This window comes from Psychrobacter sp. 5A.1 (assembly GCF_030407455.1).
GTDB lineage: Bacteria > Pseudomonadota > Gammaproteobacteria > Pseudomonadales > Moraxellaceae > Psychrobacter.
In genome coordinates, this window is record NZ_JASDDJ010000023.1 from 1 (window position 1) to 49,487 (window position 49,487).

Annotated in this window: 42 protein-coding genes and 1 pseudogene; 25 read left to right on the plus strand and 18 right to left on the minus strand. The window is 42.9% G+C overall.

Features of this window, described 5'->3' with window-relative positions; all coding sequences use genetic code 11:
• Positions 1–144: 144 nt before the first annotated feature.
• Both QL982_RS06880 and QL982_RS06885 read right to left on the minus strand, forming a co-directional pair.
• The gene (locus QL982_RS06880) at positions 145–954 is read right to left on the minus strand and encodes a YbjN domain-containing protein (protein ID WP_290162708.1); all 810 of its coding nucleotides are present in this window, start codon (positions 952–954) and stop codon (positions 145–147) included.
• Between the two features lie 30 nt (positions 955–984).
• Positions 985–2,094 carry a hypothetical protein gene (locus tag QL982_RS06885; RefSeq protein ID WP_290162709.1) on the minus strand — a complete coding sequence of 370 codons (1,110 nt, stop codon included), beginning with the start codon at positions 2,092–2,094 and terminating at the stop codon, positions 985–987.
• A 146-nt stretch (positions 2,095–2,240) separates the two neighbouring features.
• On the opposite strand from QL982_RS06885, the gene ccmA reads away from it, so the two are divergent.
• From ccmA to ccmE, 5 genes are all read left to right on the plus strand, one after another.
• The gene (gene ccmA / locus QL982_RS06890; RefSeq protein WP_290162772.1) at positions 2,241–2,870 is read left to right on the plus strand and encodes a heme ABC exporter ATP-binding protein CcmA; all 630 of its coding nucleotides are present in this window, start codon (positions 2,241–2,243) and stop codon (positions 2,868–2,870) included.
• An 84-nt stretch (positions 2,871–2,954) separates the two neighbouring features.
• The gene (locus QL982_RS06895) at positions 2,955–3,662 is read left to right on the plus strand and encodes a heme exporter protein CcmB (protein ID WP_290162773.1); all 708 of its coding nucleotides are present in this window, start codon (positions 2,955–2,957) and stop codon (positions 3,660–3,662) included.
• A 250-nt stretch (positions 3,663–3,912) separates the two neighbouring features.
• Positions 3,913–4,701: a heme ABC transporter permease CcmC gene (gene ccmC, locus QL982_RS06900; protein WP_057761594.1), complete on the plus strand. Its 789-nt coding sequence runs from the start codon at positions 3,913–3,915 to the stop codon at positions 4,699–4,701.
• 16 nt (positions 4,702–4,717) lie between these two features.
• Positions 4,718–4,948 (plus strand): heme exporter protein CcmD, encoded by a 231-nt coding sequence (gene ccmD / locus QL982_RS06905; protein WP_290162711.1) that lies wholly within the window; start codon positions 4,718–4,720, stop codon positions 4,946–4,948.
• Between the two features lie 230 nt (positions 4,949–5,178).
• A complete protein-coding gene (gene ccmE, locus QL982_RS06910) occupies positions 5,179–5,679 on the plus strand; it encodes a cytochrome c maturation protein CcmE (RefSeq protein ID WP_290162712.1) in 501 nt (166 codons plus the stop codon).
• A gap of 115 nt (positions 5,680–5,794) precedes the next feature.
• Here the strand turns inward: ccmE and QL982_RS06915 are convergent, their stop codons facing one another.
• From QL982_RS06915 to QL982_RS06945, 7 genes are all read right to left on the minus strand, one after another.
• Positions 5,795–6,643 carry an aldo/keto reductase gene (locus QL982_RS06915; protein ID WP_290162713.1) on the minus strand — a complete coding sequence of 283 codons (849 nt, stop codon included), beginning with the start codon at positions 6,641–6,643 and terminating at the stop codon, positions 5,795–5,797.
• Positions 6,644–6,960: 317 nt separating this feature from the next.
• Positions 6,961–7,938 carry a MetQ/NlpA family ABC transporter substrate-binding protein gene (locus QL982_RS06920; RefSeq protein ID WP_290162714.1) on the minus strand — a complete coding sequence of 326 codons (978 nt, stop codon included), beginning with the start codon at positions 7,936–7,938 and terminating at the stop codon, positions 6,961–6,963.
• Between the two features lie 227 nt (positions 7,939–8,165).
• Entirely contained in the window at positions 8,166–8,852 is a 687-nt protein-coding gene (locus tag QL982_RS06925; RefSeq protein WP_290162716.1) for a methionine ABC transporter permease, read from the minus strand.
• A 19-nt stretch (positions 8,853–8,871) separates the two neighbouring features.
• Positions 8,872–9,642, minus strand: coding sequence for a methionine ABC transporter ATP-binding protein (locus QL982_RS06930; protein WP_290162718.1), 771 nt, complete (start codon positions 9,640–9,642; stop codon positions 8,872–8,874).
• 255 nt (positions 9,643–9,897) lie between these two features.
• Positions 9,898–12,051: a sensor histidine kinase gene (locus QL982_RS06935; protein ID WP_290190240.1), complete on the minus strand. Its 2,154-nt coding sequence runs from the start codon at positions 12,049–12,051 to the stop codon at positions 9,898–9,900.
• An 86-nt stretch (positions 12,052–12,137) separates the two neighbouring features.
• Positions 12,138–12,860, minus strand: coding sequence for a response regulator transcription factor (locus tag QL982_RS06940; protein ID WP_290162722.1), 723 nt, complete (start codon positions 12,858–12,860; stop codon positions 12,138–12,140).
• 297 nt (positions 12,861–13,157) lie between these two features.
• Complete coding sequence (locus QL982_RS06945) at positions 13,158–14,408, minus strand: HlyD family efflux transporter periplasmic adaptor subunit (RefSeq protein WP_290162724.1); 1,251 nt, start codon at positions 14,406–14,408, stop codon at positions 13,158–13,160.
• Positions 14,409–15,087: 679 nt separating this feature from the next.
• Here QL982_RS06945 and pilG point away from each other — a divergent pair.
• The 9 genes and pseudogenes from pilG (at position 15,088) to QL982_RS06990 (ending at position 28,193) form a co-directional block, all read left to right on the plus strand.
• Positions 15,088–15,465, plus strand: coding sequence for a twitching motility response regulator PilG (gene pilG, locus QL982_RS06950; protein ID WP_290162726.1), 378 nt, complete (start codon positions 15,088–15,090; stop codon positions 15,463–15,465).
• Positions 15,466–15,582: 117 nt separating this feature from the next.
• Entirely contained in the window at positions 15,583–15,945 is a 363-nt protein-coding gene (locus tag QL982_RS06955; protein ID WP_290162728.1) for a response regulator, read from the plus strand.
• A gap of 3 nt (positions 15,946–15,948) precedes the next feature.
• On the plus strand, positions 15,949–16,479 hold the full coding sequence (locus QL982_RS06960; protein ID WP_290162730.1) for a chemotaxis protein CheW: 531 nt from the start codon (positions 15,949–15,951) through the stop codon (positions 16,477–16,479).
• 504 nt (positions 16,480–16,983) lie between these two features.
• Positions 16,984–18,069: pseudogene (locus QL982_RS06965) on the plus strand (methyl-accepting chemotaxis protein); the annotation flags it as partial.
• A gap of 110 nt (positions 18,070–18,179) precedes the next feature.
• On the plus strand, positions 18,180–19,118 hold the full coding sequence (locus QL982_RS06970) for a CheR family methyltransferase (protein ID WP_290162734.1): 939 nt from the start codon (positions 18,180–18,182) through the stop codon (positions 19,116–19,118).
• 30 nt (positions 19,119–19,148) lie between these two features.
• Positions 19,149–26,024, plus strand: a complete 6,876-nt coding sequence (locus tag QL982_RS06975; protein WP_290190241.1) for an Hpt domain-containing protein — start codon at positions 19,149–19,151, stop codon at positions 26,022–26,024.
• On the plus strand, positions 26,014–27,009 hold the full coding sequence (locus QL982_RS06980; protein ID WP_290162737.1) for a chemotaxis protein CheB: 996 nt from the start codon (positions 26,014–26,016) through the stop codon (positions 27,007–27,009). Before QL982_RS06975 ends, QL982_RS06980 begins: the two co-directional genes overlap by 11 nt.
• Positions 27,010–27,026: 17 nt before the next feature.
• Entirely contained in the window at positions 27,027–27,524 is a 498-nt protein-coding gene (locus QL982_RS06985; protein WP_290162739.1) for a hypothetical protein, read from the plus strand.
• Between the two features lie 141 nt (positions 27,525–27,665).
• Positions 27,666–28,193, plus strand: coding sequence for a cytochrome b (locus tag QL982_RS06990; protein WP_290162741.1), 528 nt, complete (start codon positions 27,666–27,668; stop codon positions 28,191–28,193).
• A gap of 150 nt (positions 28,194–28,343) precedes the next feature.
• Here QL982_RS06990 and minE read toward each other — a convergent pair whose 3' ends face one another.
• From minE to QL982_RS07015, 5 genes are all read right to left on the minus strand, one after another.
• On the minus strand, positions 28,344–28,634 hold the full coding sequence (minE, locus tag QL982_RS06995) for a cell division topological specificity factor MinE (RefSeq protein WP_290162743.1): 291 nt from the start codon (positions 28,632–28,634) through the stop codon (positions 28,344–28,346).
• Between the two features lie 2 nt (positions 28,635–28,636).
• Entirely contained in the window at positions 28,637–29,449 is an 813-nt protein-coding gene (gene minD, locus QL982_RS07000; RefSeq protein WP_290162746.1) for a septum site-determining protein MinD, read from the minus strand.
• Positions 29,450–29,755: 306 nt separating this feature from the next.
• Positions 29,756–30,580: a septum site-determining protein MinC gene (gene minC / locus QL982_RS07005; RefSeq protein WP_290162747.1), complete on the minus strand. Its 825-nt coding sequence runs from the start codon at positions 30,578–30,580 to the stop codon at positions 29,756–29,758.
• Between the two features lie 136 nt (positions 30,581–30,716).
• Positions 30,717–31,805: a hypothetical protein gene (locus QL982_RS07010; protein ID WP_290162748.1), complete on the minus strand. Its 1,089-nt coding sequence runs from the start codon at positions 31,803–31,805 to the stop codon at positions 30,717–30,719.
• Positions 31,806–32,105: 300 nt separating this feature from the next.
• Entirely contained in the window at positions 32,106–33,068 is a 963-nt protein-coding gene (locus QL982_RS07015; protein WP_290162751.1) for an acyltransferase, read from the minus strand.
• 526 nt (positions 33,069–33,594) lie between these two features.
• Between QL982_RS07015 and QL982_RS07020 the strand changes: the two genes are divergently transcribed.
• From QL982_RS07020 to QL982_RS07050, 7 genes are all read left to right on the plus strand, one after another.
• Positions 33,595–34,251 (plus strand): OmpA family protein, encoded by a 657-nt coding sequence (locus QL982_RS07020; protein ID WP_290162752.1) that lies wholly within the window; start codon positions 33,595–33,597, stop codon positions 34,249–34,251.
• A 343-nt stretch (positions 34,252–34,594) separates the two neighbouring features.
• Positions 34,595–36,055, plus strand: coding sequence for an imelysin family protein (locus tag QL982_RS07025; RefSeq protein WP_290162754.1), 1,461 nt, complete (start codon positions 34,595–34,597; stop codon positions 36,053–36,055).
• Between the two features lie 287 nt (positions 36,056–36,342).
• Complete coding sequence (locus QL982_RS07030; protein WP_290162756.1) at positions 36,343–38,004, plus strand: di-heme oxidoredictase family protein; 1,662 nt, start codon at positions 36,343–36,345, stop codon at positions 38,002–38,004.
• 116 nt (positions 38,005–38,120) lie between these two features.
• Positions 38,121–39,272 carry an imelysin family protein gene (locus QL982_RS07035; RefSeq protein ID WP_290162757.1) on the plus strand — a complete coding sequence of 384 codons (1,152 nt, stop codon included), beginning with the start codon at positions 38,121–38,123 and terminating at the stop codon, positions 39,270–39,272.
• Between the two features lie 3 nt (positions 39,273–39,275).
• Positions 39,276–40,844 carry a DUF1513 domain-containing protein gene (locus QL982_RS07040; protein ID WP_290162759.1) on the plus strand — a complete coding sequence of 523 codons (1,569 nt, stop codon included), beginning with the start codon at positions 39,276–39,278 and terminating at the stop codon, positions 40,842–40,844.
• Positions 40,845–40,869: 25 nt separating this feature from the next.
• Positions 40,870–41,532 (plus strand): M48 family metallopeptidase, encoded by a 663-nt coding sequence (locus tag QL982_RS07045; RefSeq protein WP_290190242.1) that lies wholly within the window; start codon positions 40,870–40,872, stop codon positions 41,530–41,532.
• 120 nt (positions 41,533–41,652) lie between these two features.
• Positions 41,653–42,255, plus strand: coding sequence for a methyltransferase domain-containing protein (locus tag QL982_RS07050; RefSeq protein ID WP_290162763.1), 603 nt, complete (start codon positions 41,653–41,655; stop codon positions 42,253–42,255).
• Here the strand turns inward: QL982_RS07050 and QL982_RS07055 are convergent.
• The gene (locus QL982_RS07055; RefSeq protein WP_290162765.1) at positions 42,229–42,912 is read right to left on the minus strand and encodes a hypothetical protein; all 684 of its coding nucleotides are present in this window, start codon (positions 42,910–42,912) and stop codon (positions 42,229–42,231) included. The two genes, QL982_RS07050 and QL982_RS07055, sit on opposite strands and share 27 nt — an antisense overlap.
• Before the next feature lie 23 nt (positions 42,913–42,935).
• Positions 42,936–43,844: a hydrogen peroxide-inducible genes activator gene (locus tag QL982_RS07060; protein WP_290162766.1), complete on the minus strand. Its 909-nt coding sequence runs from the start codon at positions 43,842–43,844 to the stop codon at positions 42,936–42,938.
• 268 nt (positions 43,845–44,112) lie between these two features.
• Between QL982_RS07060 and ahpC the strand changes: the two genes are divergently transcribed.
• Positions 44,113–44,679, plus strand: coding sequence for an alkyl hydroperoxide reductase subunit C (gene ahpC, locus QL982_RS07065; protein WP_290162767.1), 567 nt, complete (start codon positions 44,113–44,115; stop codon positions 44,677–44,679).
• Positions 44,680–44,835: 156 nt separating this feature from the next.
• On the opposite strand, the gene QL982_RS07070 is transcribed toward ahpC, so the two are convergent.
• Positions 44,836–45,084, minus strand: a complete 249-nt coding sequence (locus QL982_RS07070) for a DUF465 domain-containing protein (protein ID WP_197102141.1) — start codon at positions 45,082–45,084, stop codon at positions 44,836–44,838.
• A 478-nt stretch (positions 45,085–45,562) separates the two neighbouring features.
• Between QL982_RS07070 and ahpF the strand changes: the two genes are divergently transcribed.
• From ahpF to QL982_RS07085, 3 genes are all read left to right on the plus strand, one after another.
• Positions 45,563–47,143, plus strand: a complete 1,581-nt coding sequence (gene ahpF / locus QL982_RS07075; protein WP_290190243.1) for an alkyl hydroperoxide reductase subunit F — start codon at positions 45,563–45,565, stop codon at positions 47,141–47,143.
• Positions 47,144–47,289: 146 nt separating this feature from the next.
• A complete protein-coding gene (locus QL982_RS07080) occupies positions 47,290–48,123 on the plus strand; it encodes a hypothetical protein (RefSeq protein WP_290190244.1) in 834 nt (277 codons plus the stop codon).
• Between the two features lie 68 nt (positions 48,124–48,191).
• Positions 48,192–48,989, plus strand: coding sequence for a hypothetical protein (locus QL982_RS07085; RefSeq protein WP_290190245.1), 798 nt, complete (start codon positions 48,192–48,194; stop codon positions 48,987–48,989).
• A 63-nt stretch (positions 48,990–49,052) separates the two neighbouring features.
• Here the strand turns inward: QL982_RS07085 and QL982_RS07090 are convergent, their stop codons facing one another.
• Positions 49,053–49,400: a hypothetical protein gene (locus QL982_RS07090; protein WP_290190246.1), complete on the minus strand. Its 348-nt coding sequence runs from the start codon at positions 49,398–49,400 to the stop codon at positions 49,053–49,055.
• Positions 49,401–49,487 lie beyond the last annotated feature (87 nt).

The following is a 49,487-nucleotide window of genomic DNA, read 5'->3' on the forward strand; positions in this document are numbered from 1 at the left end:
ATCTGCACTATTTTCCTCGTTTGACGGCAATTTATCTCATTTTTATCACCATTTTTAAAATGAGGACACGCCCTAGCTATCGTAGATTATAGCTTGATTGAAAAACCGGTTCATCGAATGAACTTAATTATCGAACAAACTGAGCTATTGAACAAACTGAGTCGGCAGAAAGAACGTGCGCGCGTCTGACTGTTGACGTAGCTCTACAAGTAGCGTTTGCATGTCTTCAGCAGGGTTTTGATTATTAACCAAGTTGCCAAATAGCTCGTTGGCAACCGTGGTCATCGCGACAACGCTTTGTAGTAAATGCTCAATAATCTCATTATCTATACCAACTGCTTCGACATCGATGGCATTTTTGTAGCGTATCTCACCATCGTTGACATCCATCTCTAGATTACCGACTAGCATGTCATAGTTGATTTGGGTGATAAGTAGCATTGCGGCACTTTGATGAGTTTCTGGTATCAAAAATGGTAAGATGCCATAGATGGCCAGTAGTTTGTTTTTTTCTTGCACCCGAAACAGATAGCCACAGTTTATTTGCTTATGACGCATTCTCAAGGATAAATGATGCGATTTTTGGCTATCGTTGGTTTTGGGTCGATAATGCGTGTAGTGCCACTGTTTGTCATTGAAGTATTGCTTTAAACAGTCGACGATAGGCGTGTCACTCTGGTTTTGAGACTCTGCACTTGCGCTATCGGTTTTTAAGTTATCGGTTTTGAGTTGAGATGTATTTGCTTGTGCTTGAGTGTTATCCTGTTCATTGCCTTGTTTCGCCTCTAACTCATGAGAGATATCAGCTGATATATTTTTTGTATTATTAACCTCGCTGTCAGCAAGTGATGCATGTCCTTGCTCGCTTGCACCATCGATGACTGACTGCGGGGCGGCAGCAGTCAGTAACCGTTTGATCTTTTGCCACAAGCTGAGTTTATTGCGTTGACTCATAATAGTATGCTGACAAGTAAGAGTTATAAATTAATCGTGACCGTGCGCCAAACCTTCTTTGATAGCAGGCTGTGCATAGAACGCTGCTAGCATTTCACGAATATGAGCCGTCAACCAAGGCGTCTCAAGAGCATCGTACACGATAGGCAGTAGTGTAGTGCTACATTGCTTCATGGCCGCTTCATCAATGTGCAAACTCGCCGCAATGGTCGCCATCGTGTCAGACTGATGATTGGCATACCAAGTGTCAATGCTTGCCGAGACTAAGCTGTGCAGATACGGTGACAGTCGCAGGCGATTGTAGCTTTGTTGGATACTGGATTCTATATGGTCAATGCTACTATTACCGGGCTCGTCGCTTAAATAGGTTTGTAGCTCACTAATGGGTTGGTCTTTGATACGATCCCAACCCATGACCATCAGACGCGCCACTTCGTCGTTTGACAAGTGTTCCTGCGCATTGGCTTCAGCTTTGCGCGTCAAATCTTTGATATTGCGATGCAGGTACGTTTGTAGTTTTTCATCGAGATTTCTGTTGGTCGCCTTTTCAAAAGAGCTGCGCCCAAGCTTCATCAATTTACCAACACCACCTGCTTTATCGAGCGTGCTTTCCATAAAGTCATTGATAGCGTGATAAAGTGTTTGGGTCAATAAATCTGCAAAGGTTTCGTTACCGACCAGCGTATGAATCAATATGTTGCGCTGCTGCTCATGGCTACCGATATAGTTGGCAAGGGTTTCAACTTGGGTATCATCGACCAGTTCAGACAAAGGCACGTTGTCATTAACGGGGTGATAAATGATGGTGTGCAAAATATCACGGATATCGGTACGCATTACCTCAGTCATCGGCTGATTTAATAGCCAGTCTTTCATCAAATGCTGCAAATGGTCACAGGTGATGTATTTGCTTAAGGGCTGCGCACCAAACCATTGCCAAGCCTCCATCGCTAGTGGCTCAGCTTGTTCGTGCAACCACTGCTGCATAAAATCAACTTGAGCATCGATCAAGCTGTCTACCGTTAAACGGCTGGTTAAAGACTCTTTTGACAAGCGAGTGTCTGCGTTGTCATTTTTAGCCTCTGCATCAGGCATTTGTGTTTGGCTATCTTGTGAAGTCGGCATAGATTTTGAAGTCATATTTTGAGGTCGTATTTTTTGAAGTCAGAGTAATCGACAATTTGTTATACTGTGTGTTTGTAGCGAGCATAGGGTATTATGCCACGAACATTGCCTTTGTTTGTGATGAATATTGACTGCTGCTTGATAAATAACCAGAGGTTTTGATGACGGTTTTGGGTACGCCTTTACTTGCACTTGAGGAGCTGACGGTTCAGCGCGGTGAGATACCGCTGTGCGAAGGCGTTACGTTGCAGCTATCTGCGGGTAGTATTTGCCATCTAATCGGGGCAAATGGGACGGGAAAGACCACGTTACTCATGCAGTTGGCTGGATTGTTACCTGTTTTGTCAGGTGAAGTTACTTATCAAGGTCATTCGGGTCTGCCCATCCAACCTTTATATGTCTCGCACCAGTTAGGCATTCATCCGAATCTGACAGTGGCACAAAACCTGACGTTTCTACTGAACTTATATGGTATCACGCCAAGTATTACCGATATTGACGATGCGCTCACATGGGTTGGGCTGCAAGGGTTTGAAACGATTAGCTCAAGTCATCTGTCCGCTGGGCAAACGCGGCGTATCACGCTGGCGCGATTGTACTTGTTGACTCCCGATGTGACACCGCTCTGGTTACTTGATGAGCCTTTTACGGCTTTAGATGTCGATATGGTGGCACGTATGGAAGAGCGGTTATGCGACTTTGCACAGGCTGGCGGGTCGATACTAATGACCAGCCATCAGGCAGTTGGGGTCGCCAATCAGGTGCTCGATTTGTCAGATTACATGGTATAAGTTCGATTGCTATCAGTACCATCAGCATATGTGAAAGGACAAATAATGACAGACCGTCCAATACAAGTAGGATCAGTAGCCGCTATGAATAAAAGTCCAAATGCTATTGTCGCAACGCCTCGCAGTATTGGGTTTATACAGCTGTGGCGCCGCGAATGGCAAGTTAAGCAGCAAGGAGCGGTACAATGGTTGTACCCATTGGTGCTGTTTTTAGTAATTATTACCTTATTTCCACTGGCGGTCGGTAGTGAACCTGCGTTATTACAGCGTCTGGGTGTATCAGCGGTGTGGATTGCTGCGTTGTTGTCACTGGTAATGGGCGTTGATGGATTGTTCAAGCCTGCGCTTGATAATGGTACGCTTGCGCAATTGGTCGTGGCCAAAGCGTCACTACCGCTATGGGTGCTGATTAGACTGGTAATCCATTGGATTTTTAGCAGTGGTATTGTGGCCGCCCTAAGCTTGCTTGCCGTGCCGTTATTTCAGCTCAGCTGGTTTGAGGCGTGGATATTGATGGCTTCTATCGTGACAGGTAGCCCAATGCTCTTAATGCTATCCGCAATTGCCAGTAGTTTGACCTTGTCACTAAAGAATGGGGCAGTATTGGTGCCTTTGATTGCTTTACCGATGCAGTTGCCAGTATTGATTTTTGCCACAGGCGCGGTTGATTTATTTGCCTCTGGGCTTAATGGTTTGCCAATCTTGGCTTTATTACTAGCAGGAAGTATTATTTCTGTCTTGGTCATGCCTTGGGTCATCGCTACAACCTTAAAAATGTCATGGCTCAATTAAACAGCAAGCTTGCTATATATTTAAAACTCTGTCGTCATTTTCAAAACTCAATCATGCAAACCCAGTCATCTAAACCCAATGTATTAACATCATGGTGAAAACTGGCAATTTTGTTATAATAGTCAATTGAATACGTAAACAGCTCTTTGTAGATTCTATCCAGTGTTTAACGCCAGCAGGTGAGTTGATAGTGGTGCTTTTATAGACCGCATCCTTTATCGCCAGTAAGCTGTGTAATAGGTTTCTTCCCATGCCCAACCTGAATAACGTCTCATCCCCTAGCTTGTGGCAGCGCATTTGGCAGGGTTTCTTGACCACTGTGGGTACCAAGCAGTTTTTTCGTATCTTTAGCCCTTGGGTCAAGTGGTTAGCGATATTAGCCAGTCTCTGTTTGCTCATTGGTAGCGTATGGGGCCTTGCTTTTGCGCCGCCTGATTATCTTCAGGGCAATAGCTATCGCATTATCTTTATCCATGTTCCAGCGGCCAGTCTTGCCATTTCTATCTATTTTTCCCTTGCAGTTCTGGGGGTGATTTATTTGGTATGGAAGATTAAGACAGCCAGTCTGGTTGCGCAGGCACTTGCCCCGATGGGGTTTTTGCTATGTGTCATCAGTCTGCTTACTGGCTCTATCTGGGCAAAACCAACATGGGGTACTTACTGGGTCTGGGATGCACGCCTTACGTCAATGCTGATATTGGCGTTTTTATACGCGGGCGTAATGGCTCTGTTTGCCGCTTTTGAGCATACGGCCAATCGCGGTAAAGCGGCCGCCATTTTATCTATTGTGGGCGCAGTGAATCTGCCTATTATCAAGTACTCAGTAGAGTGGTGGAATACCTTGCATCAAGGCGCGACCTTTAGCTTGACCGCCGCACCGAAGATGTCGGCAGATATGTGGATGCCTTTGCTACTGATGATTATCGGCAGCTATTTACTGGTTGCGACATTAGCGATTTATCGTACTAACACGCTGATTTTATACCGTGATCAAGGAAAAGCGTGGGTTAAAGAATACATTCGTGGTCAACACAAATAACGGCTAGGAAAATACTATGCAGCCTTACTTTTATAGCGTATCTGAGTTTTTCGCCATGGGTAAGCATGGGGTTTTTGTGTGGTCGTGCTGGGCGATAACGATCGGTGTGATGTTGGCATTTATTATTTATAGCCGCAGACAGCGACAGTCACTTATCAAACAGCTGACCATCCAGCAAGCGCGACAAGCACAACGAACGACCAAAACCTCAATGCCTGTGACTCCTGTGATTAGGCAATCTGAATAAAAATCATCTGAATATCATGATTTTAGCGCAAGAAAACGTATCCTTTCACTGACAAAAATATGACCTTACCAGTAGCGATGAGGCTTATTGATTTGCCTTAAAAATGCTACCATATAGTGATTAGATGGGAGTGATTGGTTAGCTCTTATTACTAACTGTCGTTTCTTTCCTATTATCTGTTTGACAACTTTATATTTGGCAACGTAGCGACTCATCAATGAGGTAGTGGTATGAATGCAGTGCGTCGGAAAAAACTGACATGGGTGATGTTTACGCTGGCAGGTACAGCAGTGGCGGTCATGCTGGTTATCTATGCTATCGGGCAGCAAACCGACTATTACTTTGATGCGACAGCGATCGCCCAAGGTGAAGCCCCGCAAGACAAGCGTATTCGTGCTGGTGGTATGGTGGTGGCAGGTAGCGTCCAGCGTGCAGCAGACAATCCGCTAAACATCGAGTTTGCGATTACTGATTTTCAATCGACAGTGCCAGTGACTTATCAAGGTATATTGCCAGACCTATTTGCTGAAAACTCAGGCGTCGTAGCTACGGGTAAAATGCAGGGCGATATATTTGTGGCAGGTGAAGTATTGGCTAAGCATGACGAAAACTATATGCCACCAGAAGTCGCCAAATCCATGAAAGAAAACAATCGCAGCGGAGCGATACCTTCTTCTGAACAGTACAATCCTGCTGAAAAGATTCATGAGACCGAAACTTTACAACAGTAATGATTAGCAGTAACGATTACAAGTATTTAAGACATATGAAAAGGCCACCGATGCTCGGTGGCCTTTTTTAGTGAGCGACGTTTAGCTAATCAACTAATCGTACTTATTAACCCTGTTAATCATCCCATACTGGGCTATAGTCAGGGTGCTCGATCTTACGACCGTCAGAGCTGGCTAAGTTACCTATTTGCTCTAATTCATCTGCACTCAATTTGACATTGATGGCGTCTAGATTGCCTTGCAGGTGATCAGGATTAGACGTCTTTGGAATGGCCACACGATGCTTGTCTGATAAGATCCATGCCAATGAAATCTGCGCTGGCGTCACATTGTGCTTGTCCGCAATCTCTTTAATAATATCATTATCAAACACGTCGCCACGCGCGAGTGGTGAGTAAGCTTCTAGCAAAATATGATGGTTATTCAAAAAAGTCTGTAGCGTGTTTTGCTTAATGAACGGATGAAATTCCACTTGGTTGACAACGATAGGCACATCGGCGTATTTTTCCGCTTCAATGATATTGGCAATGTTGAAGTTTGAAACCCCGATATGACGCGTGAGCCCCTGCTTTTGTAATTCACACAGCGCAGGAATGGTCTCCGATAATGGTACGCGGTCGTCAGGCCAGTGTAATAGCAACAGATCCACATAATCTGTGTCTAAATCTTTGAGAGAACGCTTTGCGGCGGCAATCAGTTTTTCTGGCTCAAATTTCATGTCATCAGGAAAAATTTTGGTGGTCAAAAAGAATTTGTCACGAGCCACGCCTGACTGTTTGATGCCTTCGCCAACTTCTTTTTCATTGCCATAAGCTTGAGCGGTATCAATATGCTCATAACCCATTTCCAACGCTTTTTTGACCACGTCTACGCAATCTTGTCCAGTTGACTGCCAAGTACCTAGCCCTAGGATTGGAATATTTGCTTGTCCAGCGGTACGAATATTATAGTTTTTAGCGCTCATATTATTATCCTTGTTATGTGTATCTTATAATTTTCATTAATTTTAAATGTCATCAATAGTGTGGTCTAACGAGTAAATTACTATTGAGCCTGTCCACTATAGGAAAAACCAAGGACAAGTGGAAGCGTGAGTGACGGTTCCCTACAAAGGGCAAACAGGCTGTAACGTGATTGTTTGTGACCATTTGGCTTTTTATGAGAGGTTTGAAGAAATGATGCCCTCAAAATCAAGGCCATAAAAAACGCCCATCACTCTAAGTAATGGGCGTTGCCAATAGGCATCACACCTTCATATCTAGGTGTTTGTGCTTTAAGGCCTTACTGAGCAGCAGCTTCTACAGTTTCTGCAGTGTCAGCGCTTTCAGTGTTGGCAGTAGTGTCCATGTTTGCACCGTGATCACCGCCCCAGATTTTTGGATATTTATAGCCTGGGAACGTTTCGTGAGCATACTTTTTAAAGGCTTCTGAGTTATAAGCGTTGGTTACATCTTCAACCCATTTCTTACCAGTATCAGCAGATTTGATCGCTGACCAGTTTACATAAGCAAAGCTTGGCTCTTGGAACAATGCTTCGGTCAATTTGATACCAGAATCAGTGGCATAGTTACCGTTGATCACAGCAAAGTCAACTTCATCACGCGCGCGTGGTAGTTGGGCTGCTTCTAATTCAATGATTTCGATATCGTATTTGCTGTTGTCAGCGATATCAGATTTTGACGCAGTCAATGGATCGATGTCGTCTTTTAGGGTAATCCAGCCAAGATCATCCATCATGACCAAAGCACGAGCAAAGTTGCTTGGATCGTTTGGCGCAGACACACTCATACCTTTGAATACATCGTCAAGGTTGGTCTTTTTGCCTGAGTAGATGCCAAGTGGTGCTGTTGGTACTTGGAACACTTCAACTAGATCAAGGTTGTTTTCTTTTTTGAAGGTATCAAGATAAGGCTTATGCTGAAAAATATTGATGTCTAAGTCGCCTTCAGCCAATGCAAGGTTAGGACGAACATAGTCAGTAAAGGCAATCAATTCAACTTCATAACCTTGCGCTTCAAGAGAGCTTTTCACTTGGTTGCGAACCATATCAGCAAAATCACCTTCAGTCGTACCGATAATGATTTTGGTATGATCAGGATCGATATCACTGGCGGCAGTTTCTGCAGTTGCACCTTCGGTTACAGGTTCTTTGGTCGCTTCTGGCGCTGATGAGTTGCTGCAACCGACCAAGACTAGGCTTGATACGCCAACAGCAGCAAATGCAGTCGCTAACTGACGGCTGATATCTGTTAATTTCATGGAACTTCCTTAATAAGAGGTATGGAGTAGAGTGTAAACGGCAGCCATTAAAAAAAAGCAACATCATGAATAGTAATGCTGCTCAGTTAATGACTGTTAAGTTAGTAACAAAATTAAAGGGTCTCAGTAACAAAGTCAAGTATTTTGCTTAGGATGAATTGGCATTAAAACCCGAGTATTATTCATATTAGCATTGCTTGACTCTGCCTGATGTCGTGCAATGGTCTTTAACGCTTGTCTAGGCGGTTGGCCAACCAATTGCCAGAGGCTTGAATCGAGATAACCATGATCGATAATACAATCACGATAAAAATCATTACCTCGGTTTGATAACGGTAATAGCCATAACGAATGGCCAAATCCCCCAAACCACCACCACCAATCATACCAGCCGCTGCCGAGTAAGATAGTAGGCTGATACAGAGGATGGTCACTGAGAGTACCAGTCCTGAGCGCGCTTCATTGAGCAACACTTTGATAATGGTTAAAGGGCGTGCACCCATAGACTCTGTGGCTTCGATAATGCCGCGTGGCACTTCACGTAAGTTCTGCTCGACCAAGCGAGCAAAATAGAACGAGCCTGCGATAGCAAGTACTAGCGATGCGGCAATCGGACCAATACCCGTACCAACGATGGCTTTAGTAAACGGGCTCATGGCAATCATCAAAATCACAAAAGGGAAGGCCCGCATAAAGTTGGTGATGCCGCCAAGTACACCGTACAGTGTCTTGTTTTGCAAAAACTGTCGATCACTGGACAAAAACAAGAATACGCCGAATAGCCCACCGATGATGATTGCTACCGTTGTCGAAATACCGAGCATAATGAACGTATCAACAAACGCACTCACAATCTCTTTGCGTAAAACAAGTAGCTTGTCTATAGAGGCGGATAATTCAGTACCAGTTAACATATCTATTTCTCCTGCCTCATTAGTCCTCAACGACTAAACCTTTGCCAATCGGGGTGGTTGCCTGAATCATACCATCGCGCACATCTGCCACTTCCAACAGCTGACCTTGATGTAATAATGCGGCGCGATCACAGAGCCTACGAATAACGCTCATCTCATGGGTCACGATCACAATCGTCACGCCAAGTTGCTCATTGATATCACGCAAACACGTCAGCAAGCTGCGGGTTGTTGCAGGATCAAGCGCACTGGTTGGCTCATCGGCCAACAGTACTTTTGGACTGGGTGCAATGGCGCGGGCAATACCCACACGTTGTTTTTGTCCACCTGATAACTGCGCAGGATAGTGACCAGCGCGATCGGTCAAATCCACAATTGCAAGACAGTCCATCACTCTTTTATGAATGTCGCGGCTTGGATAGCCTGAAACTTTCAAGTTAAACGCCACGTTATCAAACACGGTATGATTGGACATCAGATTAAATTGCTGAAAAATCATACCGATATTGTGACGGGCGATACGCAAATCACTGGCAGACAGAGTGGTTAGGTCAGTTCCATCTATAACAACTTGACCCGAATCTGGACGTTCAAGCATGTTAATCAAACGCAATAAGGTAGATTTACCTGCGCCGGAATAACCCATTAGCCCAAATATTTCACCCTGTTTGATCGTCAGAGATGTCGGCTCAACAGCAGTAAACCAATGTGGTTTGCCGTTTTCGTCTTTGATTGATCGGTCGCTTAAAAAACTTTTGGTCACATCGTTTAAGACAATCATGTCATTCATGGAGGGCTCAAAATTTAATAAATTTTTTGATGGTCATGAGTATGTTGCCACGCCTCTAACAATAGGTAAGAAGCCAATGAAAACAACAGCAGTCAATAACCGTATAATAAGGGGCGGTAATATAGCATATTATCAGGTACTTTGGATATGCACATACGTGTCTGGCTTATGATTAATAGCTATTAAGAATCAGAGGTAAAATGATAAGGATGAAGGCAACAGCGTAATGGTTATCTGTATGATAGTGAATATTGATTAATCGTGATAGTTGTAATGAGGATCATGACGAACTGGTATGGTCACTAAAAATCTCGTATGACCGTTCAGAGTATCGGTAATGATACGCCCTTGATGTGCAGTGACAATTTGTGATACCAAAGACAGACCCAATCCAGAGCCTTTGTTTTTTTGTTGCAAGCGTACAAATGGGCTAAACACTTCTTCTCGTTTGCTTTCAGGAATACCTGTTCCTTCATCGATCACTGCTAATACGGCGTATTTTGGTAAAGGACGTACAGGCTCAGTTTTGGCTTTTTTCATGTGCTTGGCAAACAAGCTTTCTTTACGCCCTGTGCCTGAATTTTCATTATTTACATGGTTGGCTTTAGCGCCATTTTTTGCATTGCTTGCGGCACTATTTTCGATAACTGCTGTGCTGGTGAGTAACTTATCTGACTTTTGAGTATGATCGTTTTTGGGCGTGCTAATATCCTTGCTCTCTATATCATTGATAGAGGTAGCCGCAGTCATGTCAATGTTACCAGTGGTGCTATCAGATTTATTAGAATCAGGAACAGCCTTCCACATGACCTTCTTAATTTTGTCGGTCAGCTCATTGGTAAAGCGATAGTAATCAGCCAGTAGTGATGATTCGTCAGTGGTTTGAAGTGCACTATGATTGCTTGTTGATGGCTCAACATGATTTGAACCAGTATCATCGCTATGAATGGCGTTTTTGTTTGTGTTAAAAAGAGGGCTCTCTATCCTGTCTTCAGTGTTGATGTCGTTATTAGCAGCGATGTTTTCGCCATTTTTGTAGATGATCGGTGTTGGTGGTTCGGCTGCTGGATCAGTTGTTTCAAGCTTGCCTTTATCAATCCCATCAGCGCCATTATTTTTATTGGTAGCGGCTGATTGATCAGCTAATTTGATCTCAGTTTGTGCTTCATAAGAGTCAAAATCCAAGCTGTTGTAATCGACGAAGCTGCTACACAACACTGTTTGTAGCAGGTAGTCAGGTATGGTTCCAGCGTCTTCTAGGCTCTGAACACCGTAGAGCAATACGGTGACAGGTGGTTCGCCATGTAGCATGGCATTGGTCAATAAGTTGCGAATCAAATGAGTCAGCATTGATGATTGACCATCTATCACGATATGCTCACCAATCAGTGTGGCCTCAGGGTAATGTTGGCGCTCTTGATTCATTAGATCGTATAAGTCTATGCTTTCGACCTGCTGCAAGGCATGACCGGCGTCTAAACGGCTTACCAATAAAATACTCTCTACTAAATCATTGAGCCCAGATAAGTCTCGATTAATGGCTTTCGCGCGTTTATCAAACTTTGCTTTGGTATCAGATGGCAGCGCACCTGCGAGCATATCCATCATCTCAATCTGCAAGCGAATACGAGTAATGGGCGTACGTAGCTCATGAGAAGCATGCGCCAGTAGCAGATTGTTGGCATCGACCAGATGTTCTATCTTTTGTGCTGCCTGATTGAAGCCACGTGCCAATGAGGCAATCTCATCATTACCACGGGCATTCACTCTTACCGTAAAGTCGCCGTCACCCAATTGAGTCATTTGCTGGCTCAATTGATCAATACGCCACGTCATCGTACGTGCAATTAACCATAAGACACCTGCCATAATAAGTAGCAGGAGCAGCGTACCCGTAAACAAGTTCAATGCTGCAGAAAGTACAGGTTTTTTTGGTGTCAGACGTGATTCGTATAATAATGTATAACCCGTGCTGCTATACACTTGAGCTTGCTTGGTAGGTGAGGTATCCGCAAGTGATGGAAAAACACGCGAGAATAAAGAAGGAGTCGGTGGAAGCTCTAGAGGTAAATCGCTGTTGTCGGTTTGCATGAGCAGCCGACCTTCACTGTCATAAAGTCCCATTTTTGCTTGTAGGGATTCATCGAAAATATCAAAACTTTTCTTAACAACAGCCAGCATAAACCGCGACTGCAAACGATTGTCTTTGCCGATAGAGATATTCAATTCATGCAAAAATGGATCGATTTGGCCTAAAATTTGTGTTGCCAATATTTCTGAGCGAATGCCCGCATCTTTATCGTGGACGAGCTGCATCAATAGCACCATCGCCACGGCAAATAAAGTAAGTGCCAGCATGACGCTGGCAAATAATTTAGCAAATACGGAACGAAAACCCAGTTGCTGCATTAAACAATCTCTATTTTTAAACGCTTATACTAACTCATATCATAAGATTTACTATGACCTTTCGGCTAATCAGGCGTCCGTTATGATCAAACCTGATCTGTTGCAAATTGATAGCCGACACCGCGTACGGTAATAATACGTTTTGGTTGGCGTGGATTGTCTTCAATCAAAGCGCGCAGACGTGAAATATGAACGTCAATTGCCCGATCAATATTGTCTGAGCTGTCATCATTTGGCATTGCCTGCCACAGTTGCTCACGGTTTAGCACTTTACCAGAGTGGGTCGCAAAGTAGTGCAGCAACTGAAACTGATGCGTCGTTAGGCGTACCGCTTGATCATCAATCGTGACTTCATGGCTATCAGGAAACACGCTCAAGCGACCGAAAGTCAAGCTATCTGATTGGCTATCAGCTTGATTGGGCTGCTCATGGCGACGAATAACCGCACGAATACGTGCCAAAAGTTCACGTGGTTCAAAAGGCTTGGAGATATAGTCATCAGCGCCCATTTCCAGTCCCAACACACGATCCGTTGTATCACCTTTTGCGGTTAGCATGATAATCGGTACTTTATTGGTCATGTTGTTTTTGTTGCCACGGATTTTTTGACACACTTGCATGCCGTCCATATCAGGTAGCATCAAGTCAAGTACAACCAAATCGATATCACGTTCTTTTGTGTCCAATAGGTCGAGACCTTCTTGACCAAGACCTGCATGATGCACATCATAATAGTTCATGGTCAAATAGTCACTGATCAGCTCAGCTAAATCTGGATCGTCTTCAATCAATAAAATCTGCTTACTCATGGGATGTCCTTTAGTTGTTGTTATGATTTGTCAAAAGTATAACGTGTGCTGACGTTTAAGTCTTGGTTGACACTTAAATCTTGATAGATAGATGCAATTTTTTGATATTTATGATCAATGAAACCATCAAGCCTCTACGTTCTCAAATATACAGAATGCCGAATGATTAAACCTGTATGGTATTGCAATACTCGGTTAATGCTATATATAACAAAGCCATATTGCCTAATTATGCTGTTACAAAACAAGAGAAGCTTTGTTAATGTTTCTACGTAATGTAACTGTCCGCATGGATGATTATGACACGATGACTTTTTTGCCTTTAGAATCAATAGGTAAGTCGGCCAAACAAATCAAGCTGTCATTGCTCACGCCCGCTATCAAATACTGTTGTGTGGTGGGGTTATATTCGATCACCTCGATAGGCTGGCGTGTCAGACGCTGATCTTGTCCAATAATCCAAACGTTTGCAGTCAACGGTTGTAGCGGCATATATGGCGGGGTTTGCAACTCTGTCAGGTCAACATCATGCAAAGCACGTTTAGGCACAATAGTACCCACATCTATTTGACCATAATTGACCCGCCCCATGACCTGCATATTTGGCAGTAACTTATCACGACTTATTTCATTGTCGATGACATTAACATAGACCAACAGCTTTTTAGGCTGATTGGTAGACACGAGCTTACTAACCTGACCGGTAAAATTGTCTAAGAGACCTTCGGCCGTAAAGTTAACCGTCTGACCAACTGAAAGCTGTGGCTTCGCTTGTATGGGAAGGGTGGCCATAAAATGCAGTTTGGTTTCATCACTGATTTGTAGTAGCGGGTCACGGGCTGCTAGCTTTTGCCCAGCATTAGCAGACAGGTTTTCTACACGCCCTGAAAAGCTGGCATAAATCGTCGTTAAATTATATGGTGGGGTTGGTTTACTGGTATTGTTTTCTGAAAGGCTCTCTGTATCATTACTAGTAGAATTGCTGTTAGCATCATCTGTGACAGCATCTTTTGCTAAGGCTTCTTCACTGTCATTAGCCGTATTTTTGATGACCGCATTATCCTCATCAGATGCGGTTTGCGCCGCTTCAGAATTAAGACTGACATCAGGATTCTGCGCATTTTCTGACTTCACTTGGCTGGTATTTTCTGCTTCTAAATTGTTTGGTGACGGGTTGTCTGAATTTTTGGCTTTGCTAGCAGTGCCCACCCGTCTCAATATAATAAGCGGGGTCCCTTTTTCTACCCATTGACCTTCACTCACCAACGTCTTTTCTATCTTGATTGGGTGTGCCGCAACAAATGTAGTCTGTTTGATAGGTTCAATATTGCCTTGTAGTCCAAGGCTCGGCTGATATCTTGAAGGCTTGATACTGAGTATGTGCTCGGGTGTCATAGTGACACTATCGCTTGTAATGATCAGCGCAGTTTCTTCGGTCGCTTGATTTTTGGTGGCTGCTGACTCAGTAGTAGGTGACGGCTGACAGGCAGCAATAAATAAAGCACTGAGTAAATAGAGGCTTTTTTTTGAATGTCTAGAAGCTGTCATAGCAGTCACCATTATAATCGTCATATCATTATATAGTGAATTGTAACGCGGTGGAACGATTGCACGACCTTTACCACACTTAAGAAGGCGAGCCATTCAAATATAAAAGACAGTTGCCATTATAGCGTCAGTCAACAAGCATAGCTTCTTATCATACCAATGAGTTTGAACATTAATTTGCTAATGACTGGAAAAGAATGAGTAACTATGCTACAACAAACATAATAAAATATTTTGATACATTTTTATCACAAATGAAAATTATCCTGCAATGTTTTCATCGTTTATATATAATGCAGAAATATCATAGAGTTGTTTGTTTCGCTGATTTAAATACAGTGTCTTTAAAGGATGCCAATCTCTAAGTACTTGGATGCGCTTGTCGTCAACATTATTTCACTTAGAAGTTATAAATGTGGCGTATAATGTCTAAAAACCTAAGCTTGAAACTCGATTTTTTGAGCTTATTAATAATAAAGTGCGTATAGTATCCCATGTTGACGCTGTGTTTAGTGAGCAGCCACTGAAAAGAAATACTCGCTGTTGTGATAAAGTTTAATGCACATTCGGTCACTTATATTTATCTAATAATATGTCATATGGCAGTTTAGGATAATTATTAAACATTTATATTGGCAGATAGCGTTACGAATAAATAGCCGTTTATAGGACAATGATAATGGAAAATAATTTTGATGGTTTAAAAGTAATGGTAATTGATGACTCAAAAACCATTCGCCGTACTGCAGAAACCTTGTTGCAAAAAGCAGGTTGTGAAGTCGTGACCGCTATAGATGGTTTTGATGCGTTAGCAAAAATCGTGGATAACAATCCAGATATTATTTTTGTTGACATCATGATGCCACGTTTAGATGGGTATCAGACTTGTGCTTTGATAAAAAACAACCCTGATTATGCAAGCAAACCTGTGATTATGTTGTCGTCTAAAGATGGTTTATTTGACAAAGCACGTGGTCGTATCGTTGGATCTGATGAATATCTGACTAAGCCATTTAGTAAAGATGAGCTTTTTGATGCCATCAATCAGTACCGTTAATCGAATAGATTCACATGTAATGATTGATGTGGATTACTCAATTCTGAGTCATCATTTCATCTGAACAATATATCAATATATCCTGATGGATATTATTAGAAAATAAAGGAAATTCCCATGACTACAGTTTTAGTCATTGACGATTCGCCGTCAGAGATGGCGAAATTTCGCGATATGCTTGCTAAGAACAATTTTCAAGTATTGGAAGCGACGAATGGCGAGCAAGGCTGTCAGATGGCAGTTGATCATTTACCAGATGTCATTTTGATGGATGTCGTGATGCCTGAAATGAATGGCTTCCAAGCCACCCGAAAAATTACTCGTGGTAAAGCTACTGCCCATATTCCGGTCATCATGATCAGTACCAAAAATCAAGAAACCGATAGAGTGTGGGGTAAGCGTCAAGGCGCTAAAGAGTATATGAATAAGCCAGTTGATGAGAGTGGCTTGGTCAATATGATTCGCAAAGTGATGGAGTAACTTGTGGCTTCTAGAGGATTTATTGAGCTTCTGCGTTTAGCAGATTTGGCACGTGCGCGCAAAAGTGGTCGCCGCGGTGGTCAAGAGTTTGATTGGCAAGGTGTGGTATTTGAAATTGGTGGGCAACGATTGGTTGCTCCTATGGGTCAAGTATCAGAGGTATTAACCATGCCAGAATATACTAGCTTACCTCTAGTAAAGCCTTGGATGTTAGGTATCGCCAACATTCGTGGTCGCCTACTTCCCCTGACGGATTTGTCGCATTTTTTGCAAGTTCCAAGTCGTTTAACACAACTGAGCCAGCGCAAGGTTATTGTCATTGATTATGACAATATTTTTTCAGGGTTGCTGGTCGATCAAGTACTGGGTATCGAACAGTTTACTCAGGATCAATACCGTCCAGAAGCCATCGATCATGATTCGCCATTTGCGCCTTATAACCATGGTAAGTTTTTTAAAGATGAGCAAGACTGGTATGTGTTCATGCCAAGCTTACTCGCACAGGATCTCCAATATTCAGATGCTGCGATATAACGGTCTATAACAGCTATTTGGCTGTTAGCGCTATGACGAAACCATAGCGACTGACATAAGACGGTTGGATGTCAGCATTTATACAGGCTTTGTTAATCATTGTTTTGATAACAATAAGATTGTCAAAGTCAGTCACGATAAGACTTTGACGATTGTTTGAAAGGAATATGCAAGATGAGTGATGTTATAAAAAAACCTGTCGCTGGTACGGCCAAAACAACAGCAGACGGCAAAGATGCTAATAGTAAATGGAAAGTGTTATTAGGGGTTTTCGTGCTATTGAGTTTGGCCTGTCTGATTTGGCTGATTAACTCGTTATCAACGGTGAGTCAATACTTTGGCAGCTTTAATCAGTCGGTTGTTTTACCAGCAGCGATATTCGCAATTGGGGCGCTCGGTATTATGTTTGCCTTGTATCAGCTCCTAAAACAACGTGGTGGTTCAGAACGATTACTTATTGAAAAAGAAACTTTACGCCGTCGTCAAGAAGCAGAAGCAGAGTCTGAGCGCGCTCGTCAAATTCAAGAAGAAAACGAGCGTAACCAGATAGCTATCTTACGTTTGCTGGATGAGTTGGGTGATTTGGCAGAAGGTGATTTGACGGTCAATGCTACTGTATCAGAAGATTTTACAGGGGCAATTGCTGACTCAGTAAACTTTGCAATCGATCAATTACGTCAATTGGTTTTGGTTATTAACAGTACCGCTGACCGAGTGTCGCAGTCTTCAGATCAAACACAGATGAATGCTGTTGAACTTGCTGAAGCTTCTGAGCACCAAGCGCAAGAAATTGCTGGTGTATCAGCCGCTATTAACGAAATGACGGTATCAATCGATCAGGTTTCAAACAACGCCGCAGAATCAGCAACGGTTGCTCAGCGTTCAGTTGCTATTGCTCATAACGGAGCAGCAGTTGTACAGCGTTCAATCGAAGGTATGAACGTTATACGTGATCAGATTCAAGAAACCTCAAAACGTATCAAACGACTTGGTGAGTCTTCACAAGAAATTGGTGATATCGTTGGCTTGATTAATGATATTGCAGATCAGACCAACGTATTGGCATTGAATGCTGCTATTCAGGCATCGATGGCAGGGGAAGCAGGACGAGGTTTTGCGGTTGTTGCTGATGAGGTTCAGCGTCTAGCTGAGCGTTCAGCGAATGCGACCAAGCAGATTGAAACATTGGTAAAAACCATTCAGGCAGATACTAACGAAGCGGTCATGTCGATGGAGTCGACGACCTCTGAAGTAGTACGTGGTGCACGTTTGGCAAAAGATGCGGGTGAGGCGCTAGAAGAAGTACAGAGCGTCTCCAACACGTTGGCTGACTTGATTCAAAACATCTCGAACGCTGCATTGCAACAGGCTGAATCTGCTGGTCATATCTCTCATACCATGAACATCATTCAAGATATTACCTCTCAAACTTCATCTGGTACGATGGCGACAGCACGTTCTATTGGTGAGCTAAGTGAGATGGCAGCCGCACTACAGGAATCGGTAACTGGCTTTAAAGTATTAAGCGATGATGAACTGTTAGATTATGAAATGATGAATGCTAATAATACATTGAAAGACACTGTTTAATGATCGTCTTTTGCTTTAGAGCAATATAGATAAAGAGCCGCATTATTTTGTATCAAACAAAGTTGCTCTTGCAGTCGCGATGAGGCAAAACCATAAGTATAGTAGGTAATTTGGATGACGTTGATAAGCCAAATAAAAATCTGCTTAATACAGTCAAACTGATACTGGGTAGTGCTTTAATGAAAGTCGGTGATTTTGACCTGCAACAATGGCAGAAGTATATAGAGCAAGAAATAGGCTTTGTGCTTCCAGATATACAGTTGCAGTGGTTGACCAATGCAATTGATTCTACGGCGATGGCGAACGGATTAACGGTTCAGCAGTTATGGTGTCAGCTACCGAAAAATAGTCAGTTGCGCCAACAGCTATTAGATAAAGTACTTATTCATGAAAGTCGATTTTTTCGCCATAAGCCCTCTATAGATTTTGTGACAGAGTGTGCATTGCAGCATCGACGAGTAAGCAAGACTGACGCTCTGTTTCGTATTTGGAGCGTTGGTTGTGCAGGCGGACAGGAAGTTTGGTCATTGGCTATGAGTCTGGCAGCACAGCGGTTTTTGGACTATACAATATTAGGGACAGATGTCAGTGAAGACGCTATCAAAAACGCGCGACTCGGGCAATACGATAATAGACAATCTTCCTTAATTCCACAATCGTGCCAGAAATTTATCGAACCACTTCCAGCTAAAAACGCGACAAACAAATCAAGTATTAGTCAGTCGATTGTCGTGTCAGATGTGACACCTAGTATGAAGGCACACTGGCAAGTAGTTCCGACATTACAGCCACATGTTAGTTTTTCTGTACATAATATTTTTGAACCAAAACCACCCACTGCACATCTTCAACAGGTGATTATTTGTCAAAATATGCTGCTATATTTTAGAAAATTTGATCAGCGAGATATTTTGACACGACTATCAGAGCAGTGTGCATTAGGGGGATATATTATATTGGCTCCAGGTGAGGCGCTGTTTTGGCGTCCTTCAAATATGCGCCGCATTGCGCACCCACAGGTTAATGTGTGGCAAAAAATTAGTGCCTAAATTAGTGCATAGACGAGTTAGGATAACCCTATGAAGAACCAGCCCAATGACATAGTGACGCTTGAGTGGTTATTACCATTATTCAATCAGCAATTATCACAGGTATCTGCTGGTTGGCAATTAGGTGAATCCAGCATTGATCATGAGCAATTGACCGCACGTTATCATCAGATTAGCGGTGCACTGGTCATGATTAACCTTCCTTTACTAGCAGGTATTGCTGGTAAACTGAGTCAATTGGTGGGACTAGAAAATCTGGATGATTTTTCTATTAAAGAGCGCCGTATCGGTCAGTTTTCTCATCGGTTATTGCAGCGTGAAATCAACCAGTATGCGCGTATAGGAAGCTATCATACCGACCTAATCAATAGAGCGACTGATGAGCTGACCCAAGCATTATCAGAACGCGGTATAGCGGCAGACTTAACTACAAATGTTAGTGACGTTCAGCGTGAACACGCAAATAATAATGCTACTAATGAAAGTATTCTCAACAGTATTGAGGTAGCAATACCAGCAGATAATGCCACTGCCAGTTTAGCAAGTGAACAATATCAGCAGTTGCTACTAGTGTGGCGCCAACAAGTACAAGCGTTGCTGGTCACTAATACCAATCAGCCTACGTTACTCAGTACGCTGGAGAAAGTCAGCCGATATCTATGGCAGACGACCCAAGACAACGATTTGCAAAGACTTTGGTATTTGACCGAATTGTGGCTAAGTGATCTCTCCCATAATGAGACACCGCTTCCTGAGTATTACGCACCATTATTAAGTCAGCTTGATCAAGTTATAGAGTCTTGCACCCAATCAGATGAATTGTCTTCAGGCACTGTTGTAAGATTGATAACGTCCGTCTATATCGAATTAAGTTACCTAGCGTATAGTAGCAAGCATACTCAATCTATTTTGGATGAAGTATCAAAAAGCGTCACGACCGCCCCACGATTTTTACCACGATTATTGAATGAGCTTGAGACACTTATCTTTCAGTTAGATAAGCCAGCTACTTTGATCGCGCCTTTACAACATATGAAACGCCAGTTGCAAAGTCGAGGCTGGACCTATTATGTCTCTCAAATCGAATCAATTGTTGCAGATTTAGAGCAGTCTTTTGTATCAGAAACAGGGTTTGCGCAAGAGCAATGGCAGATTGAACGCAAACTGCAAGAATTATACAGCGCTATATATAGTACTGAGCAAACAATCTCACTCAAAATCGGGAACGCAACTTCTTTTGCTACTGTACCTGAAGCGATTGATGGCAACGATAGCAAATCGATAGGTAAGAGCGATGCTATATCTACAGATAATGGCTTACGTGAGTTACGAATTGCCGTAGAAGAGATAAAGCAAAATTTTAACGAGTATATACAACGTCAAGATGTTCGGTTGTTGCCAGCTACTGCTGATTTTACCAATATTGGTCAAGCTTTCGACGACATGGGATTACCAGAAATTCGTCAGACCATAGATGACATAGGTAGTGTATTTGCACAGTTAGACACTCATGGGATTGCGGTACCAAGCTGGGATTTGATTGAGGCACTGGCTGAGAGTTTGACGTCTGTCGAATTATTGCTAGATTATCTTGCGCAGCAAGTTTTTGATCAGCAGTTACTGACACTCGCCAATGAACATACCGCTAGAGCCATACAACTTTTTAATACTTATATCGAAGCACCAGAAATGCTTGCTGAGTCAGTACTTGCTCACAAAGCAGCAGTGACGGATGTCTTGCGTTACGATGATAGTGGTGAGATTGTGCCTGTTATCAATTCAGATGATGAAAGGGTAATAGATCAAGATGCGGACAATCTGTCCGTTAGTACAGAAAGCGATGCATTGAAGCAAGCTCGCGAGAAAACTAAGCCTGACAGATTTGAGACCGATGAAGAGATTCATGATATTTTTATCGAAGAAGTCACAGAAGTTACTGCTGATTTAGAAGATTTTCTGCCGATTTGGCAGCAAGACCCACAAGATTTGACACCATTGACTGAAGTACGTAGAGGTTTCCATACTCTAAAAGGGTCAGGTCGTATGGTGGGTGCTTTTAGTATCAGTGAGATGGCATGGTCAATCGAAAACCTCCTCAATCGTTTGCTAGATAACACGTTACCTGTAACAGATGACGTGGTCAACCTAGTGATTGAGACGACAAAAAATATACCAGCATTGTTATCAGATTTTGAAGCGCAGCGATTGCCAAGCTTTGATCCTGCCATTACTATTTTACAAAGTAGTAATTTGATGGAACAGCAGCCTCTTAATACTGGACTGAATATACCCGATCTTAAAATGGCTATATCAGAGGAAGCTGCACCAGATACTACTGCCGCCGCCTCAAAAAATGATTCAGAGCTAAAAGCGCCACTGTTGGCCTCCGATGATACTGAATCAATCATTAGTTCTGATAGTAGAGAAGAAAATATAAACGAATCTTTGTCTACATTGGAAATTCCAGAGGTTCTCGCACCCTTTATGAAGGAAACTGAGCAACTAGCCACTGATGCTAACGATGCAGATCCTGATATCAAAGAGATATTTATAGAAGAGGCCAATGAAGTATTGGTAGAAATCGTACCGTTATACGAAAATTGGCAGCTGGAACCGACCAACTTAGAACCGCTAAAAGATATTCGCCGTGGCTTTCATACCTTAAAAGGTTCAGGCCGTATGGTGGGGGCACATTATACTGCTGAATTAGCATGGTCTATAGAAAACATGCTTAACCGTGTTTTGGACAATAGTGTGACTACCTCCGCTGATATGCGTCAGTTGATTGCAGATGTATTAGCAGCTTATCCTCAAATGCTCACAGTATTCGAAAACAATACTCAAGACTATCCCGCTGTTGTGCCGTTGTGGGTTGCCTGTGCGAATGCGTATAGCAAACAACAAAGCAGTGAATTTAGCTATTCCGCTTTGTTCGCACAAAAAGCCGATAGTTCTGAAGTTGATCATGCTGATGCTGATAGTAGCACCGCAGCAATAGACACTACCTTGCAAACCTTCTATTCAGTTAATGAAAAAATGGCAGAGGCCCCAGTTAACTTGACGCCTCAAAGCGAGGAAGAAAAAGTATTCTGTAAGATATTTATTGATGAAGCAGAAGAGTTGCTTGGTCATATTGATCAGTTTGTGACAAGTAACAGAAATCAGACTTGTATCGAAGTCACAGATGAAATCGTCCGCGCATTCCATACTTTGCGAGGCGCGTCTGGTTCTAGTGCTTTAGCCGCTATCAGCGAAGTCAGTGCAACGATAGAGCACAGCTTAGAGTTATTACAGCAGCAAGATACTGGTATGAATGCTCAACATTTAGAAGCATTGGCTCAGTCAGCCAAGCTAATAGATGGTTACTTAAGTAATTATAAACATAATGACGTATCAGTAGAGGACGAGCGGTCGCAAAGCCAACAAGATATAGCATCATTGCAAGCGATGCTTGGTGAGCAGTATATTATTAATGACGCTACCGTGATGTCTGATAAGAAACCAACGATAGAAGAGTTATTAGATAGTAATATTGCAGCGTTGTTAGATGCTGAGTGGGAATTGGGTGAGGCGCTTAGTAACGCTGAGCATGGACCTGTCCAAAGCTATATAGAGCAGCAAATTTCACAAATAGCCAGTCTAGTGGATAATGCACAAGCGTTTCCGAAGTTCGTCACAATTCTTAATGAGCTGGGTAATGTATATCGTTATCTGAGCAATAATCTTGATGAAGCAAGAGACAAAGACGTTCAAGCGGTACTGCATGCTGGCCATGCGCAGTTAGTAGGACTGTTTGATGCTTTGGCTGGTAGCACGTCATTAAAAATAGACAAGCAAATACTTGATGAGCTACAGAGTATTTATCAAGAAAATCAAGAAAATCAAGAAAATCAAGAAAGTCAAGAAAGTCAAGAAAGTCATGATGATAATGAAGGTGATGATTTTATCGTTAGAGCCACCTCTGCACCTGAGCTACAACTTGAAACTATTGACACAGACGTTGAGTTATTAGAAATTTTCTTAGAAGAGGCTCAAGAGCTTGATGTTGCGCTAGACGAAAGTTTCAACAAATGGCGTGCTGATATTACGAATATCAATTCACTAAAAGTTTTGCAGCGTCATTTGCACACCATCAAAGGTGGTGCTCGAATGGCTGGCATCCGTAGTATCGGTGACTTGACCCACGAAGCTGAAAGTGTCTATGAGTCATTCGTAGAAGGCCGGAGAGTGCCAACGGCTCAGTGGCTTGAAATTATGCAGATGGTGCAGGACACCATGTCATTGCAAGTGATGCATATCGTCAATACCAAAAAATCCTTCTTTACCACAACGCTTATTGAGCAACTGCAGCAGCTTGAAAAAACAAAAACCTTACCGGAAATAGTCGAATTAGTCATACCAGTACCAAAAAATCATTTTGAACCTGAAGTGCAAAGCGCAGTGACTGAGGTTACTGATCATAATAAGGAAGCCTTAGATACCATAAGCCTAGATAGAATGATCAAACAGTCATGGGCCAATGGACTACCTGATCCTGATATATTAGCAGTGTTTTTGGAAGAGGCAGAAGAGCTTACCAATCGCAATAAATATCTACATTTATTTTTAAAAGACACCAATAATACAACAGCATTACAAGCGCTCCAACGCGATTTGCATACCATAAAAGGTGGTGCACGCATGGTCACGGCTGCTGGTATTGCTGATTTGGCTCATGAAATGGAAACGGTTTATACCGATTTTGTTAGCAATCGCCGTCCAGCCACCAAAAAAGTATTAGAGTTGCTAGTGGCCAGTCATGATTGGCTTGCCGATGCGGTCTTTATTCTGCAACAACAGGTGAATCCACCAACGCCTGCATTATTGATTGAGGCGCTAGAGCAGTTCAGCAAAAACCCTGATAGTCTAAAAACAATACCTAAAGAATCTCTGCAAGCACAGCGTGAAGCAATTTTAATTGCCAAAGAAAATCAGGACTCACAATATCTTGCAAAAGATATCAGTGAAATGCCATCTATGCATAGAGAAGCTAGTGAGGAAGATCAGAACGCTAATAGCAATGAGATGATTCGTATCTCAGGTGGCTTGATTGAGCATATGATTAACTTATCTGGTGAGTCAGCGATTAACCGCGCTCGTATTGATATGGGCATCAGTAGCTTAACAAACAGTATTGAAGAAATGGGTACGACGGTACAGCGATTGGCAGATCAGCTGCGCCGTATGGAAATTGAATTAGAAGCGCAGATTTTATCGCAGATAGATGATGAGCTAATCAACAATGAAGGTTTTGACCCTCTAGAAATGGATCAGTATTCTTCTTTGAATCAACTGTCCAAGTCGTTGACGGAGTCAGCCTCGGATTTGGTTGATATTAATCATACATTATTAGAAAAAACACGCGATAGTGAAAGCTTACTGCTACAGCTGTCTCGTACTCAGACTGAGTTGCAAGACGGGCTGATGAATTCGCGTATGGTGCCATTTACACGCTTGACACCACGTCTTGAGCGTATCGTGCGTCAAACCGCTAATGAGCTTAATAAATCCGTTGATCTGACCATTATCAATGCTGATGACGAGATGGATAGAACCATCCTAGAGCGCATCACTTCACCACTCGAGCATATGCTGCGCAACGCTGTCGATCATGGTATTGAGACCACCTCCGCGCGCCTAAAAGCAGGCAAAGAACGTAGCGGACATATTACGCTTGAAGTAAGTCGCGAAGGTAGCGAGATCGTCATACAATTAATAGATGACGGTCGTGGTATCGATGTTGAAGCAGTGCGTAGTAAAGCCATTTCTCAAGGTCTTATCGATGCAGATGACAACAGTCTGACTGATCTTGATATTATGCAATATATTTTCAACGCTGGATTGAGTACCAGTAAGCAAGTGACCCAGATCTCTGGGCGCGGTGTTGGTATGGATGTTGTTATTAGTGAAATCCGCCAATTGGGTGGTGCGGTATCGGTTGTTTCGGAGTTAGGGAAAGGGTCGCGCTTTACTATGCGTTTACCGTTGACTGTAGCCGTATCTGATGCGTTGGTTGTTCGTGCTGCAGATCGCTACTATGCCATACCATTGGTACAGATTGAGCGCGTGGTACGTGTTAATCCAGAAAAGCTCTATGATTATTATCAGTCCAATGACGCCACGCTAAACTTTGAAGATTCTGATTATCGAGTGCGCTATCTAAATGAGATTTTATCAGGCAACAAACTGAATGAGCTGGTAGTGAATACCAATACTAGCTTACCGCTTATCATTATTAAGAACCGTACTGGGCAGAATATTGCTTTGCAAGTGGATCAGATTGCCGGTTCGCGTATAGAAGTTGTTGTCAAACCGCTAGGCCAGCAATTGTCGAACATCCCAGGTGTTTCAGCTGCTACTATCATGGGTGATGGTTCGGTCATGCTCATTTTAGACCTGATTGCTTTGATGCGTAATGCACAGTTGGTCAAAAATATCTCGAAAGCTGCTGATGCTAAAAGAGGACGTATCGAATCTAAATCTACTATTTTAGTCGTCGATGATTCAGTGACAGTACGTAAAGTAACGTCGCGTTTCTTGGAGCGTCAAGGGTTCAATGTAGCAGTTGCGAAAGATGGTATCGATGCAATCGAGATATTACAAGATATGACACCAGACATGATATTGCTTGATATCGAAATGCCACGTATGGATGGTTTTGAGGTTGCGACCCAAGTCAGACATAGTAAGCGTTTGCAGCATATTCCAATTATCATGATAACGTCACGTACTGGAGAAAAACATCGCGAGCGTGCTCTAGAGATTGGTGTAAATGATTACATGGGTAAGCCATTCCAAGAAAAAGAACTGCTCAATAAAATGCAAAAATTACTAGGTGAAGGGGTCAGCCTGACTAATGAAGGATAATGCACGTGTTTTAGCACTGCGTAAAAAAAATAAAAACGATATCACAGTGCTGGTGGTGGCAGAAGATCATCGCCAGCGTATGGCTTTTTCGGATACGGTACATAGTTACGGATTTACGCTTATCGGCTGTGTGTCACGCGCACAATGGCAGGAAAGGCGAGATCTTGCTAATGTCGCTATCGATATTTGGCTTATAGACAGTGATTATGATGACAGTGTTGCCATGGCGACTGTGGCTTCCAAACCAGCGGCAGTACTGGTGGGTTTCAGTCAGGCACCTTATCTAAACGAACCACAGCAATATGCAAAATGGCAGCGCAAATTAAAGCGCAAGTTTGCAGAGTTGCTCGACTTACCAGTCTTGGCAGATGTCCCAGCTTATAAAGAGGATGATACTGCATGGCGTTACGTCGTGTTTTTGGGTGCGTCTATGGGTGGCCCTAGTGCTGTCAAAGAGTTTTTAGACAACGTACCAGCCACATTACCGATTTGTATTTTATTGGCGCATCACTTTAATCAGACCATGATAGGTACATTGCCTCGCATACTCAATCGTCATAATGACTGGCGCTGTAAAGTCATTGCTTCTTCACAGAGGTTACAAGCAGGCCAATGTCTGATAGTACCTATTGATAAGCAAATTGTCTGTGATTCGACAGGTCGTGTGATACTGTTAGATCAAGATTGGGTTGGTGAATACAAACCTGCTATCGGACAACTTCTCAAAAATACCAGTGATGTTCATGGTAGCGAGCTGATTAATATCATATTCTCAGGTATGGGTAATGATGGCTCTCAGTATCTGGATCTAATCCAAGACAATAACAGTCAGTTGTGGGCGCAAGATCCAAGTTTGAGTGCGTGTCCAAGTCAGCCTCAGGCTATTATTGATTCAGGATACTGCGGCTTTGTTGGCAGTCCGACAGATTTAGCAAAAAAACTGATTGATTATATTGGTGAAAAGGCAACCAGCCATTCACGCTAACTTGTTGTGAGCGATGTATGAAACAAATTTTGAAACACTCGTTTGAAGCCGTGAGTCTACTGACGACTAATAACGGTATGCTTGACGTCACTATTGTGCCAGCAGTTAACCAGCCTGATTGGATTATTCCGAGCAGCCTCATCTTGAGTGTGGATGAGTGTCAACAGTATATCTCTAGGTATGACTGGCAACAGCAAGGTTTGGCTGTGTTTCATTTACTACCACAAGATCAAGTACCAGAAAAGATAATTGTCTTGGAAGGTAATACGATTGATCACCGCTTTGCATTACAGACGGCTGGCGGGTTACGTCAGCTGCAAGCACGTATTTCTGAAGTAAAAGATGTGGTGACATCTGAGCATTCTAACGGCATCAATATCGAAAATACGGAAGCATATTTCGATAAAAATGATGTCTCATCTTATCGGTATCAAACAGTGATGATTGATGGCGAAACCTACTTGGTGCCTGATTTAGACAAAATTGCACATTACCTGATTGATCTGGACGGCTAGATTCTTATCACTATTTGCGGTATGCTCCACGCTATAGGTAGTAGCCTAGGGCGCGTTGATGAGTTTGATTGTTCAATGAGTTGCTATCTTGCTTGTGAAATTGATTAGAGATAACTCCTGATAGAGGTAATAGAGCCGCTCATGAATAGTATCAACTCAAACGTATCAAAGTGGTCAGTTAGTAGCCGTATTTTTCATTGGATTAGTGCAGTTTTACTATTAGTCACATGGATAATGATATTGTTACATGAGAATTTAGATAGCAATCTGTATATTGGGTTCCATAAAGCCTTTGGCGTAAGCTTGCTGTTTTGGATGATTGCACGAGTCATCAACCGTATTTTTACCAAAGCGCCACCATCATTGTCTATGCCAAAATGGCAGATGTTAGCATCTCAACTATCGCATTTCGCACTCTATGCCATATTAATTGCCATGCCGCTCGCTGGGTTATTGATGTCAGTGTATGGTGGTCGACCCGTCGATATTTTTGGTGTATTCCAGATTCCTGTGTTTGTCACCCCAGATAGAAGTTTGGCACGTTTTTATAATGACTTACATACTGATATTATTTGGCCAACGATTATTGGTTTTACAGTTTTACATATAGGTGCAGCGCTATATCATCAGTTTGTTAAAAAAGACAACCTAATTGCACGTATGAAATAACCTGCAATCGATCATACTGTTCAGTAAAGACATGCTGTTAAGTAAAGTATGACAATCGATAGGCGTAAAAAAGCCCTAAGTATCATACTTAGGGCTTTTTTTAAATGAATCGTAGAGAGCTATATGTTGAGATATCTGCTTTTTAGAGCGTTACTTTTTATGCTCAGGTAAGTTGATATTCATCTCTAACACATCCAAGCTGTCTTCAGAACGATGATTGATATTAACATCATCAATTTGCACACCGTTGACGTACTTATTAACCACTTCTAAAATTTCACGCTTCATTTTTTCAATACGGTCAACCGTTAAGCGATTGTTCAATCTATTTTCGCTCGCAACGATAACTTTTAGACGTTCCGTTGCTAGATTCGCGCTACCGGCATTATTGCTGTCGTCAGTACCAAACAGGCTACTCCAAAATCCTTTTTTCTTAGTCATCATTAACCTCCAAACCAGCGCTGTAATAAACTCTTTTTCTTGACGTCAATATGACGTAATGGACGTTCTTCGCCTAAAAAACGGGCGACAATGTCATCATAACATTGACCAGCAACAGAGTCGGTATAATGAATAACGGGCTCGCCGTGGTTAGACGCTTCAAGCACTGAGTGACTTTCAGGAACAACCCCAAGTAGTGGTACTTTTAGGATATCATTCGAAATCGTATCAATGTCCATCATCTCGTTGGCAGCAGCACGTTCGGGGTTATAACGAGTAATAATCAAATGCTCACGTACAGAGCCTTGGTTTTCTTCAACCTTTTTGGTCTGGCTTTGTAAAATACCAATAATACGGTCTGAGTCACGCACTGAAGAAATCTCAGGGTTGGTGACGATGATGGCTTCATCTGCATGATACATCGCTAGCTGCGCACCGCGCTCGATACCGGCAGGTGAGTCGCAAATGATATAATCAAACTGTTTAGAAAGCTCAGCCATTACCTCAGATACCCCTTCATCTGTCAGTGCGTCTTTATCGCGTGTCTGACTGGCTGGGAGGATATATAGGTTTTCGAGCTGTTTATCTTTGACAAGTGCTTGCGACAAGCGCGCATTTCCAGTGATGACATCAACGAAGTCATAAACAATTCGGTTTTCACAACCCATGATTAAGTCTAGATTACGTAGACCTACATCAAAATCGATAACAACCGTTTTATAGCCACGTAACGCCAAACCAGCGGCAAAAGAAGCGCTTGTCGTGGTTTTACCCACACCGCCTTTACCTGAAGTGATTACAACTATCTTCGCCACAATGGCACACTCCTATGAATCAATGGGATATCTTTTATATAAATAGCATGATTACACGTTATTTATTTAACATATATACACTATCTGCGAAGCTAGCCTAGCATAAATAAACAAAAATTTATAGCAGGTCGATACTAAAGCAGAAAAACAACTTATATATAGGTCAGTCAGCTTTTTTGCTCGGTATAACTAGAGCACGCCCTAGGGTCATAACGCTGTTTTCTGACTGAACCAATACGTCAGCTTAACCATCTTAGTTTTCTATAACGTCACCTTACCGTGTATTATTTTTAATAGACTAAAAACTTATGCTTCGTCCATCACTGTAAATACCAAACCTTCACCTTCCACAAATTTTACTTGTACAGATTTGTCGATGACATGTTCAGGTAAGTTGTCTCGTAAGCAATAGGTTCCTGCTACTGAAACCAAAGAAGGGTTGAAGACTTGGCAGAAGATACGAGCATCTTTATCACCAGTTGCTCCTGCGACCAAACGACCTTGGGCACGGCCATATACATGCAAGCTATTGTCAGTAATTGCCTCGGCACCGCTATTGATACTACTGGTCAAAATCAAGTCGCCGCCAACGTGATTGAGGCTTTGTCCTGAGCGTAGCATTTGGTCATAAATCAGACTGGTAATATGCTGAGTGCTGACCAATGTCTCTGGAGGAAGAGTTGATAAGGTCGTTTCAGTGGCAGGCTCGCTCGTGGTAGAAGCGCTATCTACGCTGTTCGCATTGACTGATTCGGCAGTCGTATTTTCTGTCGCTTGAACGGCAGGAGTAGGGGCTTTTTTACTGGGTAAGATACGTTCGATACGCTTACCATCTGCTGGGAATATCGCCAAGCGTTGCTCATGTGCTTGTGAGTCGAGTACACCTGTCACTACGCCGATAGGCTGTAACCCCCATGACCATAGTAGTTCTACTAATGCTGATAGATTTTGTTCAACATCGCTATCGATAAGGATAGGAATATTGCTTGATTTGTTGCTGAGCGTTTCAGCAAGCTGAGCTTCTATAGCTGCTAGATCACTTGTACTAAACTGTAAGCGTGAAAACGTCAGCATCTTGCCATAAAATGCTAGCGCTGGCGTAGTCTGGTTATCGTTAGCTGAAACTGTCATATATAAACCCTTAAAAATAATTCTGTCACGGTATTCGCGGTATCATGTCTGTCATTGCATCATATTATTGGCCATTTTTGGGCCACTAAATATATAAATATTCTAGGACATGGCCTAATTGATGGTACGGCCTAGATCATAGATTTAGCATGTCTTGGTGCTTCCATTGCTGCACTTTTACTTGTGCTTCAAACTCAGTCAAACTGTCCTCAATGATACTCGAAATCAAGACATCTAGCGCTGTGTTATTGGTGTCTATTTGCGCGATACCGCTGGCAATAGCCACCATCAATAAGTCAAGGCGCTCAGGGTCTAAGAGGCGCTTGTTTAAAGCATTCACGACGTTTTCACCGATATTGTGTCCGACGTGATGTAGCTGTGATTCAATCAAGCTACCAGCGATAGGTATCATGCGCAAATAGCGTCGTAACTCAGGTGTGTTGGCCAGTCCTTCTTCAATGGCATTGCCCATTTCGCTGGCCAATATACTGCCACCGCCTGATGACGCAGTCAGTTCCTGTAGCTTTGGTGCAAGCTCTGTTCGTAGTAAAGAGAGAACAGCGGCCTTGATCTCATTGCGATTGCGAGTAATGGCTGACTCAATGAATGATTTGTGTGCTTCGGGGTTGGTCAATTCTTGTCGAAAATTCTGTATCGCTGTCAAAATAACACGATCAGAGAGCTCTTCTAATAATAGGTCAATGTAGAATTTGATTCGGTTGATCCACGTCTGTGGCAGTACTTGGTAGCCAAGCTGATATAGCCGTCGTCCAATCACTACTGCTCGAAGCAGTCGCAAAGCACGTAGCTGCGGAAAACAGCCTAATACTTCATACCAATGAACAAAGGGAAAAAAGAACCAGCGATAGTAGGCTTTTTGTTTGATGGCAATCACCCAGCGCAACAACAACTCAACGACCAAAAAGATGGTAAAAAATCCGCCAGTGGTGCGTAAAGGATCATGCAGCGTTGTCTGATACCAATTAAGCGCTTCACTTAGCGTCAACCACTCTGCAGCACTGCTACTAAAACTGCTCATCAAAATAGCATCAATACTGATCAATAAAAGATCGATACTGATGACGATAATCATCACGATATCGTAAGTAAGTTTTAAGCGACTGGGCTTTGGATGGTGGTGGTGTGGTGGCTTATTATCGGGCAGACGAGGCGACTGTTCGGGCGCTGAGTCTAGAGGCAGGCTAGTAGTAGAAGATACGGGCACAGTCAAACCTTATAAATGATAAATGGCACAAAGAATAAGCAACTTAAATAGTATAGGGCTATCAAGTCACTAACCGTCAAAAGTCCTGAACGGATGACTATTCACATTATCAATGAATAGGGCCAAAAAACAACCCATCTTTCACTATAATTACGCATTATCATTTACATATTGCTATTTAACGTCAAGGTTTGACAAAACAGCGGTCAATCACGATGCTGACACACCCTACGTTTATTATCAGATACCATCGTTGTTCTAGGGCATGTCTTCAATTCACTCGATAGCCATCTAAAAATGCTAAGTGTTCGGAGTGTTAGGGTTTGTTTTGAACTCCGCCAACATAGTGGTAATGCGTTCATCTTTTTGGCGCCATATTTGCTCAACCCAGTCAAACATTTGCATTTTTATGTCATCATCATCTTCGTAGCCGCCTTGTTTGATACTTTCGAACAACGCATCTGGTATATCGATGTACCTCAAATCAACGCCCAAGCGTTTGATATTGCCTTTCCAAAGATCGCCATAGCTTGGCACACCGTCTGGGTACACGATGGTCATGTCTAATATGCCATCGATATCTTCCCCTAACGCGCTGATAGCCAATGATAAGCCACCCGCACGAGGTTTTAGTAAATGCGTATAAGGTGATTTTTGCTGAGCTTGTTTGGCCTTGGTAAAGCGAGTCCCTTCTAGATAGTTGAGTAGGGTAAAAGGTTTGTCTTTTAAAAGGGCACAGGCACGCTTTGCTTCTTCGATGTCTTTGCCTTTTAGAGCAGGGTTTTTGGCGACGGCTTCTTTTGAATGTCGGCGCATCATTGGAAAGTCTAAAAAATAAAAAGCTTGGCCAACGATGGGAATATAAATCAGCTCAAACTTGGTAAAAAACCGCGTGAGTGGCAAGCGTTTTTCGCCAATATACTGCACGATACTGGTATCGACCCATGATTGGTGATTACTAACCAGTAGGTATTTACCATTGGTATGAATATCGTCTGGTAGCGTGATACGCCAATCTTTGCGCGGCAACATATCATCGATTAAAGCACTGTTGCTACTGATCCAGTGAGTGGCGATTTTGATGACTGCTTTGTCCGCAATAGAGGCACCAGTGATCACTTTGCCGACACCCATTAACCATAGAGGAATACTACCACCGAAGCTATTGGCAGCGATGACACCAGTTGCGGTGGCAAGTGACACCGCTTTACCCAATTTAGGTGTACGTTTATGCATTTTTCGAATGGTAGATGTCAATCGCATGCTCAATCCTTTTCATTCTATTTGATTAATAATAAGACATATATTGCTGAAGCTGATATGGCCAAGCCATGATAAAAAAGTGACAGCAGGTACTTCGCTAGAAGTATCACTGATACGCCTGCACTCGGTTGCCTAGACCTTCTTTCAAATGGAATCGACTATATAGGATAGGGCGTGTTAAATTTTTGGCTTAGTACTCAGTAAGTGGTGCTACCGTCTAAAAGCGGTCAAATTGATACTGCCTCAGTACTACTACTGCCCAATTCAGCGATATAATTTTAGCAGAAACATGCTGTAGTGTACGGCTGTAAACGTGACTAGTGGTAGCAATGCGCAAAAACTAAACCTTTGAAATGACAGAAATATAACCTGCACTTTTCATACATAGGTGTGACAAAATATTACACAGAGTTAGATTGTAGTTGCCATAATAATGAGGTATGTAGATAAGCACTCAAAAAATATTAATGGACAATCTTGATAAAAAGTACGATTTATACAATTTTTAAACTTAAGAGGAAATATTATGCGTAACAAATTATTGATCGCAGCAGTGGCATCAGGTCTAGCACTTAGCGGCTGTACAACTGATCCAAACACTGGACAACAGCGTCTAAACAAAGCCGCTTTAGGTGGTTTAGCTGGTGCAGTTGGTGGTGCAACTATTTCAAAAGCAACAGGCGGCGACAAAACTGGTCGTGATGCTGCTATTGGTGCAGCATTGGGTGCTGGTGTTGGTTATTACATGGAGCGTCAAGCTCGTCAACTTGAGCAGCAAATGGCTGGTACAGGCGTGACGGTTGAGCAAAACCCAACCACTGGTAACATTGATCTTGTTATGCCAGGTAGCATCACTTTCTCGTTTGATGATGCAACACTTAATTCATCATTCAAGCCAACGCTAGACAAACTTGCTTCAACCATGAACCAGTATAACCAAAACACGATTACTATCGCTGGTCACACTGATAGCAAAGGTTCAGCGTCTTACAACATGGGTCTGTCACGTGACCGTGCTTACTCAGTTGCCAACTACTTGACAGCTCGCGGTGTTGCTTCAAACCGTGTAAATGTTGTTGCTTATGGTGAATCACGTCCAATTGCAGACAATAACAGTGAATACGGTCGTGGCCAAAACCGCCGTGTTGAGCTAACGGTTAATGCACCACAGAGCGTAAACTAATCAATAGTCATATATAGCTATTGGATAGGTGCTCGCTATTTTTTAGCACCCATCTATCAAAGAGAGTCAGCAATATGCTGGCTCTTTTTTTTGTATTTTTAATACGGCTAAAACAACGATTATTGATAGATATGGTTAATATTAAATTAAATATTGATAATGATTATCAATAACACTATAATTTGTCAGTGTTTGCTATCGATGCAATCTTAGATGTCTTATCGTGCGTATTGAGACCCGATGTGCATGGCTAGGACAGCCTGCTGTAACATGGCTTGATTATCAGAATAATTGAGGCTACTTAACCAAAACGAATTTTTTGCTATATTTCTTGAGGATATGTATGACGATTACCACAGTAACGAGCCGTAAGATTTTACCAACTACTTTAGCTGTTGCACTTGCAGGCTTATTGATGGTGTCGGGCTGTACAAAGCAAGCTGATGAAGACACTGCTGCGACGGCAGAGACACAGACAGAAGTAGCAAACACAGAGTCGAGTGATGGTACGGAAATGACCGCAGCCGAAAAAGCACACATCGATAGATTGATTATCAGTTATGCAAACATGGCACACGCCGCGTACAAAGACTCGTTGGACACTGCCAAAGCGCTACAAACTGCGGTAGAGACGTATGTAGCCACCCCAACACAAGAAAATCTTGATGCGGCAAAAGCTGCCTATAAAGCGGCCCGCCAACCGTACTCACAAACTGAGATTTTCCGTTTTGATGAAGGCTTCGTAACGGCAAATGACAAGCGTAGCATCAACAGCATCGATAGCTGGGAAGGTCAGATCAATGCTTGGCCACTCGATGAAGCGCTGATTGATTATGTCAGCGATGATTACGAAGGCAAATATAACAGCCAAGAAAACATCATCAATAGCGATAGCATTACTGTCGGCAGTATCAAGCAAGATACCAGTACGATTACACCTGAGCTGCTTGCAGAGATGAATGAAATCGGTGGTAGTGAAGCCAATGTCACGACTGGCTATCATGCGATTGAGTTTATGCTGTGGGGCCAAGACACCAATGGCGTAAAAGAAGGCGCGGGTAATCGTCCAGTTACTGACTATGCAACTGACGCTGGGCAGTGTACCAGTGGTGATACTGTCAATGATGATGCCAGTATCTGTGAGCGTCGCGGTGCGTTCTTGACCGCTGCTACTCAGCTATTGGTTGATGATTTGACCGCGATGGAAGCCCAGTGGCAGCCTGATACTGAGAATACTTTACGTAGTGATTTGATCGCGCGAAAATACGACAATGGTCTGCGCCAAATTATGTATCAAATGGGCAGCTTAGCATTAGGTGAGTTGGCCTCTGAGCGTATGCAGGTTGCGTTTGTGACTGGCTCTACCGAAGATGAGCATGAGTGCTTCAGTGATTTGACTCATTTGAGCTATGCCAATAATGCTCGCGGTATTCAAAACGTCTTTAACGGTAGCTATAAAACAGTCGCGGGTAAAACAGTGGGCGGCTATGGTATCAAAGACTACCTCACTGATAACGGACATACAGAAGCCGCTGATAAGTTGGCTGCTGACTTTAGCAAAGTAGAAGGCGCGTTCAACGTTATTGTAGAAAAAGGCGAAAAAGAAGGCATCAAAATTGACCAGATGATTGCAACTGTCGGTCAAGCAAGCCAAGAAGGTGTCTCTGCCGAAGAGCAAAACGTTCGCCGTGGATGGGTTGAAGCGGGTATCACTAGCTTACAAGAGCTGACTGTTGGTATCGAAAATGCGGCAAAAGCCGTTGGTATCGATAACTTAGACGCTGATGCAGGATCGCAATTTTAGTACAGCATTTTAAGACAGCTGTGACCAATTAAAAGCTTTTGATTGGCTTTATAATGCCTTATTAGCCGTTATAAAGCAGTAACCGCTATTTATTAGACACTTAGATTGGATATAATACATGCGTTGTCAGCCACCGTTGGCAACGCATTTTTACGAGCATTAAAATAGGTCAATTGGCCCGTGTATCGCCGCAATTTGTCGATGAACAATGATTCTGACGACATATCATTGAGGTGGTGTGACGCAATTTTGATGGTTCTACTCTAGCGCTAAGGCACTTAACTCCTATGAACGCCAATTATATCAAACCCTCTGATACTCCTCTCGCTGTTCACTTATCAAGACATACACCTTCTAAGCTTGCGCTCATTATCGCGGGTGTCGTTGCTGTGAGTGCGTGTCAACCATCTGATAGTGTCTCTGACAATACATCAGACAGCGGCTCAAATCATGAAAGTACGGTCAGCACCAGTGAACCCCCCCAACCGCTAACATCTGAACGTACCGAAAATATCGAAGCGCTGGCAGGTGTACCGATGCAGCAACTGGTGAGCTTTGACCCTCAAGAGATCAAGCAGGGCGGCGACTCTGGTATCAGCATTAGTAGCGCTGAAAGCTACTCTAAGCCTTCATCGAACCTAGCAGCTTCTCGCAAAGGATCGTTCTTCATCGGCAATGCCTTCTTTAAGCAGCCATGGGTCATCGCACCTGCCAGTACTGACAGCCGTGATGGACTTGGCGCATTGTTCAATGTGGCGGCTTGCCAGTCTTGCCACGTAAAAGATGGTCGTGGTCATGCACCAATGACCGCTGATGACGATGCCGATAGTTTATTGCTTCGTCTGTCTATGCCAGCGACCACCGATGAGCAGCGTCAACAGCTAAAGGACTCGCTCATTGAAAAGGTGGCTCATCCTATGTATGGTGGTCAGCTACAAGATCGCGGTATTCAGGGCGTGCCTGCTGAAGCGAGAATCGCGGTGCAGTGGACGGATAAACCAGTCACCTTTGCTGATGGGTATGTCGAGACGCTGCGTGCACCAACATTTAATCTGACCAAACCTGGCTATGGTGCTCTTGACGATGAAATGATGGTATCGCCGCGTGTGGCTCTACCGATGATTGGGCTTGGGCTGTTAGAGCAGATACCTGATGATGACATTAAAAAACAAGCGAGCGACAGTAGCAATAGCGATATCAGTGGTAAATTCAACTGGGTGATGGATCCACAAACCGGCAAGCATGCGCTTGGACGATTTGGTTGGAAAGCGGGTCAAACCAAACTGATTACTCAGAACCAAAGTGCCTTTAACGAAGACATGGGTTTGACATCAAACATCCGTCCTCACGAGTCCTGTATGCCAACGCAGACCGCTTGTCTAAATGCAACGACGGGTGCTGATGAGCAAGGTAACGGTAAACCACCTGTTGAAGTAAATGATGAGGTCGCTAAATTTGTAGAGTTTTATACCCGCAATCTCGCAGTGCCGCATCGCCGTAATGCAGATGATGAGCTGGTGCTGGCGGGCAAAAAACGTTTTTATGACATGGGCTGTCAAAGCTGCCATACGCCAAGATATCAGTTGCCAAAAACCGACGATGATCATCTTGAGCAGCATGGCCAAGTGATTTATCCTTACACAGATTTGTTATTACATGATATGGGCGATGATCTCGCTGATCGTACGATTGCTGGTAAGTTACCACCAAAAGATGCCCAAGTTGAATTTTTAGCCAACTCTTATGAGTGGCGTACGCCTGCACTTTGGGGCGTAGGGCTTGCTCAAACGGTTGATTCACAAGCGACGTTTTTGCATGATGGCCGTGCTCGTACGCTAATGGAAGCCGTTCTATGGCATGGTGGAGAGTCTGAAAAACAACAGAAAGAAGTGCTTAAACTTGATAAACAAGGGCGTGCTGAATTGAATGCGTTCTTAAAGTCATTATAAAAGTGCGATTGTTTATTTACATTTAATACCTAAATAGGGCAGATATTAATAAAACAATCTACCCTATTACAGATACAACGATTGAAATAATTACTCATATAAATACCGAGAAACCTATGAAAATAAACCACGCTTTGGCAATGGCGCTGTCTGCATTAAGTGCAGGACTGCTTATCAGCTGTGTCAAACCTGCTGATGACAATAAAGCGCCAGATGTGGACAGCCAAAAAGTTGTGCAAGACAATGCAGCTACTGACAGTTCAGTAGAAAGCAGCAAAGCAAGCACTGAGCAGATCGTTGCGGTGGATATCAGCCCTGAGACTGAAAAAACGTATTTGACGCATGTGGCAGATGACATCGTGATTCCTGCGTATGCCGATGCGGCGAAGCAAAGCGATCTCCTAAATGAGTTGGCGCAAAAGCATTGTACACAAGCGCCAGTAAGCGGTGATGAGCTACAAGCATTACGTGCGCAGTGGCTCGTATTGGCACAAGCGTGGTCGAGTGCTGAGATGATCAACTTCGGCCCTGCGACAGCCAGCATGAGTAACTTGTACATTAACTATTACCCTGACGAGCGTGGGCTGGTACACAGTGGCGTGGCCGATTTGATTGCTGCCAATCCCAAGCTAACCCCAGAGCAGCTTGCTAACGAGAGCGCCATCGTACAGGGCGTACCAGGGTTAGAAGAAGCTTTGTTTGCCAATGACAGTTTGGACGCTGGTCAATGCGCTTATGTGATCAGTGCAAGCAGTGCGTTGAGCACACGTCTAAAAGCCATCGAAAAAAACTGGCAGCAGAACGCCACTGATTTATTGGCAATTGATAAAGTAGCTGACAGCGATCAAGGTTTGAACCAATGGTTTAACTCTTTACTGTCATTGATTGAGACCATGAAGTCTAATGCCATTGATCAGCCACTCGGTCTGACGGGTAAAGCAAAAGGCCATTTGCCAGCTGTTACCGCTGGTCAAAGCCGCGCTATTATCAATGCTAAGTTAGACACCATCAATAAAGCCATGACGGATCCCGTGTTGACGGCTATCCTTGGCAGCAATGATGAAAACAAAGTCTCGGATAATCTATCGACTGCACTTGCCGACACGACCGCATTATTGGCACAAATGCCAGAAGATTTATCAAAGGCTAATAAGGATGATCAACAAGCGTTATACGATCATCTTACAGAGGTAACTCGTTTGATTAAACGCCAGTTAATCCCAGCACTTGGTATCCGTGTGGGTTTTAATAGCACCGATGGCGATTAGACGATGTCTCTTATCGAAGCGAATACTGTCGTATCAGCAGCCAAAAGTCATGACCAGTCAAATAGCGCTAATGGGTCTGGTACAAGTTCGGCACGCCATGAGCTCTTGACGACTTCCATGCTGACCGCAATAGGTACAGCAGCGTTGGTCGGTATTCACCATCGTTATCGTAAGCAGCAGCATCCAGATGCCAGCCTACAAGACTATGTGACTGGTATTCGTACGCAATGGCAGGCATTACGATCGACCACTGATTCAACGTCGAAGCTGACACGCTTGCGCTATGCTTGTCAGCAAGCAGTGGCAACAGGGAAGCAGGCTTATCATCATGCTATAGATAATGATGAGTGTGATGCGCCTGACTTTACTGCCATGCACACGACGACGATGCTGGCGCGCCCAGTTAGCTGGGTTAGTGGTGTCGCCTCTATGCCAAAAAATAAGGCTTTATCAAGCCAAAATGAGCATGACTTTGGTGTGGTGGGTATTGATGCTGACAGACAAATCGTTTGGCAAACGACCATGCCTGAGCGTGTCCACGACATCGTTGTTCAGCCTGTATCTGTCCATGTACCTGAAGCTCACGATCAACATAATACTATCGAACCAAGCCGCGACGTCGTCGTCATGGGTCGTCGTCCCAGTGAAAAGTTTTGGGTGCTCAATACGTCAAATGGGCAAGTAAAATATGCCATCAAAGCTGATTTAAACCGTCATTTTTATGGTCATGCTTGCTATAGCTTAGATGGCAGGTTGCTCTATGTGACTGAAAATGACACGGTGAGTTTGGCCGGCAAAATTGGTATCTATGATGCCGACGACGCTTATAGAAAAGTAGCAGAGTTTGACTCACATGGCATCGGTCCACATGAGCTGATTATGCATCCAGATGGTGAGACGCTAGTCATTGCAAACGGTGGTATCAAAACCGAACAAGCCTCTCGTGAGGAGCTAAATCTAGATACCATGCGACCATCGCTGGTGTATCTGAACCGTCACGATGGCGCACTGCTTGAACAGGTCATTCCTGAGCATAATCAGATGAGTGTACGCCACTTAGCTATGCACGATGATGGCACAGTGATGATCGGTATCCAATTCCAAGGTGAAAAACACATCAATGTCCCATTGGTGCTGACTCATAAACGTGGTGATACCAGCTTTACCCCACTAACCATGCCAAACAATCAATGGCAACGCTTTCACCAATATATCGCTAGCGTAGCGGTTGATAGTGAGCGCAACTTACTGTGTGTGACCACGCCAATTGGTGGCTGTGCGGCGATTTATGATTTACATACTCGTGAGCTGATTGATGATGTGAGTCTGCCAGATTGTGCAGGAGCGTCAGTTTTAGCTAACTCTGAGACATCAGCTAGTAACATCGACGACTGTACCGAGCCGACAGGGTTTATCGTCAGTGATGGTCAAGGGCAGCTAACCGCGCTAAGAGTAAATGCTTTGCTAGAGGTACAAATTGACGCGAATAATGCTGAACATTCTGAGCGGATTATCAAAGACAGTAAATTGCATATGATGTCTTTTGACAACCATTTGCAGGCATTATTGTGATAAGTGAGAGAGGTAGGGGATAACGATGGCGACACAAGATACGACATCGATATCAATACTTGCCAAGCAACAACTTGCACAAGCAGGCATTGAGCTACAGGTTACTAAAAAACGCGTCAAAAATATCAATTTTCGTCTAAAACCATACCTGTTGATGGTGTCTGTACCAGTATCTATGAGTGCTGCACAGATTGCACAGGCTGTTGCTCAGCGTGTATCATGGGCAGTGGCTAACCATGTGCAAGTATTGGAACAATATAAGCGTAAACAGCACGCCTTAACAGAATCCTTAACTGCCAATAGCCCACTATTATTATGGGGCACAGCACAGTCCTTTACGCTCAGTCCTGATGAAAAAATCACCTACTATCGGCAACAACTCTCCGAAGTCGCACCTGCACTATTTGAAAAGTGGCAGCCAATCGTTGGCGCTTATGCCAATGAAATACGTTTGAAAAAAATGCACACGCGTTGGGGCAGCTGCAACACGCGCGCAAAACGAATTTGGCTATCGGTTTATCTTCCTGCTTATCCTATCGAATGCACCGAATACGTAATCGTTCATGAGCTGTGCCACTTGCATCATGCCAACCATAGCCGTGCGTTTTGGCAAACCGTTGCCACAGCGATGCCAGATTACCAGCAATGGCATAATATCCTAGCGGGCAAGACAGGTCAGCTGGATTAGATCTAATCTTCAATATCTGTAACGTTAATAAGCCAAATATGCTAAATTATAACGGTATATTTTGTACCGTTTAAATGAAATTTAGAGTTTATGATAGAGTCAGGTGGATAAGGATATTCTATGAATAATGTCAATCAGGCTGATTTTTGGCAGCAGCGTTATGAGAAGAACAGCACTGGCTGGGATATGGGGCAAGTATCACCACCCCTCAAAGCTTACATCGACCAGCTACCTGAGAGTGCGAGAGAACAAGCGATATTGGTGCCAGGAGCGGGTAATGCCTACGAGGTGGGTTATCTACATGAGCAAGGTTTTACCAATGTTACCTTGGTTGATTTTGCGCCTGCCCCGATCCAAGCATTTGCTGAGCGTTATCCTGACTTTCCGACTGAGCATTTAATTTGCGCAGATTTCTTTGGTTTATCACCTGAGCAACATCAGTTTGATTGTGTGCTTGAGCAGACGTTTTTTTGTGCGATAAATCCAGCACGCCGAGATGACTATGTCGAGCAAATGGCTGCGTTGCTGAAGCCTAAGGGTAAGCTAGTCGGCTTGCTGTTTGATAGAGATTTTGGGCGACAAGAACCACCATTCGGTGGCACGAAAGAAGAATACCAACAGCGTTTTGAGAGCGTTTTTGATATAGAAATAATGGAGCCGAGTTATAACTCGCATGCTGCACGGCAGGGCAGTGAGCTATTCGTTAAGCTGCGATTGAAGTAGCGAATTAACCTCGCGTTTGATATTGTCGCGAGCTTGCGCTTCTAAGCGCTCATGGTAATGGTCAGTCAGATAGAGTTTGGGATGTGCTAGTAATCCTTTTAATACCGCAGTGCGACCATCACGGTAGTTGTCATCAGCGACGTGTGCGTATTCTTGCCGTATCGCGTTTGCATACTGCTCGTAGGTAGACCAAGGCGCACCCAAGATACTCAAATCCATATCTAACAAATACGCCGCATCGTTATATTGATGACTGTCTATCAACGCATCTATCTGATGGTTAGCCGTCATCATGATGAGTGCCCAGATCTGCTGGCACTGCTTTGGGCTTAGATAAAGGTTCAGAGCATCAGCCGCAAACTCAGCACTTTTTAGCTCGTTGTCGGAGCGTGTCGGCTCATATATCACATCATGATAGTACAGTGCCAATGCAATGATATGCGGCTCAGCAAGATGGTGCGTAATACTCTCAAACTGTCCAAATAGCTGCTCAATATGATTGAGCGTATGATAAGCACGTTGAGTCTCATTATAGCGCACAGCGATATCTTGCCAGAGTGCTTGCGCTTTTTCTGGCGTGACATCATCACTGATAGCAGATAAATGCAAGTACAAACGACTGCCCAGATCCATATTTATTGGTGACAATTCATTCATGTTTAACCTTTATTGCCGGCCATTTATTTTGTATTAGCCGCATCTTTAAACGCTTTATTAAACACCTCACCAAGCAAGCTCACATCATCGACACGGGCATAATTCAGACGGGTGACAAAGGCAATATGGCGATGAGGGCCTTGCTCAGCTAATGGCACCGCAACGGCATTCTGATTTTGCAAATGCAACTGATCCAGCGCCATCTCAGGTACTAGCGTCGTGCCCATATTGGCAAGCGCCATCTGAATAAGTGTGTTCAAACTGGCATCTGAAAAGCTCGACTTCATCTGTGCACGGTCGAAATGACAGACAGACAGTGTTTGATCGGTCAAGCAATGTCCTTCGCCAAGTAGCATCAGGTTGGCCGTCGCTAACTCATCTGCGTTGATGGTCTCAAGCTCGGCATGTACGTCGTCTTTTGGGAATACCGCAAAAAAGTCTTCACTCCAAAACTCGAAGCTGTGTAACCCGTCTACCGCATAAGGCAGCGCAATGATAGCGGTGTCGATATGACCGTAACGCACTTGCTCAAGCAAACGCTCTGTTTGTTGCTCGACGATGGTCATGCGAAACTCTGGATACTGATCACGCAGCGCAGGCAGTACTTTTGGCAGCAAGTAAGGGGCAATCGTTGGAATGATGCCGACGGTCATCGGATACGCAAGCGGTGTCTGATGGCTGTGCGCACGCGTGGTCAAGTCACTCACTTCAGAAAACACGCGCTGTGCCCGTGTGAGGATATCTTGACCGATAGGAGTGATCAATACCTGCTTATTATTGCGTTCAAAAATCTGAGTATCGAGCTGTTTTTCTAATTCTGCGATACCCAAACTTAGTGCAGACTGAGAGATATTGCAGTCTTCTGCTGCACGTTTAAAGTGACGATGTTTGGCGACGGCTAGGGCAAACTCAAGTTGTCGTAAAGTAATCATAAAACCTCTCTATTGATGAGCTTTTAACACGATGTAATCTCAATGTCACTTTAATGCTATATAGTCAATCATGCATAGCGCACTGATGATAAAATGTAGAGAGAATAGTTTAACAAGTTTAATAAAACAAAACATCACATTAAAAACTTTTAACTGGATTAACGATAGAATTCGCGTATAGTTTGTCAGGTAGCCCAGATAGTTAAAGGGCTAAGTAAAAAAACCATATAAATAATTTCTCATTAACTTAACTATAAAGGAGCCAATCATGGCGTCTATTATCAATCAAGAAATCCCAGAATTTTCAGCAGATGCGTATGTAAACGGTGAGTTCAAAACCATCACTTCAGAAGACGTAAAAGGCAACTGGGCAATCTTCTTATTCTACCCAGCCGATTTCACTTTTGTTTGCCCAACTGAACTTGAAGACATGGCCGCTCATTATGACGAGCTAAAAGGCCTAGGTGTAGAAGTATACTCAGTATCAACTGACACGCATTTCACGCACAAAGCATGGCATGATTCTTCAGACGCTATCGGCAAAGTACAGTACCCAATGATCGGCGATCCTACTGGTAAAATCACTCGCGGCTTTAACGTGATGATCGAAGAAGCTGGTTTGGCTGAGCGCGGTACGTTCTTGGTAGATCCAGACGGTTTGGTTCAAGTTGCTGAAATTCATGCTGGCGGTATTGGCCGTAGTGCAAAAGACATGCTACGTAAAGTAAAAGCAGCACAGTACGTTCGTGAAAACGACGGCGAAGTTTGCCCAGCAGCTTGGGAAGCTGGGCAAGAAACGCTAAAACCAAGTCTTGATCTTGTTGGTAAAATCTAAGTAATGGCTTAATCAGTCAAATCATTTAGATATTTATAGTGTTGTATATAAAGCTACTGGTTATATCAATACGATAAACAAAGACCCCATCAGCATAAGTTGATGGGGTCTTTTTATGTCTTTTATTACTCAGTATTTTTATTGCTTAATCATAAATTAAGCATGAGATTGTAGTTTGTTTTTATCGATTATTTTATAAATCTCATCTTTTAGTTGCAGCTTTCGCCGCTTCATTTGTTCTATTTCTTCATCACGGCTAGCATGCTTTACCAAATCTTTTTCCAGATGATTAATCTGTTGATCAAGCTGAGTATGCTCATCAAAAATACTGGCAAAATGGCTGTCTTTTTGCCTAAGTTCAGTAATAACATCTCTGTTGTCTTGCAATGTGTCAGTCTTTCTCATGTGTTCATCCTTGTTATGAAGCGCAAGCTAACAATCAGCATCCGCGCATTGTCGTTATGATTTTGAGCCTTGATTTTTATTAAGCCAAAACGCTCACTCAATCTTGATAAGGCTTAATACCAGCAGAAAGGCCTCATGATAAATCTATGAAAAAGCCAATCTGTCACGAGACAAATAGGAATCCTTCCTATCGGCCTTACTTGATTGTAGCGAAAAAATAATCCATATACCATCACTATCATTTGCTTATGTATTTATATTTAATTAAATAAATAGATATGCGATTGGTTTTATAAAACATAAGGTTTGAGTTTCTCAGCTTGCCCAAATGTCTCAAACCTATGATAATAGAGACATCAAAGGGCATAAGCTTATTGCCTATAATATTTTAGACAACATTATTAATACTAAATAATCCATATTTGAACGCGCAACACAACAGTTGTCGTTACATATTCAGTCATAATGGGGAACAAACATGATAGATCAAAATTTATTAGATGCCGTTAAGAGCTATAGCGAAAACATGACTCGTCCTATTACTTTTGTATTGGGTAGCGGTGAGCATAGTAAGCGTGCAGAGTTGATTGATTTTTTGACCAAGATTGCTGGAACGACAGACAAAATAAACTTCGATGCAGAAGCAACTGACGATAGTTTGCCTAGTGCGATTAGTTTTAAAGTAGTCGGTCATATCGATGGCGCATTGACAGATACGGGTATCGTTTTTAGCGGTATTCCAGGCGGTCATGAATTTACCTCGCTGATTTTGGCTATCTTACAAGCGGGTGGTCATACGCTGAAGTTGGATGAAGGTATCCAAAAGCTAGTTAAGCGCTTTAATAAGCCGCTACAGTTCCAGACCTACGTGTCATTGTCATGCCATAGCTGTCCAGAAGTCGTTCAGGCATTGAACCAGTTTGCGCTACTAAACGATGGTATCAGCAACGAGATGATTGATGGTGCATTGTTTCAAGAGCAGGTAGAAGCGAACAACATCCAAGGTGTACCAGCGGTATTCTTAAACGGTAAGCCGTTTGCTAATGGTTTGATTGACACTGCTAAATTGATCGGAAAATTGCAAGAGCAGTTCCCTGATTTATTGTCAGAAGTAGAAGAGGACGATTCTGAGCAACTAGAGCAGCAAGACGTTACTATCATCGGTGCTGGACCTGCAGGGGTGGCGGCAGCTATCTATACCGCCCGCAAAGGCCTCAAAGTCACCATGGTTGCTGATCGTATCGGTGGTCAGGTCAAAGACACGCAAGACATCGAAAACTTGATTTCAGTACCATTAACCAACGGTACGGACTTATCAAACAACTTTGTTAAGCATCTGCACGAATACAACATCACGCTAAAAGAACACGTGAGCGTGAAAGAAATCAGTGAAACTGAAGATGAGAACTATCGTATCCACCTGAATACTGGTGAGACGTTTGAGACCCGTAGTATTATCCTAGCGACTGGTGCTCAATGGCGTAAGCTTGGCGTACCAGGCGAAGAAGAAAATATTGGTAAAGGCGTGGCGTTTTGTGCGCATTGTGATGGACCTTTCTTCAAAGGTAAAGATGTATCGGTTGTTGGCGGTGGTAACTCTGGTATTGAAGCCGCGATTGATTTATCAGGTATCGTAAAACATGTCACGGTATTTGAGTTTGCTGATGACTTAAAAGCGGATCAGGTACTCATCAACAAGGCCAAAGAAAAAGCCAATATTGACATCATTACTAGCGCGGCGACTAAAGAGATTAAAGCCACAGATGGTAAAGTTAGCTCTATCGTTTATGAAGACCGTAATTCAGGTGATACCAAAGAGTTAGATTTGGCGGCGGTGTTTGTACAAATTGGCCTAGTACCGAATACTGGATTTATCAAAGGCTTTGTTGATTTAAATCGTTTCGGTGAGATTGAGATTGATGAGCGCTGCCGTACCGATCGTAAAGGTATCTTTGCTTGTGGTGATGTCACGACTGTTCCTTTTAAACAGATTAATATTGCGATGGGTGAAGGTAGTAAAGCAGCACTATCAGCGTTTGAATACTTGGTTATGCAATAAGCTGTTCAGATCCAAACCGTAAAGTACTAAAGTTAGTCTAAGAAGCCACCTCTTTTGAGGTGGTTTTTTTATGGAAAATGATTTATACCTTGTGAAGTTTTAAAAATTAACTTATGTTCGTTAATGTTTTTATAAGAACCTTAACAATGAAAAATAAATATGCAATTAGCAAAAATAGTCATTGGCTTAAATGTTTAGCTTTTATATTTTTAATATTCAGTGTTACTCACGTTTATGCAGCACAAACAGTCGATGAAATTTTGAATGAATATTATCCATACTATAACAAGAAGCTTGAGTGCCAAAGTGTAGTGGTCGATTCAAGTTTTTATGGCGTATTCTCTGATAGTGACAACAAAGCTGGTTACTGTGTTGAGATAGATCGCCAAGTTATGGTTGATACCGATGTAGGTAAACGACTTTATGTATTAGTTACTGGTGATATAGCATTTGGTGAGCATGACGAGGGGCTGACAGACAGTAATGACGCTCTTTTTTACCAAGGATTAATTGGTATGTTTGTCTTAAAGCCAGATGGTGATGGCTGGAAAGTAGAATCAGCCAGTCCTATCATGAGTGCGGGTGCACAAGGCATGGGAATACGTGACTGGAAGTTAATGCATTTAGCGCCCAATAAGTGGGGCTTTATAAATGAGGATGGTTACGAATATTCGGGTTATGTAGTAACCAGTTTGACTATATTAATGCCTAATGGGAAAAATATTATCAAAAGCTCAATCATTAATCGTCATTTTAGTGCCTATACCGATCTTTGTAATAATGAGGTGAAACGGTTATGCGATGATATCAAAGCCAAATTGCAACACATTGATACGAGTAAAGTCATTAATGGTTTTTATCCTTTAACTTTTATGGTTAACGGTCGAAAAGATAATAAGACCTATCACAATCAGGTCTATAAGATAAAATACGAGCCAAAAAAAGGGTATCAAGCGCCTGAAAATTATCCAATGAAATAGCGTCTACAGTCCTAGAGGAAATAATTTTGCGTTGTTTAAATATAATACTCTTAAAGAGAGTAGCCTTAATGATGACTGTTTTTTTCAGTAGTCATGCGCTAGCAGACATGCCTCAAACCAATAGCGCCATATCAAATGAGACTCTTATGGCTGTCTTAAAGTCCTATTATCCACTCTATAACCAGGAATTTAAGTGTCATGGTGTAATATCTGGTGGTTATACGTATGATAAAGGACAAAAAGAGGGATTTGGTTATTGCGTTGAAATAGACCGTCAGATAATGGTTAAAACAAGCAAAGGTATGCGCCTTTATATCATGGTGACAGGGGATCTAGAGTTTGATGCTAATGGTGATAGAAGATTGAAAGGTCATGCTCTATCTGGACTAGCAGGTATGTTCATACTAAAACCTAATGGTAACCATTGGCAAGTTGAGTCAGCAAGTCCTGACATGAGTGCTGGCGCTTCAGGCTACGGTTTACACGATTGGAAGTTGCTTAAGCTTGGTCCTGAGAAGTGGGGATTTGTAAATGAGCATAGTGACTTACATCAAGGATACTTTGAGTCAGGTTTTATAATTTTATCATCTGTGGGGAATAGTATTGTAGATAGCTTTATAAACAGTGAGTTTAGTAATGCTGGAACAGGCCTTTGCGGCGAAGAGCAGTTGCCTGCATGCGAAGATATAGACGTAAAAATTCATTCAATCGACAAATCTAAAGTTGTAAGTGGCTATTATCCGTTGCAGCTTATCGTCAATGGAAGTATTGATGGTAAAACTTATAACAATGTCATCTATACCAGCTATTTTAATGCAGAAAAAGGCTATCAGGTGTCTGACAATTATCCCTTAGACAGATGGTAGTTAGACAAAGAGTAAGATAGGTTGATTTGTAATCCGATCTATCTAATCTAGTTTCAATAAAGCCTAGTTCTTATTCCGAATCAACGCAATAACTGGCAGCGCAATCACATACATCAACACACCATATACCGCCGCAGGTAAAGCGATGGCAGGCAGGCCAACAGCTGTTCCCATAATGATAGGTGCTAAAGTAATCGCAGTCGTACTGTTCTGAATGCTCGTCTCTATAGAGATGGTTTTGGTATCAAACCAGCTAAGCTTTAATAATTTAGAGGTTAAAATACTAAATATAAATAAAGCCATAATGATAAGAACAAGCTCAAGCCCCATTGATGTCAACTGTGACTTTAGCAGCTCCCAGTTAGAAGCGATGGCAGCGAAGACTATCAATACGAAAAAGATACTGGCCAAGCCATTTAGAATATAGTCAAGCCTACTTAAAAGTGTTATAAACTAATTATCAAACTTAATTATTATTATAAAGACCATGACTTACTC

Excerpts from the sequence above, each read along its gene's own strand:
- pilG (WP_290162726.1), top strand. The coding sequence starts at position 15,088 with ATGGAAAATAATTTTGATGGTTTAAAAGTAATGGTAATTGATGACTCA.
- QL982_RS07030 (WP_290162756.1), top strand. The coding sequence starts at position 36,343 with ATGAACGCCAATTATATCAAACCCTCTGATACTCCTCTCGCTGTTCAC.
- QL982_RS06985 (WP_290162739.1), top strand. The coding sequence starts at position 27,027 with ATGAAACAAATTTTGAAACACTCGTTTGAAGCCGTGAGTCTACTGACG.
- ccmD (WP_290162711.1), top strand. The coding sequence starts at position 4,718 with ATGCAGCCTTACTTTTATAGCGTATCTGAGTTTTTCGCCATGGGTAAG.
- QL982_RS06955 (WP_290162728.1), top strand. The coding sequence starts at position 15,583 with ATGACTACAGTTTTAGTCATTGACGATTCGCCGTCAGAGATGGCGAAA.
- QL982_RS07020 (WP_290162752.1), top strand. The coding sequence starts at position 33,595 with ATGCGTAACAAATTATTGATCGCAGCAGTGGCATCAGGTCTAGCACTT.
- ccmE (WP_290162712.1), top strand. The coding sequence starts at position 5,179 with ATGAATGCAGTGCGTCGGAAAAAACTGACATGGGTGATGTTTACGCTG.
- QL982_RS07015 (WP_290162751.1), bottom strand. The coding sequence starts at position 33,068 with ATGCGATTGACATCTACCATTCGAAAAATGCATAAACGTACACCTAAA.
- ahpF (WP_290190243.1), top strand. The coding sequence starts at position 45,563 with ATGATAGATCAAAATTTATTAGATGCCGTTAAGAGCTATAGCGAAAAC.
- ccmA (WP_290162772.1), top strand. The coding sequence starts at position 2,241 with ATGACGGTTTTGGGTACGCCTTTACTTGCACTTGAGGAGCTGACGGTT.
- QL982_RS07055 (WP_290162765.1), bottom strand. The coding sequence starts at position 42,912 with ATGAATGAATTGTCACCAATAAATATGGATCTGGGCAGTCGTTTGTAC.
- ccmC (WP_057761594.1), top strand. The coding sequence starts at position 3,913 with ATGCCCAACCTGAATAACGTCTCATCCCCTAGCTTGTGGCAGCGCATT.
- ahpC (WP_290162767.1), top strand. The coding sequence starts at position 44,113 with ATGGCGTCTATTATCAATCAAGAAATCCCAGAATTTTCAGCAGATGCG.
- QL982_RS06945 (WP_290162724.1), bottom strand. The coding sequence starts at position 14,408 with ATGACAGCTTCTAGACATTCAAAAAAAAGCCTCTATTTACTCAGTGCT.
- QL982_RS06930 (WP_290162718.1), bottom strand. The coding sequence starts at position 9,642 with ATGAATGACATGATTGTCTTAAACGATGTGACCAAAAGTTTTTTAAGC.
- QL982_RS06990 (WP_290162741.1), top strand. The coding sequence starts at position 27,666 with ATGAATAGTATCAACTCAAACGTATCAAAGTGGTCAGTTAGTAGCCGT.
- QL982_RS06925 (WP_290162716.1), bottom strand. The coding sequence starts at position 8,852 with ATGTTAACTGGTACTGAATTATCCGCCTCTATAGACAAGCTACTTGTT.
- QL982_RS06920 (WP_290162714.1), bottom strand. The coding sequence starts at position 7,938 with ATGAAATTAACAGATATCAGCCGTCAGTTAGCGACTGCATTTGCTGCT.
- QL982_RS06935 (WP_290190240.1), bottom strand. The coding sequence starts at position 12,051 with ATGCAGCAACTGGGTTTTCGTTCCGTATTTGCTAAATTATTTGCCAGC.
- minC (WP_290162747.1), bottom strand. The coding sequence starts at position 30,580 with ATGACAGTTTCAGCTAACGATAACCAGACTACGCCAGCGCTAGCATTT.
- QL982_RS07070 (WP_197102141.1), bottom strand. The coding sequence starts at position 45,084 with ATGAGAAAGACTGACACATTGCAAGACAACAGAGATGTTATTACTGAA.
- QL982_RS06880 (WP_290162708.1), bottom strand. The coding sequence starts at position 954 with ATGAGTCAACGCAATAAACTCAGCTTGTGGCAAAAGATCAAACGGTTA.
- QL982_RS07040 (WP_290162759.1), top strand. The coding sequence starts at position 39,276 with ATGTCTCTTATCGAAGCGAATACTGTCGTATCAGCAGCCAAAAGTCAT.
- QL982_RS07080 (WP_290190244.1), top strand. The coding sequence starts at position 47,290 with ATGAAAAATAAATATGCAATTAGCAAAAATAGTCATTGGCTTAAATGT.
- QL982_RS06885 (WP_290162709.1), bottom strand. The coding sequence starts at position 2,094 with ATGACTTCAAAATCTATGCCGACTTCACAAGATAGCCAAACACAAATG.
- QL982_RS07085 (WP_290190245.1), top strand. The coding sequence starts at position 48,192 with ATGATGACTGTTTTTTTCAGTAGTCATGCGCTAGCAGACATGCCTCAA.
- QL982_RS07035 (WP_290162757.1), top strand. The coding sequence starts at position 38,121 with ATGAAAATAAACCACGCTTTGGCAATGGCGCTGTCTGCATTAAGTGCA.
- QL982_RS06895 (WP_290162773.1), top strand. The coding sequence starts at position 2,955 with ATGAATAAAAGTCCAAATGCTATTGTCGCAACGCCTCGCAGTATTGGG.
- QL982_RS06915 (WP_290162713.1), bottom strand. The coding sequence starts at position 6,643 with ATGAGCGCTAAAAACTATAATATTCGTACCGCTGGACAAGCAAATATT.
- QL982_RS07050 (WP_290162763.1), top strand. The coding sequence starts at position 41,653 with ATGAATAATGTCAATCAGGCTGATTTTTGGCAGCAGCGTTATGAGAAG.
- minE (WP_290162743.1), bottom strand. The coding sequence starts at position 28,634 with ATGACTAAGAAAAAAGGATTTTGGAGTAGCCTGTTTGGTACTGACGAC.
- QL982_RS07045 (WP_290190242.1), top strand. The coding sequence starts at position 40,870 with ATGGCGACACAAGATACGACATCGATATCAATACTTGCCAAGCAACAA.
- QL982_RS07060 (WP_290162766.1), bottom strand. The coding sequence starts at position 43,844 with ATGATTACTTTACGACAACTTGAGTTTGCCCTAGCCGTCGCCAAACAT.
- QL982_RS07025 (WP_290162754.1), top strand. The coding sequence starts at position 34,595 with ATGACGATTACCACAGTAACGAGCCGTAAGATTTTACCAACTACTTTA.
- QL982_RS06980 (WP_290162737.1), top strand. The coding sequence starts at position 26,014 with ATGAAGGATAATGCACGTGTTTTAGCACTGCGTAAAAAAAATAAAAAC.
- QL982_RS06975 (WP_290190241.1), top strand. The coding sequence starts at position 19,149 with ATGAAGAACCAGCCCAATGACATAGTGACGCTTGAGTGGTTATTACCA.
- QL982_RS06940 (WP_290162722.1), bottom strand. The coding sequence starts at position 12,860 with ATGAGTAAGCAGATTTTATTGATTGAAGACGATCCAGATTTAGCTGAG.